Below are 57,671 nucleotides of genomic sequence, written 5' to 3' on the forward strand. Positions count from 1 at the left end.
CGGATTCCTAATCCGTTGTATATATAAAATTTTCCAGTTATTATCCGGAATGATGGCAGCATGTGGTTTAAAAAGGCTGCTATTTCCGTTGCAACTGGATTTCCCTCAAGAGGAATACGTATTAACCGAACCGGGAAAAACACTTCGTTTTTCTTAGGAAGAGGCCGGATAAAAGAAATTTCTCCAGATTACGCCGCAACGCCCGGAGATATAAATTCACCTGGAGAACCACACAGGTCCGCACCAAATAAGCCCCTCTTATTCTTCCGGATCTTCCGGAAGGGGAGGGGTGGGGCTGAGCAGGTGCTCCGTCTCCTTGGGAGTGGAGAGCACTTTGTAATACGCCCATACGGCAGCGGTTAATACGCCGCCGATGGAAACGATCATGGTGAGCCAGCCGGTAAGGGACATGATTATTTGATGTTCTTCTGAACGAGCCTGGTGACGGCTTCATCAGGCTGGACAGGATGGGCATCCTGCGGCAGGGGACGGTTCTGGAACAATTTGAAATCCGTCATTTTTGTTTCACCGCCCGTTTGGAGCAGAACGGAACCGTTGGGCTGGATCTCCGCCATGACGTTGGTGGACGGAGTGGGGTCTCCCGTGAACGTAACGCTGGTGTTGGGGAACCATTTGCCTTCCTTGTACGCGAAGCTGGGGCCGAAGAAGGCGCCGCGGGCTTTTTTGGCGGATTCAAAATTGCGCATGAAGTCTTCCACGAATCCGACGGAGAAGGAGAGTTCCTTTTCCGAGGAATGCGTTTTCCATTTGGAAATGAGATCCCAGGATTTGTCTTTGTTGTTGAAGTAAAAGCCGCTGATTTCCTTGAATTTCCCCATCTTTTTGACGCAGACGAGGAAGCGCATCTTTTCCCCGACGGTCCAGGGATAGTCCACGAAGCTTTGGCCGCCCGTTCCTTCTCCGCCAAAGCGGCCGGAGCGTGCGTTTTTGCCCAGCTCCACCAGCTTGGTACGTTCCTCTTCCGGCACGCTGTTAGGGTTGTCGCCGTGGGCCACCGGGTCCCAGATGGAAAAAATAATGACCTTTTTGCCGTTGGATTGTTCCTGGAAGCCGATGTAGCCGTCGTCAAAGTTCATGGCGCAAAAGTAGGTGCCGGGGACAGACGTCTTGGCTTTCACTTCATTGTACAGGGCGCTTGCCTGGGCGGGATGGCCCTGCTGCATGACGTGGACGGAACGGCACTGGCGCTTGGCCAGAAGTTCCGGATCCTGGGCGTGCAGGAACGTTGTGGCGGAAAACAGAGTTGCGCAGATGAGGGCTGTTGCGGAAAAAAAACGCATGGTTTTGGGGGATCGTTTAAGAGTGAGCCGCGACTCATCTCATGGAAGGGAGCCCGGCATATGATTAGTACGGACTAATTACGGTTGGTTCGGGTGCAATCTAGCATAAGAGAATCATTTTTTCAGATTTTTTTCAGCAGGACAATCCGAAAAAACGGAATAGGGATGAAGGAGAGTTGCAAGCTTTTGTGGCTACTGGAATTCCGCCTCCGAAAGGACGGCATGATACGATATTCCATTTATTCGCTTTCGCTCTATTTGTTTCTCCTGTCGCAAGGGTTTGCAATACTCCGGCAGGAAGAAGGCCGTTCCGCACGAATGCGGGAACGGCCTTCCGGATAATGAGTGGAAAGAATGTTCTTTTACCGGATGGGGGACAGGAAAAGGGGCATCAGGCCTCCCAGTACGATGAAGATGGAGAAGGCGGCCAGCATGATTCCCGAAATGACGGGCACCTGCACGGGTTCTGCGTCTTCTCCGGGCTTGTCCCAGTACATGGAACGGATGACCTTGAAGTAGTAGTAGAAGCCGGAGGCCGCACAGATAATCATGATGGGCAACATCCAGCCCAGGTACCGGCCCGTGTTAATGACGTGCACGAAGGAGATCATTTTGGCGAAGAAACCGGCCGTCAGCGGCACGCCCGCCAGGGAGGCGAACATGATGGTGACGGCAAGAGCGAGCCGGGGATTGGTTTTGCCCAGGCCTCGGAAGGCAGAGATTTCCTCACTGCCGCGCTGGATGCGGATCATGGCGAGGGCGAAGAAGGCGCCAAAAGTCATGACCAGGTACACGGCCAGGTAAAACGGGGCGTTCGGGGCCAGCCGGCCGTCCACGGTGCCGATGAAAAGGGGAAGGATGAACCCGGCCTGCGCGATGGAGGAGTACCCCATCATGCGTTTCAGGTTGGTCTGCGGAATGGCGCCCAGGTTGCCCACCAGCAGCGTAGCGGCCGCCATCAGGGCTATGACGAATTCAACGGGGGGCAGCGTGGCGAAGGGAGCCAGGATGATGCTGAGCAGGGCAAAGCCGGCCACCTTGGAGGCCACGGAAAGGAAGGCCGTCACCGGAGTGGGCGCTCCCTGGTACACGTCCGGAATCCACAGCTGCATGGGAACCGCGCCGATCTTGAACGCCGTGCCGAGCAGCAGCATGGCGAGGGCCAGGTACATGGCAGGGGCCGTCTGTCCGGCCAGGGCGTGGCTGACGATGGCTTCGTCATAGATGAAGGTGCCCGTGACGCCGAAGTACCACGCCAGGCCGAAGACGAGGAAGCCCGTGCTGACGGCTCCCAGAATCAGGTACTTGATGCCCGCTTCCGTGGAACCGAGGTTCCGGCGGAAATAGCCCACCATGATGAAGGAACTCAGCGTGAGCACTTCCAGGGAGACGAACAGTTCCACCAGGTTGGAGGCCTTGCACAGGGAGGTGATGCCCACGCAGGCCAGCAGGGGCAGGATGTAGAATTCCCCCGTGCCGTCCTGGGACTTGGAGTCGTTGGAAGAGAAGTTAATGACGGCCCGGAAGTCCACGGACAGCAACAGGGTCACTGCCGTGGCGATAAGCGCCAGAATGATGTAGACGTTGTCATAGAGTCCCTCCATGTAGAAGGGGAGCATCGCCAGGGCCCCCGCCGCGCCAATCAGCCCGAAGACGAATTTGGGCGTCTTTTTGCAGAAGGTCTCGGCCAGAAGCAGGAGCATTGCCAGGCCGGCCAGGATGAATTCCGGAATATACGCTTGCATGGGTAAAAGAAGATCAGGTTAAACTTGGATTGTATTCGGAAGGGATCAGGAGAAGAACTGGAGCACCAGCGTGGGGAAGAAGCCGAAGACCGCGAGGGTGATCGTCAGGAAGTAGTTGGCGGCCCGTTCGGCAGGCAGCAGTTCCGTAGCGTAGGCGGCGGCCCTGGACAGGTCCCCCTGGAAGATGTTGCGGTAGGCCCTCAGCATGTATACCGCGCCGATAACCAGGCCCCAGAGGCACAGAATCGTGGCGATCTGGACGGGACCGAAGCCGTTGTCAAAGCCCGCGAATCCGGAGAAGAAGACCATGAATTCCCCGGGGAAGTTGGCGAGGCCGGGAAGGCCGATGGAGGCCATGCCCGCCAGGCCGAAGACGAAGGCCATGCGCGGCAGCCTGGTGCTCAAGCCGCCCAGGGAGTTGATTTCCAGCGTGCCGGTCTGCTTTTCAATCTGTCCGCAGAGCAGGAAGAGCAGGGCAATCGTCAGGCCGTGGGCCAGCATCAGCAGGGCCGCGCCTTTCAGCGCCCAGGGATTGGCTTCCGCAGAACCGGAGACTACCAGCGCGGCGAAGGCCAGGAAGATATATCCCATGTGCATCACGGAGGAGTTGCCCAGAAGCAGGTCCAGCCTTTTCTGGTTCACGGTCACATAGCCCACCCAGAGGACGTTGCAGACGAGCAGAACGAGGAGGATGTTTGTCCAGGGCAGGAAGCCCGTTTCCATCAGTGGCTGGAACATGAAGAGGCCGTACAGGCCGAATTTCTTGAGGACGCCTGCATGCATCATCGCCACCGGAGCCGGAGCGGACGCGTAAGCGGGGGCAGCCCAGGAATGGAACGGGAACAGGGAGATCAGCGTGCCGAAGCCGGCGATCAGCAGGGCTCCGATCAGTTCCGCATGGGCGAGCTGCTGGCCGCCTGCCATGAAGTCTTTCAGCCCGGAGAAGGTGAATCCCGCCTGCGCGCCGATCATCAGCAGGGCGGCCAGCAGCACCATGGAGGCGAGCCCCAGGTAAAGCGTAGCACGCCAGGCCGTGGTGCGGCGGTCTCCGCGTCCGTACAGGCCGATCATCACGAAGGTGGGGATCAGCGCCAGTTCATGGAAGGCGAAGAAGGAAATGATGTTGTCGGACAGGAAGGCGCCGGTGGCTCCCGCGGAAATCAGCAGAGCGGAGTTGTACCAGGACGCTTCCCCTCCCTTGGGCGGGTTGGTGCCCAGCACCGTGGCGAAGGTCACCAGGATGGTCAGCAGGAGCATCACTTTAGCCAGGGCGGGGGCCAGCGTCAGCTGGAGGTCCATCCCCTGGAAGCGGGACCAGCAGGAGGAACAGTCGTCAAAGCTAACCAGGGCCCAGATGCCGAGGGCCAGCGTCAGCGTGGCACTGAGCAGGGCTGTCGGGCGTGCGGGCGCCTTGCACAGACCGATGAGGGCCGTGGCAATCAGAGGAATGAGAACAAGCCAGATAAGCATGGTGTGTGATTGGTTGGTGGTTAGCAGGAATAGAAGACGGTGAAGTAGATGACCAGAAGCAGGCCGATGCCGAACAGGGCCGTATAGGCGGCCATGCTGCCGGACTGCAGGCGGCGCAGCAGGGAGCCAACGGCGGCGGTGAGCCGCGCCAGGCCGCCTACGATCAGGCCGGAAATAATGAACTGGTCCATGAAGTCAATGATAGCGGCCACGGAGCCCTGGACGCCCCTGACCAGCACCTTGTCATAGAACCAGTCGATGTAGAGACGGTTAGCCAGCGCACGGGAAACGGCATTGCCGGAAAGCTTGTCGGAAGCCGGGGACCCCGCATAAAAGACGGCGGCCAGCAGGATGCCGAGGATGAGCGCTCCCAGGGAGACGTAGAAAGGCATGCCCATGTGGAAGCTTTCGGAGACGAATCCGTTGAAAGGCACCAGCTTGTCAGCGATGAAGCCGTAGCCGGAGATGAGGGCCAGCACGGCCAGGATCAGCAGGGGAACCAGCATGAAGCCGCCCACTTCCCTGGCGTGTTCCGCGCTGTGGCTGCGTTCCTTCCCGAAGAAGACCACGAAGATCACGCGCATCATGTAGAAGGTGGTCAGCAGGGCCACGCCTGCGCCAATCCAGAAGAAGACCGGATTGTGGTGCAGGGCCGCCTCCAGGATGGCTTCCTTGGAGAAGAAGCCGGACGTGAACGGAATGGCGATGAGCGCCATGGTGCCGATGATGAAGGTGAGGGAGGTCAGCTTCATGCGCTTCATGATGCCGCCCATTTTCCAGATGTCCTGTTCATGGTGGCAGGCGAAGATGATGGCGCCGGCGCCCAGGAAGAGCAGGGCCTTGAACCAGGCGTGGGTGAAGAGGTGGAACATGGCCGCTTCCCCGGCCAGCAGCCCCAGGGCCATAACCATGTAGCCCAGCTGGGAGAGGGTGGAATAGGCCAGAACGCGTTTGATGTCATTCTGCTGGGTGGCCATGAAGGCGGCGATGATGGCCGTGATGGCGCCGATGACGGCAATGACGTTGCAGGCCAGGGCGGGGAAGGCTTCCACGCCGATGGAGTACTGGACGCGCACCATCATGTACACCCCGGCGGCCACCATGGTAGCCGCATGGATCAGGGCGGATACCGGGGTTGGGCCTTCCATGGCGTCAGGCAGCCAGACGTGCAGCGGGAATTGGGCGGATTTGCCCACCGCCCCGCAGAAGAGGCAGAGCACCATGATGTTCAGCATGGTTTCACTGAGGCCCGCGGGAATGGCCATCAGGCTGAAGTCCAGGGTATTGGTCAGCGCCCAGAGGGTCAGGATGCCGATCAGGAAGCCGAAGTCCCCCACGCGGTTGCAGATGAATGCCTTTTTGGCAGCGTTTGCGGCGGCGTCCCTGGTGTACCAGTGGCCGATGAGCAGGTAGGAGGAAAGGCCCACCAGTTCCCAGAAGATGAAGGTCATGGCGATGTTGTTCGCCAGCACGATGCCCGTCATGGAGAACATGAAGAGGCTCAGGCACGCAAAGTAGCGCGTTTTCGCCTTGTCATCCGCCATGTAGCTCAGGGAGAAGATGTGGACCAGCAGGCCGATGCCCGTGACCACCAGCATCATGCGCGTGGACAGCGGGTCCAGCACAAAGCCCAGGTCAACGGAAAAGACGTCGGAAATGGGCAGCCAGGAGAAGGAGTCCGAGCCTGTCTGGTCCAGCAGCCCCAGGGAAAGGAGGAAGGTCGCCAGGCAGGAGAACGTGGAAGTGAGGGCCGCGATGTTCGGCCGCCGGGTCAGAAGGAACCAGTCGAAAGCGGCTACGACCAGCGGCAGGAAGAGCAGAAGCCAGGTGTATTGAATATCAATGTTAAACATGTTCGTGGAGTGTGTATTGCTCTTAGTCTTTCAGCGTATTGAGATCCTGCGTGCTGACTGTGCGCCTGGCCCGGTACAGGGAGACGATGAGGGCCAGCCCGATGGCTACTTCCGCCGCGGCGATGGTCAGGATGAAGATGGACAGGGCCTGCCCGTCATAGTTCGGCAGTCCCATGGAGCCCTGGGCACGAGAAAACGCCACCAGCGAGAGGTTGGCTGCGCTGAGCATCATTTCCAGGCACATGAAGATGACGATGATGTCACGCCGGACAATCACTCCCATCAGACCGATGGCAAACAGGACGCCGGAGAGGATCAGGTAATGCGTAAGAGGTATCATGATGATGGCTGTGGTAAGGGTTCTGGTTATTTGCCGGAGGGGCGGCGGCTCAGCACCACGACGCCGATGGAGGCCACCAGCAGGACCAGCCCGGCGATTACCAGGCTCCGGTTGTACTTGTCAAACAGGGTGCGTCCCAGCAGGGCGGTGTCCGGGAATTCCCCGTTGTCGATTTCCGCGCGGATGGTGGTGCCTTCCGGATAGAGGTGTGCGGAACATTGGGGGGAAATGGGAGGAAGTTTGACGGCAGGACTCAAAGAAGACGCAAGCAATTCATCTAGCATCTCCTTTGTTATATTATAACTTGATGTTCTGCGACTTGATGTCATAAGTCCTCTATTGTCGCAGTTTGACACGGCGCATGAATGCACGGTGTCTTTACAAGGTTCATTCTGTCCGATTTTCAAGTCATTCCACGCCTGTTCCGCGCTGGCCATCGGGCAGCGGTGCGTTTCCTTCGCGCCGGGCAGGGAGTAGATGATGCCGATGAGCTGGCCGAGGAAGAGTCCGGCGATGATGACGCCGATGGCGACGGAAACGGGCCGCCGGAAGGGGGAGTTTTCCCGTTTCACGTTCAGCAGCATGATGATGAACGCGAAGAGAACCATGATGGCTCCGGCGTACACCAGAATTTGAAGGATACCGAGGAAGTGGGCCCCCAGGCCGATCATGACGGCGGCCGTGGCTCCGAAGGAGAGGGCCATCATCATGGCGGAGGAGACGGGATTGCGCATGAAGACGACCATCAGGGACAGGATCACGGCCAGGGCCCCGAAAACGTAAAAGAGTATGTCACTGGCAAAAATGTTCATAACGTACAGGAAATTGAGTGAGGTGTTCGGGCTTGGTTATTTGTACTGGTTCCATTTGTTGATCAGCCCCTTGCGGGTGCCGCCCAGTTCGTAGAGCCTGGCCTTGTTGTGGATGGCCTGGGATTTGTCCGTGGGGGTGAGCAGGTAGTCCTGGCTCATGAAGATGGCCTGTTCCGGACAGGCTTCCGCGCACATGCCGCAGTAGATGCAGCGGAGCATGTCTATCTGGAATTCCTTGGGCGCTTTTTCCACCTTTTCCCAGGGGCCTTCCTTGATGGCACCTGGGGTGATGGTGATGGCGCGGGCCGGGCAGATGAATTCACAGAGCTGGCAGGAGACGCAGCGTTCGCGTCCGTCTTCCCCCTTCACCAGCACGGGATAGCCGCGGTAGTATTCCGGCAGGTGCTTGTCCCAGCGGAATTCCGGGTACTGCATCGTGACGCCGATGCCGGAGCCGGCCATTTCCTTCTTGTTGCGGGATTTGCCCAGCAGGGCCAGGACGAGGTGCTTGATAGTGATCCAGAGACCGCCCAGGATGGATTGCAAGTAGAACCGCTCTCCGAGGGAAATCTTCGGGCGCTTGATCGTTTTGAAGGCCATAATAGTGATGTTGTCGGGATGAAGAAGGTTGATTACTTGACGAAGTACAGGATGGCGGCCGTGATGAAGATGTTGATGACGGCCAGTTCAAAGAAGACCATCCAGCCGAGCTTCATCACCTGGTCGTAACGGAAGCGGGGCAGCGTCCAGCGTACCCAGACGAAGAAGAAGGCGAAGAAGAGGAGCTTGAGCACGTACGCAATGAGCTGGCAGATGACCGCCACCCAGTTGGCCACATGTTCGTTCAGCCAGCCGTCCAGGCCGAAGCCGATGGACCAGCCGCCCAGGAACAGGGTAATCACGAGGGAGGAGCCCACCACCATGGCGGCGTATTCACCCATGAAGAACTGGGCGAATTTCATGGAGGAGTATTCCGTGTGGTAACCGCCCACCAGATCCGTTTCACATTCGGACATGTCAAAGGGCGTGCGGTTGGCTTCCGCGAAGATGGACGTCAGGAAGATAATGAAGCTGATGGCGATGGGAATCAGCAGAATCCAGCGCTGCCAGCTCAGGCCTTCCCCCCACACGGGGAGCAGAAGCCAGCCGTTGGCCGCCTGGTATTCCACGATGTTGGACAGGTCCAGCGTGCTGTAAATCATCAGCACGGGGATGATGGACAGGCCCATGCTGATTTCATAGGAGATCATCTGGGCGGAGGAACGCACGCCGCCCAGGAAGGGGAACTTGGAGTTGGAGGACCAGCCCGCCAGCACCAGGCCGTATACGGAGAGGGAAGAGATGGCGAACATCCACAGGGGGCCTACGCTGAGGTTGGCCACAGCCATGTTCACGTTTCCGTAGGAAGTGTGAAGGTCTCCGGCGAAGGGGACGACGGCCGCCGTCATCAGCGGCGGGGCCAGCACCAGGATGGGAGCGATCCAGAAGTACGCGCGGCGGACGAAGGGAGGGGTGAAGTCCTGTTTCAGGAACAGCTTGCCGCCGTCCACCATGGGCTGCACCAGGCCGAAGATCGGAATGTCCCGGTCCAGGCGGAAGAAGCGGCACAGGCCGGCGATTTTGCCGTCGTGGGGAAGGCCGAAGTAGTCCAGCGTCTTTTTAAAAGGCAGGTCGGACTTCATGCCGAAGCGGCGGAAGATGCTCAGGGGGATGCCGGCGCGGTTGGGACCCACGCGGTCCTGGATCCAGGCGGCCACCCGCCGTTCAATGTACACGCAGATCGGAATGAACAGAATGGTGATGGCGAAGCAGATGACGATCTTGATCAGCAGGGTGATGATGTAGAACCAGATAGGGTTGCTGAGCACCTCGTCGCAAAAGGTTAGAATCGAATCAATCATGGCGGATTAACAGGTTGTGTGCGTGTGAAGTGTGATTAGCGGCCCTGGTTTTTTTCACGTTCCACCACGGGAATGGTGACGCCGGTTTCCAGAATGGGCTGGCCCCCGTCTCCGATGGAGCCCCAGGTAACGCCGTGGAGAGCGTCGTATTCCGTGCTCATGACGGTGAGGACGTCCAGGGCGGAGTTAAAGTCCTTCAGTGCCGGATTGCCCCCCAGGGAAAGGGTGAGGTCCCGGAGAATCTGCCAGTCGTCCCTAGCGTAGCCCACGGGCTGGATGGCCCGGTTCAGGCGCTGGATGCGGCCCGTGACGTTGATCATGGTGCCGAATTTTTCAGCGTAGGTAACGCCCGGAAGGACGAGGTCCGCGTGGCGCGCCGTTTCATTCGCGCTGTGGGCGGTCATGAAGAGGTAGTCCAGCTTGTCCAGGTCTTCCGCCGTGAAGCCTGCTTCCGGGGCGGTGAGGTCTTCTCCCAGCGTGAGAATGCCCTTGATGGAGCCGTTGCGCACGCCGTCGCGGATGGCGGCCAGCTTAGAGCCGGGTTCAATGCCCAGCACCAGTCTGGCCCCGTTCGTGTTCGGGTTGCGGTCCGCGGCGATCAGCATGCCGTCGCTTTCACCCGTGCGGGGGACGATGTCCACCTGGTCCGTGCCGATTTGGGCGGCCAGATGGCGGACCATGTAAAGTTCTTCATTGGTCATGCGCCCGGAGGCGATGATGGCGATCTGGCCCGGGGAGATGCGTTTGACGGCTTCCGTGAGGGAGGCCAGGGCGGGTTCCCAGGTGGATGGGCGGTGGGGAGCGCCTGCGTCCGTACGGATGACGGGCTGGGGGATGCGCGTTTCCGCGTTGATGTATTTGTAATTCAGTCGGTGGGAGTCCGGCATCCAGCAGGAGTTCACGGCGTCGTTCTGGCGCGGAGTGATGCGGTACACCTTGTCTTCACGCGTCCAGAGGGTAATGTTGGTGCCCGTGCCGCAATCCACGTCAATGGTTTTGGTTTCCTTCAGGAACCACACGCGCATCTTGAAGCGGAAGTCCTTGGAGGTGAGCGCGCCCACCGGGCACAGGTCCACGGTGTTCAGGGAATAATTGCTGTCCAGCTCCCGGCCCGGGTAGACCGTGATGGCGTTGAAGGTGCCGCGCTGGGACATCGTCAGCACTTCGTCGTGCATGATGTCGCGCATGAAGCGCACGCAGCGGCCGCAGAGCACGCAGCGTTCCTGGTCCAGGTTCACGCGCGGGCCGATGCTCAGGTTCTTGCCCTTCTTGGTCTTGCCTTCCTCATAGCGGCCTTCCACCTGTCCGTAGTCATTGGAGTATTCCTGGAGCTTGCATTCCCCGGCCTGGTCACAGATGGGGCAGTCCAGCGGGTGGCTGGTCAGCAGGAATTCCAGCACGCCGCGACGCGCTTCACTGGACAGCGGGCTGTCCGTGCGGATACCCATGTTTTCCGCCACCGTATTCGCGCAGGAGATAATGGGGCGGGGCATCCACTGGATGTTCTGGTAACCGCGTTCATCATAGGAGGGCGTCTGGCCCGGCGCCAGCCTGGGCGGCATCCCCTGTTCCACCAGGCACATGCGGCAGGAGCCGACGACGGCCAGCTTGGGGTGGTAGCAGAAGCACGGAATGGGCACGCCCACGGAACGGCAGGCGTCTGCAATCCGCGTTCCGCGGGGGAACTGGTGCCACGTTCCGTTGATTTGGACGTTCACCTTGCCTTCCGCGGCGGCAATGTCTTTGGGGAGTTTGGAAGCTTCTTCACTCATGATGACGGATGGGAGGGAAATGGAATTGAAAACTGGTGTTGCGTTCTGCTGTTAGCGGGTGAGGTAGCGGGTCTGTTCCCTGCCTTCCCTGGTGTGGGGCAGGCAGGCGTTAAAGGGATCCGTCAGGGCCAGGAATTCCTCCTTGAACTTGGAGACCATGGCCTGGGTGGGCCAGGAGGCGGCTTCACCGAAGGCGCAGACCGTCTTCCCTTCAATCTGGTTGGCCACTTCAATCAGCAGATCCACGTCGGACGGGGCGGCCTTGCCCTCCAGGATGCGGGTGCTGAGCTTCATCATCCACGGGCAGCCTTCCCGGCAGGGAGTGCACTGGCCGCAGGATTCATGGGCGTAAAAGCGGTTGATGTTGTTGATAGCCCAGGGCATGGAGCGGGAATCGTCCATGACGATGACCGCACCGGAGCCGGACATGGAGCCGTGCTGAGCAATGCTGTCCAGGTCCAGTGGAATGTCGAAGAAGGAGATTTTGCCCGTGGATCCGTCCGGATTCTTTACCTTGTACTCCACGTCCGTGCGCATCACCTTAGAGGAGGAGCCGCCGGGAATGACGGCCTTGAACTCACGGCCGTCGCGGGGGCCTCCGCAGACGTCGTACAGCAGTTCGCCAAAAGTCATGGACCCGGAAATGATTTCATAGAACCCCGGGCGCTTCACGTCGCCGGAAACTCCGATGATGCGGGTGCCGGGGGAGCGTTTGGCTCCTTCCTGGCTGTAGGCTTCCCCTCCCATGGCGATGACGTGCTTCACCTGGCAGAGGGATTCCACGTTGTTCACGATGGTGGGACAGCCGTACAGGCCGATGGCGGCCGGGAAATAGGGGGGCTTGATGCGCGGGTAGGGGCGCACGCCTTCCAGAGAGTTGATCAGGGAGGTTTCTTCACCGCAGATGTAGGCGCCGGCGCCGCGGTGCAGGTGGATTTCCAGATCATAGCCGGACCCCAGGATGTTTTTGCCCAGGAAGTTGCGTTCGCGGGCTTCCTGAAGGGCCTTGAGCATGGTTTCCGCGGCAAGGGGGAATTCCTCGCGCATGTAGATGTACGCCAGGTGCGCGCCCACTGCGTAGCAGGAGATGATCATCCCTTCCAGAAGCTGGTGGGGATCCTGATGGACGACGAAACGGTCCTTGAAGGTGCCGGGTTCGGATTCGTCACAATTGCAGATCAGGTAAACGGGCTTGGTGTTGTTCGGCGGAATGAAGGTCCACTTCACGCCGGTGGGGAAACCTGCCCCGCCGCGGCCCCGCAGGCCGGATTTTTTCACCTCGTCAATAATGGCCTTCGGCTCCATGCCGAGCGCCTTTTTCAGTTCTTCATAGCCGTCGTCGGACAGATAGCAGTCAATGGAAGTGTTCCAGCCTTCGCGATTGACGTTTTTCAGGATGCGGCGCGTTTCCCTGGGGTGGGGTTCTTTACCGGGAAGATAGGTGATGCTCATGGCGAAAATCTGGTGCGGATGGGGTGGAAAAGGTTAGGCGTTCTGGTGCTTGGCGATCACTTCCTCCAACAACTCCGGAGTGACTTTTTCATACAGGAGGTCATTGACCATCATGTTGGGGCCGAAGCCGCAGTTGGCCAGGCATTCCACTCCCTCCACGCTCCACAGGCCGTCAGGGCTGACGCCGATGGGATGGTGGTGGTCAATGCCGCCCTTGTCAATGCCCAGGCGCGAGCAGATGGTGTCAAACAGGCTGTCCGCTCCCGCCATGGCGCAGGAAAGGGTGCGGCACACGCGGATGTGGGTCTTGCCAGGGCACATCTGGCGCAGGCCGGGATAGAACGTGACCACGCCCAGCACGTGGGCGGCGGATACGTTCAGCTTTTCCCCCACCCAGGCAATGGCGTCTCCGCAGATAAAGCCGAATTTTTTCTGGATTTCATGCAGGATGGGAAGCACGGCGGACTGCTGCCTGCCTTCCGGATAGTGCGTGATGTATTCGTTTGCGGCGGCGTCAAGTTCCGGCGTTACTTCAAAAGCCGGGTAAAACCGTTCGCCCGGGCTAGGCTGGTGGGCGATAGTCGCGTCGATGGCGTTTTCAGCGTAATCGGACATGGGGAGAAAATTTGGTGTTTGTGTTGGAAAGAAAGAGGAAGGCGGTTGTTTAGCGGTCGCATTCGCCCATCACGAAGTCGAAGGAGCCGAGAATGGCCGGAACGTCAGAAACCAAGTGTCCCTTCAGCAATTCCGGCAGGATGGACAGGTTGCAGAAGGAGGGGGAGCGCATGCGCAGTCGGTTGGGCAAGCCGCCGCCCTTGGAATCAAGGAAGAAGCCCAGCTCTCCCTTCGGGTTTTCCGCGGCGAAGTAAACCTGACCGGCGGGAGCGTTCACGCCCATGGTTGTGGTCATGAACTGGCGGATGAGGGATTCCATGTCTGTCATCACCTTCTTCTTTTCCGGAAGCGTACCCTTGGTATCCACCATGTTGATGGGGCCGTCCGGCATCGTTTCAATGACTTGGCGGATGATGCGCAGGGACTGGCGCATTTCTTCAATGCGCACGGTGAAGCGGTCGTAGCAGTCGCCGTATTCGCCGATGGGGACGTCGAATTCGTAATTTTCGTAACCCAGGTAGGGGTTGGTCTTGCGCAGGTCGCGCTTGATGCCGCTGGCGCGCAGGTTGGCGCCGGTAAGACCCCAGGAGAGCGCCTTTTCACGGCTGATGACGCCCACGCCCTGGAGGCGGTCGATGAAAATCTTGTTCTTGAGCAGCAGGGCTTCCGTTTCATCCAGGGTCTTGCCCGCCTCATCACAGAAGACAAGCACTTCCTTCAGCATTTCGTTCGGCACGTCGCGCGTCTGGCCGCCGATGCGGGTGTAGGAGGAAGTGAAGCGTGCTCCAGTGAGCTGTTCGTAGAAATTATGGATTTTTTCACGTTCCTCATAGCAGTACAGGAAGACGGTCATGGCGCCTACGTCCATGCCGTACACGCCCACGCCCAGGATGTGGGAGGAAAAGCGGGAAAGCTCCAGGGCCAGCACGCGCAGGGCCTGTCCGCGGGGCGGCAGTTCCCAGCCCAGCAGTTTTTCCACCGCGCAGGCATAGGCGATGTTGTTGGACAGGGGGGCCAGGTAGTCAAAGCGGTCGGTATAGGGGACGAACTGATTGTACTGGATGGTCTCGCCGATTTTTTCCATGCCGCGGTGCAGGTGGCCCACCACAGGATCGCAGCTGATAATTTCTTCACCATCAAGTTCCAGTACCAGGCGCAGCACGCCGTGAGTGGCAGGGTGGGAGGGGCCCACGTTCAGGGTCATCGTTTCTCCGAGCGGTTCGGATGTATTGGTGAGATAGTCTGCGTTAGCGGCTGTATCTGCAATGGCGAAAGTTTTAGTGCTCGTCTTCATGTGGATGTCCGTGCCTGGCTGAACCTGATAATGGTGCCGAATGATTATGCCACTTCAGACCATGCGGGCAAGCCAAATGTCAGTTTTTTTGGCATTCCGGGGGAGCTTTCCACGTTGATGCGGAAGTCTCCTCAACTTATGAATGTTAGATTCTTCTAACATTAAATACCTGCATGGGAGAGGAGGAATAGGAGGCGGAACGCATTTGGAATCCCATGCTATCTGCAATGGCAGGAAAAATGGGGGGCGGGAATATATTTTCCCTGTCCATGGGGCTCCGTGTCCGGGAAAAGAGGGCGGCGGATTTCCCGTCATGAAACTTTTCTGTAGCAAAATGGAGGAGATATTGATGATTTTCTTTATTGCTTCATGTTTTTGCAAGGAGAGGGAGGCCCTTGCTCCCGGGAAGAGGGTATATGGGGGCAAAATATGGGGAAGGATTTATACTGTGGCGTCTCAAGACTGCCCCGTTGGAAAGAGAGGCGGTTATGGAATGCTACAAGTCTCTGCGGCTTCTGAGGAGGCTGAAAGGTCAGAATCTACCTTTTTACAAGGGCCGGGAGGCCCTTGTTCCCAGGATTAGGGTATGTGGAGAAAATATGGGGAAGGAGCTATCTTCGGCGTCCAAGATTGCTCCATGGAAAAGGGAGTTCTCCCTCCGGGGTGCTGGAAAGCGGCCGCGTTCGTCAAGGTTTCCGGTTTGCCGCCTATCCTGTTAGCCGGCGGAAGAGTCGTCGTGAAGAGATTCCGGAATTATTTGACGACGTTCTGGGGAATGAAGTGCATTTCCTGCTCCGCGATGCCGAATTGCCAGGTGGCCGTCTGCCAAAGATTGGCGGAAAGGTTTTTCCACCGGACCTGGACGGTTACGGGACTGAGGCGGAGAGGGCGGGAAGGAGTCCATTTCAGGATTTTCTCCTTGGGATCGTACTGGGCGTTCACCAGGCCGAAGCCGGAGACGCGCATTTCCACCTGCTTGGGGTCGAAGGAAGGTTCCCTGGCCAGGGAGATGGAAATGTCCGGCGTCTGGTTCTTCACGACGGTATTGGCCGCCGGATAGACGGGCTGCGCCGGGGCGGGATAGGAATTCAGGCTGTTTCCATGGTTGCCGGGGGTGGCCGACGGCGTTTCCGGAGCGCTGGGAAGGTTGAAATTCATGGCTCTGGTGAATGTCTTGGGATCCTTGCCGAAGACCATGTAGCGGTGGATGCGCCAGCGGTCCGTATCCTTGGTGACTTTTTTGGGAATGACCGTGAAGGCCGCCTGGAACCCGGCTTCCTCCGCCTTCGTGATCATGTCCGGCAGGACGAATCCGCCCGGATAGCAATAGGCCTCCACGGTGGAACCGGGGAATTTTTCCTGAAGGATGGTGCGGGAATTGCTTATTTCCGCTTCCGCCAGGTCCAGAACCGCCTGCGTTCCCTTCCGCTGGGCGGCGCGCCAGGATTTGGGGTACAGGTGGCTGACGGAATGGCTGCCCAGCGTGGCTCCGTTATTCAGCATTTCCTGAATCTGGTCATGGCTCATGGCGGAACCGCGTCCCGTAATGAATTTGGTGTAAGGGAACACGGTAAAGGGAAATCCCGTTTCCTTGAGGATGGGATAGGCGTCCGTGTAGACGCTCTTCCAGCCGTCGTCAATGGTGATCATCACGCATTTGGCTGGAAGCTGCCTGGTTCCCAGTTTCCATTCCAGGAACTCCTTCATGGAGATGACGGGCACACCGCTGGCTTTCAGCGCCTGCATCTGGGCGCGGAAGACGTCCGTGTTCATGCGCATTTCCGTGGCGGGAAGGGTGCGGCTGAAATCATGGTAGCCCAGAATGGCTACGCGGGTTTCATGCTGGGGTACCGGAACGGGTGAAAAGGCCGTGGGGGGAATGACGGGGACCGCTCCCGCAGGAGCCGCCGGGGCATGCAGGTTCGTTTCACCGGGAATCGGCTCCGCATTCGGGATAGGCTCTGCAGACGGGACGGAGGCGCCCGTTTCACCGGGAATGGGTTCCGCCATGGGAATGTTTTCCTCCCCCCGGTTGGCTTCGATCAATTCTTTGACGGGAACGATTCCGGCAGCGGGATCCCCCTTGATGGTGCCTCCGGTGACAGGTCCCGGAGCCAGGGGAAGAGGAGCGGCGGGGGGCAGGTCCGGCGGAAGTTCCGCGCATGCGGCACCCGCTGCAATCATGAAAATGGAAAGGAAGCTTAGGGCGGAGCGCATACCTGCAACTACTATTTTTAAGTTTCCTGTTCAACCTTAAACTAAGGCAGGCATGACAGCCTTTCCCCTGCCGCGTGCGCTCCTTTTCAGGTCCGTACGGGTTTTTCCGGATGGAATGCGTTCCCTTTAAAAAGTATGCAGACTCATTTTCAGCTCGCGGAAAAAAGGGGAGGCGTTTAGTCTGTCCGCAGACATGAGCTGTATTTGTCATTTCTTCAAAGTTCTGGCGCGTCGGACGGGTCTGCTCACTGCTGTGGCTGCTACCTCCTTTCTTTTGGGCGCGCCGGCTGGTGAAGCTGCGGTACGCGTGACGGAACCTGCCTATCCCGCCACGGAAGTGGGAGGGGAATCTCAATACAGTCATTTTCCCATTCCCCTGAACCAGTACAAGCCCACTCCTCCGGACGCCAGCCTGTCCCAGGTGCTCAGTGAACGCAATGAGCAATCCGGAGGCTTCAACCTGGCCGTCACGCTCGTGTTCCTGGGAGCCATCATTCATACGTTCCTGGCAGGGCGGTTTGAGCGCTATTCCCACAAGCTGGCCCTGCGCTACAAGGAAAAACTCAAGGAAACCAACTTCCGCGTGATGCATCCGGAAGAGCGTCTTCCGGTCTCCTTCGCCTCCGCCATCTTCCATTTCCTGGGGGAAGTGGAAGCCGTTTTTGGCATCTGGATCATTCCCTTCATGTTCGTGTGCTGGAAGTATTATTCCTTTGAAGACTTCTCAGCCTATTTGAATTACGACTGTTCCTTCACGGAGCCCATGTTCGTGATGATCATCATGATCATTGCCTCTTCCCGGCCTATCTTCAAGCTGGCGGAATCCGTCGTGAACTGCGGCGCCAAGCTCGGGAAAGCCACTCCCGGCGCGTGGTGGATCTCCGTGATGTGCCTGGCCCCCCTGCTGGGTTCCCTGATCACGGAGCCTGCCGCCATGACGATCGGGGCCCTGATCCTGAGCAAGAAGTTTTACGACCTCAAGCCGAAAAAGACCCTGATGTATGCAACGCTGGGGCTGCTCTTTGTGAACATTTCCATTGGGGGCACCCTGACGCATTTTGCCGCTCCTCCCGTAGTGATGGTAGCGGAAAAGTGGGATTGGGGTTTTGCGCACATGATTGAGCACTTCGGCTGGAAGGCCGTTTCCGCCATCGTCATCTCCAATCTGGCCTACTTCTTCCTCTTTCGCAAGGAATTCGCCCGTCTGGCTACCCAGCAGCGCGAATTCAACGAGTTTGACGACGCCGTCCCCCAGTCATGGGAAGACCGCAATGATAAGATACCGGTGTGGGTCACTCTGGCGCACGTCTGCTTCCTGACCTGGACGGTCCTGTTTGCCCATGAACCGGTCATGTTCATCGGCAGCTTCCTCTTCTTCATCGGCTTTACGGTGGCTACCCCCCAGTACCAGAACCAGATGTCCCTGCGCGTTCCCATGATGGTGGGCTTCTTCCTGGCGGGCCTGGTCATTCTGGGCGGCGTTCAGGCCTGGTGGCTGGAACCGGTGCTGATGCGGCTGGGGGATTATGCCATGATCGGCGCCACGCTGCTGACGGCATTCAACGATAATGCCGCCGTCACCTTCCTGGCGTCCACGGTTCCCAACCTGCCGGAAGCCGTCAAATATTCCGTGGTGGCCGGCGCCGTGACGGGCGGCGGCCTGACGGTGATCGCCAACGCCCCCAACCCGGCGGGGCAGGCCATTCTGGGCAAATACTTCAAGGGCATCAATCCCCTCTGGCTGTTTGTCTGGGCGGCCTTTCCCACCGCTGTCGTGTTCATCTTCTTTACCTGCTTCGGCCATTAAGGGCCGGAGACGGACGTTACTCTTATGTTTACCGGACTCGTTGAAACAACAGGAACCGTGGAGGGGTTTGCGCCCATCAATGGCGGAGCCAGACTAACGCTGATCATCCCGTTCGGCCATGAACTTTCCCTGGGTGATTCCGTCGCCGTTAACGGGTGCTGCCTGACGGTGGACGCCCTGGACGGCGAGCGCGTCTCCTTTGACCTGCTTTCCCAAACGCTCCGAGTCACCAGCCTGGGCAATCTCCAGCCGGGAGGTCTGGTGAACCTGGAACGCGCCATGTCCGCCATGGACCGCTTTGGCGGACATTTCGTGATGGGGCATGTGGACAACACAGGGACCATTGCGGCCCTGGAGCCCGTGGGGCAGGACCACCGCCTGGAGGTACGCATCCCGGATGAACTGGCCCGCTACTGCATTGACAAGGGCTCCATTACCATTGACGGCATTTCATTGACGATTGCCAATTTGAACTGCTCCCTGCTGGAATTCTGGATCACGCCTCATACATTCGGCCGCACCAACCTGCAACAGGCCGTTCCCGGCCAGCCCGTAAACCTGGAAGTGGACATGCTGGCGAAGTACGTGGAGAAGCTCTTCGCCGCCCGTGAAAAGGCGGAGGGTTAAGCGTTTCCGCGGGGATGGAAGTAAACGGAGAAGTCCCTGGACGAGTTTATTTTTTGCCGGGAAGCCTGCGTTTCCCAAGTTCCCTAAAGAGGCATTATACTGGGAATTAGGGCCTCCCAGCCCTAATAAAGCATTGTTGAAGGAGTGCTCGCAAGGATAATGGGAAAGAGCAAGTGATGGCAATGACCAGGGCCGGGAGGCCCTGGCTCCCAGGTGAGGGAAGTGGCTTGACGGAAGGAAAGAGCTATTCCCATGTCTTGGGAGAAAACAACATGCCGGAAGTTGGAGGGGCTCTTGGTAGAGAAAGAACGGCGCGCTTAAAGCCGGATCAGGAAATAAGAAATGCGGAACAGCGTCTCTTATTTGGCTATCCCGCCCTTGGCCGTCACCCATTTGCCACGTTTGACGACCCGTTCAAAGAACAGTCCATGACGTTCCGCGGCCGCCTTCGTTTCCTCCCATTGGGAAGCCAGAATGCCGGAAATGACCAGCACGGCATCCTGCTTCATGGCCGCGATGATGCGCGGAAAAGCTTGTTGCAGGATGGTGGAAAACAGGTTGGCGACCACGAGGTCTCCTTTCTGGCGTTCCGCGGGCGTCCATTCAAAAACGTCTCCGACAAATAAATCCAGTTGTTCTACGGTAACATCATTACGTTCCATATTGTGGCGGGCCACTTCAATCGCCATGGGGTCAAAGTCGAAAGCGGCGGCGTGCCGTGCCCCCAGTTTCAGCGCCGCAATCGCCAGCACGGCGGTTCCGCAGCCGATGTCTGTGATGGTCCAGTCTGTTCCCTTGCGGGACTTGGCAAAGTCACAGATGAAACGCAGGCAGGTGGAGGTGGTGGCGTGGTCTCCGGTGCCGAAGGCCATTTCCGCCGGAACGCTCAGGATCCGGCGTCCGGGGAATTGTTTCCGCAAGGCGTCCAGCTTTTCTGCGGAACTCTGTTCCGTAATGACGAGGGAATTTCTGATTTTGAGCGGAGCGCGTTCTTCCCGGTTCTGGGCAGCCACCCAGTCATGCGTTTTAATTTCCCGGACGGACCCACCGAAGTATTCCTTCAGGATGGCGGCGTCTTCCTCCCGGTCGCAGTAGACGGTGATTCTGATAGTCTTGCCCCCCTTGATCTGCGTAATGACGGCGTTCGGATTCCCGGCAATGCGTTCGCTCCAGGCGTCCTCCCATTTGGCGGCGGACAATTTGTTCCAGCTCCAGCTCATGAAGGGAGTATGAAGGCTTTTCCTCCCGGAGGCAAGAATGGATGCGGAACGGAGAGAGGCTGGAATTATTTTAACAAAAGCTTTCCATAACTGGAGAGTAAATAGGGTCAGGGCTTATTCGACATCCTGCGGTTTGTGCAAAAAGGCTGTAGTTTAAAGAGGATTCCTGGCAAGAGCTAATGGAGGGCGGATTTGGAATCCGAAGTCAACAGAAAAATCTGGGAAAAAGTTGGTTAAGGGTAATAGGGAATATAAGGATGATGGGAATAATAGGGGTCGGCAAAATTGCCCTATGGTCCCTATTATCCTCATGTTCCCTATCAATAGGCATTTTTGATGGCGGCGCGGACTGATCACGGATTCCAAAACCGCTTTTCTGCTGTTTGGGAAAAGTTGATGTAGTCGAACGTTTTTCCGTTTTTTAATCAAGCCATGAAAAATATTCTTTTTTCCACTTCGCTGTTTTGTTTATGCGCGTCTACCGCCTACCCGCAGCTTGAAGAGCAAAACGCCTCGCCATCCACCGGGAACGATGCGAGGACGGGCAGTGTCCGGACTACGTACATGACCGTCGAAGAGGCGGTCGCGGCGATGAAAGCCGTCGACATGGCTACCGTTCTTTCCGGCAATGTGAACGCGGAAGAGACGCTCGACTCCGGCAATTTGACGGTATCGGGCGTTCTGTACGGCGGCGGCGATGTGCGCGCGCAAAACCAGGCCTATACGAGCAGCGACGGTACGCCGCATGCTTACGATGTGCGCGGCGACAAATTGACCGTCACCGGCGGCGATGCCGCGACAGGCGTGCTCGTCAGAGGATTTGACAACGACAAGGCACAAGGTGATCCGCGCGTGGAATACGGCGTATTCGAACTTGAATCCTTGGGCGGCTCCGCTTTCGGCGTGTTGCACCAGTCTCTGGGGACAAGCATGGAGTACAAGGGCTTTTACGGTATTTCCGACTCGAAATTTTATGTTACGGCAGATGGCGGCGCCGGTCACATGGCCGCCGGTGTCTATCACGAAATGGGGAAGAAGAATGGCAACAATGTCATGGGCGCTTTCGACGGTACCCATGGCGTCTTCAAAAACAATACGTTCGAAATCAACGGCATGGGAGATACCAGTGCCTACGGTATTTACGGCGGCGATCTCCATGTTGTGCTCGAAGGGAACGTTTTCAACGTAGCGAGTGCGAGCGGCAACGCCTGCGGCATCTATCTCGTCAACGGCGTTGGTGAGAAAGCGTACTCCGACTACTTGAACGGCATCGGTTCGGGCAACACGATTGCCGCCACGGTGACAGAAGGTAAAAACAATGGCGAAGGAACGACCGCCGTCGGCATCTACCTCGATTCAACCATTCAAACAAACATTGCAGGAGAAAACACGATCAGCGCCCGAAACGAGGGCACGACACCCGGCAACAAGGCCGTGGGGATGTACATCACCCGGAATGCGCATGTCGACGGAGGCATTCAGAACGCCGTGATCAGCGCCTGGTCGGCGGGCGACGCCGCGATCGGGATAGCCATGGATTACTGCCCCGATACGGGGAATCTTTCCACGAGGATCGGCAATTTGGAAAACGTCACGATTTCGGCGACTTCCGAAAAGGGCCGGGCCATCGGCATCGGCGTGTCCTTCACCGATCCGACCCTCACACAGTCGGGTTACAAGGGAAAAATAACTGGCGAAATATCGGTCGCCGCCAACGGCGATGTGTTCGGGTTCGTTTACGGCAGGAACGTGAGCGGCGATCTCTCGGTGGGCGGTATCGCCCTGTACAGCGAAAACACGGGAGATTCCTCCTCCTTCGATATTTCCGGGGGTGAGAATTTGACGTTGAAAGCGACGTCTCTCGGCCATTCAGCCGGTGCGGATTCCAGTCTCAATCCTCCCTCGGGCAACAGGGCGTACGGGTTTTACGTGGGCGATCCGGATGGAGAACTTCTCGTGTCCTACTCCGGAGAGATCAAGCTCCAGCTTCAAGCCGAAGCTCAGGGAGCTGCTTACGGCGTCTTCGCTTATCAAAACGCCTGGATTGGGGGCGTCAATCAAGTTTCACATGTTACGGTCAACAGCATTTCCGATTCGGCCTACGGGATTTACGCGTCGTCGAATTCAACGATCGGCTCCTTGTATCATCTGCAGGGAGCCGTGACGGTGACGACGGCCGGTACGGGCAAGGCCTATGGAGTTTATCTCGAAAACGGGGCGACTGCCGGAGATGTTTACGGGAGCATTGATCTGGAATCGGCGCTGGGAACGAGCGTCGGCGTCTACAAGAGCGCCGGGGCCAAGGCCGGCAGGATGTCCGGCGATATGACGATCCGCTCGCATGGGGACGGGGCTTCCTACGGCGTTTTTTACGGTGACGGATTCAATTTGGAAAGTTCGTCGATCGGTTATTACAATGCCGAAACCGGCGATTCCTCCGGCTTTACCTTCGCCTCGGGGCAACAAATTACGGTGGCGAACAAGGGCGAGGCCTATGGCGCCTACATCGGCGCCGGAAGCAATCTCGCCGACTCGATCATGAATCACTTTTCCGTCGAAAGTGAGACCTCCAACGCTTACGGACTCTATGTGGAAGGGACGGCCGAACATCCCGCATCGGCAGCTTCGCTCGATCGGGTGCGATTGGAAGCCAAGACCCAAACAGGTTCGGCTTACGGCATCTACGCGACGGGCAATTCAGAGCTTAAAAACGTGTCCGCGTGCGAAATTGCCGCGTCCGGAACAGGCGCGGCCTCGGCCTACGGCATTTATGCCGACGGAAACTCAACAATCAAAGTGACTCAGGGCAACGTCAACGCGACTTCGGAGGCAGCGGCCTACGGCGTGTACGTCAAGGACAACGCCAACATAAGCCTGACGGGCGACATCAGCGCGACGAGTTCGACGACGAGCGTCGGCGTCTACAGCGATTCGACTGAGGATTTGACATTCGCCGGAGCCGCTACCGTGACCGCGAGGAAGGCCTCGGGGCAGTACGGCGACTCGCTGCGCTCGGCGGGCGATTTGACCGTGCACGGCACAAGCGAAACCGTCGCTCTCACCGGCAACATAGCGACCCCCAATGCGGTGTTGACGCTGGCGGACGGAACCTACAGTCTCTCCGCCGACAGCATCGACGCGACCGCGTTCAACCTCGGTTCGGCGTCCGGCAACGCCAGCCTGAACATCAAGGACAACGTGTCGTTTACGGGGAACGAACTCAATTTTTACGCGGCGAGCGCGAGCGACTATTCCCGAATCACGGTCGATTCCGGAAAAAGTTTCGATTTGTCGCAACTCGGCAGCCTGAACCTGTTTCTGGGCGCCAAGTTTTCGGCGGCCGGCGACTATCTGGGGCTGATTCAGGGGAAAATCAACGGGCTGAGCGATATGCCCGCTGTGAACGTCCGTTACATCAACGAATCTCCCGGCTCCCCCACGCTGAGCTGGAACACCGTTTACAATGATAACGGCTTCGGCGTCAAGTTCGACCTTCCGACGGGCCTTGTGATCAAAGACGACCCGGCCTACGGGAATATCGATCATGACGTGTTCGTCGTTTCCGCGTCGAAAGAAGTTGCCGCGAAAGGCGTCGAGATCACTCGGTCGACGGTCGGCGACGTCACGGCGAACATAGGTGCACAATCGACAGTGACCAATGCCTATGGCATCTGGGTCGACAACCTCGGCGGGGCGGGAGGCAGCGTTCTCGGTACCGTTTCGGGAACGATCGAAGTTTCGGGCGCCGGCGTCAATTCGGACACAGTCAACTCCTACGGCGTGCTCCTAGGGGATCAGGCCAAATCGAAAGACAGCGTGGGCCTCTACAATGCGGCGACGCTCAATTCGGAGGGTTTCGATATCGACTGGGCGCACGTGAACATTTCGGCGGCCATGACGACTCATGGCGGCAGCAAGTTTAATGCCGCCTATGGTCTGTCTAGCTACCAGTACCTGAGCATGCAAGGATTGGAAGGATTTGACATTGGAGGCAAAATCAGCGCTTTCAGCATGGGAGGCACCGCAATCGGCATCAGCCTCATCGCTGACGAATGGGGAAACCTGCTTTCGACCGCCAGAATCGAAGCGAGCGGGGAGAATGCAAGCGTGTGGGGTATTGATCTGAGCGGCTACTCCATGATGTATACGTTCGAACACGGCTCGGAAATCAGCGCGTCCACGACCGGAGAGAAGGTCGCGACCGGGTTGCACCTTTATATGGGATCTACCTTGAGCATCTCGTCGAAGATCAGCGCGTCGGCGGAATCGGGAACGGCGTGCGGAATCGACATGTCTGTCGATTCCGCCATCTACGATTCAGATCGTAACGGGATAGCCATGGATAGAGCGGCGATCGAGGCCAACTCGGCAAAGGGTACCGCCTACGGCATCAGGATCAATCAATCCATCATCGAAGGAGCCATCGAAAACACGAGCATTGTCGCCGCGTCTGCCGAGGGCGATTCGTATGCTCTTTATCTGGAGAATGTGCAGGGCCAGACCTTCGTCCTGTCGGGAGACACGAGCCTGAAAGGCAAGTACGCCGTTTACAATACCGGCAATGGAAGCGACAATCCGACGGTTCAACTCAAAAAGGGAGCCGCCGGAACGTCGAACCTCCGTTTTGACGGCGCCGTCAGCGGCGTGAATCTCAAGGTCGATGCTGGCGTGAAGGCGTCGTTTGATAATTTCTCGTCGGCGTCGGGCAGCGTCAAAATCGACAACGAAGGCGCTCTCGTCATGAAGGCGGGCTCCTCCCTCGCGGACGTCACGCTCACCGGCGGCGGCTGCTTCCAGCTCCTGCACGGAACGTACGACAAGGCCTCCCAAAAGCTCGCCTATGCCTCCAACTCGCTGACGGCGAGCTATCTTCCAGATGCGAAGACGATCAATTTCGGTGATGAAGCGGGAACCGGCATCGACACCCTCTACTTCCTGAACGGAAATCGCGACCTCGCCTGCGAAATATCCTTTGATCACAGCTTGTCCAATATGGCGTTGAACACGTTCACCTTTGACGATTTTGTCGTCAACGGGAAAAACACGCTGGCCGGATATGCGACGACCATGACGTCTTTGCAGCCCGGATCCGATTTAACTGCGAACGTAGGAATCTGGCTCAATTCCTCGGAAATTGCCTCTCTTAACGACATTGAACTGTGGAAAGGCATGTGGAACGAAGATAGTCTTGTCTGGTCGCTCGTCGACGAGGAAATGCTGGACAACGTTACCTACGAGTCCAAAACCGGCTTTTTGTCGATAGCCAATACGGGCGATTGGGCGGCCTATGCCATTACTGCCGCCGTGCCGGAACCCGCAACATGCACCATGCTTCTCGGAGCATTCGCATTCGGCCTTGCCTATCGGCGCAGGAAATAGGGGCCGTCCTGAATGCGCCGGGCTTTTCCGTTCCGGACACGGATATGCCGCGCCTGTTTGAGCTGTTCAAACAGGCGTGGAGGCCAGCACAAGTTTGTTGATGATAACAACTCGTCCGCCATGGCAGCCTCTATCCATGCGTGAACGTTCGCCGTCCCGGAAGTCGGCGGAGAATTCCCGGACGGTTCCGGAGAGAAAGGGAGGCTTTCGACGGGATAGAAGCAATTATTCCACGATACGCGGCAACAACGCTCTAGGCATTCCTAGCCAGGAGGGCCGTGATTGTACGACGCACTCGCTTCCCAGTACTGGGTATACATCTGGGAAAGAGTAACGGTTTCCTCTTCTTTCAGCGGGAAGGCAGCGCGCTAAAAACAATTAAGCGGTTGAAGGAATATCTTTATAACCGGAAGAGATGGAGGAAAATATAGCTGCTTTGAAAAATCCATTTATATTAAAAAATATAGAAGGAATCCAAGCGGCGCAAAACGCATATCTTTGTAAATATTATGAAGAAGAAATGTTTTATGGCATCATTAATATGTATACTATTCGCGAGAGTCGATATATTCATATTATTGGCATGCATGATGAGACTACTGGTCAAGTGAAGTTGGTCTTCTTTGATATGACTGATATTTATAAGAAAATTGAGAAAAGGAGTGGGAAAGAGGCGAAGCTGAAAATCAGAAAGTTGATGGCTCGGCACGAGCCTGTAAAGAAATAAGATATATATTGATTTTATTAAAATAATTTTTTATAAGCAAATCATCAAATTTATGAAATATATTAAGAAAGTATCGTGGGCAGTATTCTTTGTATCTGTGTCACTTACGGGATATGCGAAAGAGGTGGAATCAACAGATCCTGATAAGACTATAAAGGAGGAACAGGAAATTGCCAGAAACATGATGAAACTGGTTCTTCTAAAGAATGTCGAAACCCTTGAGGGAATCAAAGCGGCGCAGGATGCTTATCTCAATGAGCATTACAAGGGCTACGAATTTCGTGGAGGCCATGTATATGGAATGCTTCACGGGCTGTATATTCATGGCATTACTGTCTTTAACAGGGAAGAGCCAGCGAAGACGGTATTTTTTGATATGACCGATATCTATAAAAAGCTTGAGCAGTCAAGTGATGAAGCAACCAGGACGAAAGTCAGGGAATTGATGAGAAGACATGCTGATTTAAAGAAATAAGCTGTTCCGGGAAATAAAAACAAAACTAAGGGAATAGTCATGATTTCGTGGCACGTGTGATGCCGGATCCTGGCAAGAGGGAACAGGCCGTGGCATTGGAAACGTATGGCAGGAGTTTTGCCGGCGGCCATGAACGAATCTCAAGGACAGCGGTGTGGCCTTTCATAAATTTGCGGGAAGATTTTTAAGACGCCGGAGTTGTTGCGGGCGCTGGCGCTTTTCAGGAGAGATGGGGTTGGAGGTCGGAGAAAAAGGCTGTTTCTTGTGAGGGATTATATCTCCGCTTGGGTTATTCTGATCTTGAAATAAAGTAGTTAACGGGAATACTCCATGTCCTGTTTTGTTTTTTCCAGATGGTTGAGCAACCAAATTGTAAAAAAGCCCAGAAGTGTATTTGTTTCCGGTTTGCCGCCTTGATTCATTGTCTGACATGGTTCGTTCAAAGAATGTTTCCATCTGAACAAACAGGGTCGGTTTCGGTCAGCACAGATATGGGAATACCGCCATTCATCTGCGTGCATGGTTCCCGGCAGGCTATGTCCGTGCCGGGAGGCTACAGCGTGCATCCGGACCTTGGGTTTCCTCCTTTTTCTTATGCTTCCACGGGGAAAAGATGGCTTCCTCCGCTTTTCCAGCGGGGACGCGTGTGGTGTTCCACTTTTCCCTTAGAGAAAGTTTTTTTTGTCCTGCTGCCGATTTTCCTCCATCGGCTTTTTTCGGTTGTGCTCCTTCCTCCCGGCACAAGGTTTGTTATGTCCAGTAGAACAATTCTGACGTGGAGAAAGGCGCCCCGGCTTTTGTAGATGGTAGAGTAGCATTTATTTCTGCATCCGCGGATTCTTGAATCCGGCTGCCCGTTCCAGGGCCTTTGACGTGAACGCATGCTGTTCTTCGGAACACTTCGCATGTGCTCAAATACCTGTATGGGCATTTGCTCCTGGTAAAGGCCGTTTTCTCCCCTTCCTTTTAAAATCCCCTATCCCATTTTTAAACACATACCCCATTCCCTTTATGAAATTGAGATTGCCGCTTCTTCTCGCCTCCTTGCTGATGGCCGCCATGGCCACGGTTTCCCGTGCCGATGAATTCACCTGGTCCTCCACTTCCTCCAGCGCTTTCTGGAAGGAGGCTGCCAACTGGAATCCCGCCGCAGTGCCGGGGCTGAATTATTCCCAGTACGATTCCGTTATTTTCAACAACATGCTTCCGTCCGCCGCTACCAGCATCACGCTCAGCGGCAGCGTTTCCCTGAGCCAGCTGATCAGTACGGTAGATGATCAGAAGACGCTGACGCTGACAGGAAGCGGTGCAACAATTTACTTCGGACAGGAAAATCCCGGCATGTCCCTGAACGGCAATATGACGCTGAACCTGAACGTTCCCGTTTCCGCCAACCAGGATTTCACCATCATTTCCAAACGCTCCAACGTCATTTTCAACGGCACGTATTCCAATCTTTATCACAACCTGAATGTGGATGCGGACGCCGGCACCCGCGTGGAAATGCGCGGAGAGGCCTCGTATATCAATACGCTGACCAAGGACGGTGCAGGAACCCTGGTGCTGGCCGCGGACAACCGCTCTGTTCAGCAAGTTCATCTTCATGAAGGCGCTCTTCACCTGGGAAGCGACAAGTCCCTGGGGGGAGCCGCTCTGGTGTTGGGCGACAACGATCTCCGCAACCAGGTCGTGTCTCTCCAGGCGCTTACGAAAGACCTTGTCCTGACCAACGATTTTTCCTGGCTGAATACCAATTTGAATATCACCGGGCAGCATGCCATTACGCTTGCGCCCCGCAACCAGGTGACGATTGATTTGAACGGAGACAGAAACATCGATACCGAGTTGAATGCCAGCCTGGTGTTCGGCAGCACCGTAGCCACGTCCGGAACGGGGGGATTCATCAAGTCCGGATTGGGACGTTTTGAAATCCAGGGGACCAGCCATGCGTTCAGTTCCTTTTCCGTCCGGGACGGCGTTGCGGCCATCACCGCCAGAGGAGCGGATTATGTGCTGGGGGGACCGGCGGAGGACGGGGAAACCCTGCCGCTGGGCACTGGAACCCTTTCCGTCATCGGAGAGAACAGCAGGCTGGAACTTTCACCGGATGTCGGGCTTGCCGTTTATATCCGGGGAGGGGTCAGCCTGGACCGCGGCGGCGTTTTTGAGCTGATGAATCGCGCGTCCGTGCATCTGGAGGAAGGCGCGGAACTGGACGGCGGAACCGCCGGAATTACTCCCACCCTGTTCATTCTGCGGGGAGACGTGTACTTTGACGAGGGGACTGCGTCCCATCTTCCCAATGTCCAGTTCGGTTCCTCCTCTACTTTGTACGGCTCCGGCCTGCAAGGCTCTTTTGGCAAGCTGACATTCGGTTTCCAAGAGCTTTCCGGGGATACCGTCACGCTGGATTCCTCCCTAGGCGGCCTGTTTGCCGGGAAAGCCTCTATTTCCAACCATTCCAAATTGATCTTGGGCGCGGACGGACAGGTGGGGGGAGAGCCGTCCCTTTCCCTGGGGACAACCTCCACGCTGGATACGCGGGGATTTTCCGCCTCCTTTTCAGATTTGTCCTGGACTTCCAGCACCGTCTGGGCGGACAGGTCCACCATCGTGCTGAGCAATGGAACAGGTTCGGGCGGCGGCATTCTGCATTTTACCGGCAACAGCCTTTCCGGAGGCGCCGGGCACCTGGTGCTGGAAGGCTGGCAGGACGGGCACGACCAGATTCTTTTCAACCATGACGTCAGCGGGGAATCCTGGTTTTCCCGGGTGCATTTCCTGGGCTACAACGATGAAATGGCCCTTGAGGTTGTCGCGCGGGGAGACGCGTATGAGTTGCGCCCCTCCTCCCTGAATACGGAGGGTGTTTATACGTGGACCGGGCAGGCCTACCTGGGCGAAGGAATCAGCAAGTCCACCAATACGAATGCCGTTTTCGGCGGGAACTGGGATGCCAACCGGGCGCCTTCCGGAGCGGGAGCGGAGATGGTGTTTGCCAATCTTGACCCCTATTTGCGGGGCAAAAGCATTAAGCTGAACTCCCCGTCGGGACAATTTGTCGTCGGGAGGATGACCATTGCGGACGACGTGGCCGGGTCCTTTTCCCTCAGCGGGAACGACGTTCTGGTTTTTGACAACAACGGCAGCCAGGCGGAATTGTACATGGGCATTCAAAACAATGCTTACAGCATTTCCAATAATATTCTGATCGGAGAGAACGGCCTGAAGTTCATCGGTAAAAACAGCAAGATGCAGATATTCGGCGCCCTGCAGGGGAACGGAAATTTGGTGATCACAGGCGAATCCGGCATTCTGGAACTCCGGAAGAAGGATAACACGGATTACCACGGGGACGTCATTCTGGAGTCCGGAACACTGATGTTGACCGATAACGGCGTGCTGGGCACCGGCTCCCTGATTATCGAGGGCGGAGCGCTGGGCCGCAACGGCAATTCCGCGGAACTCCGCAACCGGCTTGTCATCAATAATGATTTCAGGCTTGCCCAGGGCACCGTAACGTTCATTTCTTCCGGTGATTCCGCCAGGGACGCGGTTCATCTCAGCCGCGTGTTGACCATTTCCGGCAGCGGCAGCCTGTATTTCAAGGAAGGCCGTGACCTTCAAGGCGAAGGGGGGCTGGTACTGGGGCCGCCCACGGGTGGAGTGGTGAGCATTTACAATTTTTCCAATAACAACGATTTCAGCGGCGGCCTGACCCTGCACGGCAATACGCTGTACGCGGCGGACGCCACCGGCACGGACGGATTGAATTACATGGTGTTCGGGGAACGCCAGGATAATGCCAATTACGCCGGAACGGGAAATATTACTTTTGCGAGCAGCGGCAATTTTTACATCCGGGGCGGTGAGCAGACGATTGTGGATTTCCGGAACGGAGTCACCGTTTCCGGAAGCGGCGGCACCGTGTGGCTGCAGGGAAAGTCGCAGGAGGTCCGGCTGAGCGACGTCAACTTCGGAGGTTCCATGACCATCAATTCCTACGGCAGGCAGGTCTTGAAGATAGGGCAGGTCGATTTTCTCAACAGCGGATCCTCCACCCTGATCCTGAGCATGGACCGCCATGATTCGGGTTCTGTGGCAGGAAATGTCTCCGTCCGCTCCCTGAACGGCGGCGAGGTTAGTTTGGATGGGCTTTTAAGGTTGATGATCAACGGAATAGGTTATACCTCCACCTTGGAGGACTCAATCAACCATGTCAGCGCCTCCAATGTAAGGCTTTCCAGCGGGCGGCTCGCCTTGACGCGGGACAACCAGATTCAGGGACTGCGTGCAGGGGAATACGCCACTCTGGATTTGTACGGAGGCTCCATTATCAGCTCGCAGGGGGGCAGCAATACGTTCAGCACGCTGACCATCAACGGTGCCGCTACCATGGAGCTGGGTTCCGGCGGGGAGTTGACCTTCAGCAAAGTCGGTTCCTGGGGCACCAGCAGCGGATTGCCCTACCTACTCAATATAGAAAATACCTCCGGTACCTGGAATACGCCGGGCAGTCCGGACGTTTCATCGGAACATGTCTGGTTTTTGACGGCAAACGCCCTGACGGCGGACCAGCTCAACCAGGTGGCTTTTACCGGATACACCCGCGGGGCGGAGCTTTATTACCATGAGGATTTGAAGAAATGGGAATTGCTTCCGAACGGAGACGCCGCTTTTGAATGGACTGGCGGCGGGGGAACTGACAGCCGGTCCTGGTCGCTTACCGCCAATTGGTTCGGCGGCAAGGTGCCGGTCGCCCGCGGCAATATTGCTATTTTCCGGGACCAGGATACGGAGCTGGACCAGAAGACGATTTTGCTGACGGAGGACGTCACTCTTTCCCAGATCAATTTTGAAGGAGCCAAATCCACGAATTTTTCCATTGATTCCTCCTCTGACAGTCAACGGGAGGTGTTGACGTGGGAAGGGCTGGGAAACGCTCCCGCCAAGATTTTCATGGCTGGAGCCATGTCTCCCGACATCCGGGCCGACATGGTCATCGGCTCCAACGGACTGCTGGTCAGCCACAGCGCCTACAACCAGACACTTGTGCTGAGCGGACGGATCGGCAACACGGCCGACGGTTCTTCCGGCGCCCTGATTCTGGAGGGGAGCGCTTCCAAGGGTTCTTTGAATACCATCAGCCTCCAGGGAGACAACACGTTCACCGGAGGCGTCATCCAGAGAGGCGGAAGGCTGGAGATCACGCATGACCACGCGCTGGGGACGGGTTCCTATACCGTGGACGGAGAAGGCCGCTTCGGAGGGAAGGACCTCGTCGGCAATACGACCCGGACGGTAGGAAACGATCTTCATTTGAAAGCCACGAACGGCGATGACGGCAAATCCTGGATTCTCATCGGCAATATTACGTTCAACGATGCCGACGCTTCCGATGTGGACGGCTTCCTGTACGGCCCGCGCCAGACGGTTTCCGCGGATTTCGGGGCCACGCTGACCTTCGGAGAGAATTACACGGTTGCGGACGCGGACGGAAACGTCCCCTCCATGCTGGAGTTCAAAACCACGTCCACTACTTCCCTCACGGGCGTTTTTCTGGGACAGAACACTTTTTCCGGAGGCGTCACCGGGACGGGAGGCGGGACAGTCACACTCAAGGTAGGTTCCAGCAGCATCCTGAACGATCCGGCCCATCCGGAGGCGGGCATCAAGTCCGGCCCCCTGGGCACGGGAACCATCTTTTTCGGCAACGGACGTTACCACAGTCTGGGCGTTTACTCGCCTGACGCCACTACCGCTGTTCATTACGTCCTTCACAATGATATTGAACTGGGAACCTCGGAAGATTTGAGATTCATGGGGGGCAAAGGCTCCCTGACTCTGGATTCCGTCCATTCCCTGGATTTCGGCTCCACGGACAGAACCCTGTACACCGGGCAGTATTATGCCGGGGGGCAGACTCCCACCATGCTGATTATCAATTCCCGCGTGGACGCCTCCCAGGCTGCCGTCGCGGTGCGGGGGACCGAGTTCGTCCGTTTCTCCAATCCGGACAACGTTTTCAAGGATTTTAGCATCGGAGTAAAAGAATACGATTATAATAGTCTGGAAGGACGCGTGTCCCTCGGCGCCGACAATGTGCTGGGAGACCAGGCCATAGGCGTTTACGCCTGGACCAGCGCCACGGCGGCTTCCCAATCCTGCTTGGAGGCTTATTCGGGGGAAGCGGGGCGGTCCGTGCGCACGCTCGGCAACCTGTTCCGTTTCCATGCAGGGCTTATCTTTTCCTCCCTGGTTGAGGAAGGAGGCCTTCCCGGCGGGACACAACCGGGAGGAACCGTTACCCTGAACCTGAACGGTACGGGAGCTTCCGATCTGAACGACGGGCTTTCCTACAACCAGCGGAAATTCACGGTCAACAGTACGGAAACCGGGTGGAACAGCAGGATTTACAACAGCGTGATCGTTTCCTTCGCGGAAACGCACGACCTGACCAACGGCGGTATTCTGGCGGACGGCAATGCCACCAATTACAAGGCCTGGCAGGACGGCCGGGGGGGAGAATTGGAGTTGCTGGGCACCAAAACGTTTTCAGGTTATACGGATGACGGCCACGGCAGCCGCTTCCTCGGTACGGGCTATGATCCGGACAGCAGCCATTACGCGCTGGTCATCGGCAATTACGGCCTGGTTACCACCACGCTGGTGGACAAGGACATGGTCATCGGCGCGATGGCGGACGACAACCGCATCACCCCCTTCGGCCAGGGGGAAATCCTGCTGAACGGACTCAACGGGCTTCTGCTGGTGCGCACGGGCGACCAGAAGAAGAACGTTTATCTGGAAGACGGCCTTTTTGAAATGGCGCGCGGAACGTTTGAGGTCACCGGCGGAGGCAGTCTTCTGCTAGGCCGCAAGGGGGACGGAACGGCCTTTGACCAGACCCTGGCAGGCAGGAACGGACAGGCCGGGCAGGGCATGATTTCTGCGAGCGGCGGCAGCCGGATCGTCGTTGACGCCGGGGACAGGAACGTTACGCTCAGGGCGTACATGGGCGGGGACGTCACCCTGCTTTCAGGCACGCTGAACCTGGCCCTGGAAAAGGCGCTGGGCTCCGTGACGGACATGACGTTCAACGGAGGAACGCTGGCCCTGAACAGGATGAGCCAGTCCCTGGGAACGGGAAGCACCCTGTCTTTGGGCAGTTCCTCCATGTCCACGCTGGACTTCGGCGGCACGGCCGCCTCCGGAAACGTGGTGATGGAAGCGGGACACCTGGGAGACTGGGATGAAAACGGTACGCTCATCATCAAGGGCTGGAAGGGCAACATCGCCGGCGGGGGAAGAAGCCAGCTTCTGCTGACCGGCTACGGCGCGGACAGCCCCAAGTACATCGGCAATATTTCCTTTGAAGGATACAGCACCGGAGCCCGGATTGTCTGGGTGGACGGCCATTACGAGATTCTGCCGTACGCCGCCACCTACGTTTGGACGGGCGCCCGGGGCAGTTCCTGGGACGACCAGGGAGACTGGAAGGACGGCCAGGTGCCGAATATTATCAACGCTTCCGTCACGTTCGGCAATGAAACGCTTGATTCCAGTACCGTCGCCGTACTGACGGCGGACCGGACCGTGGGCGACCTGAAATTCAGCGGTACGCGGAACCAGCAGTTTGAAATCAGGGGCTCCGTCGGCGGCATCACTCTGGTTCTGGCCCAGACGCCCGAATCCGGATTCGACGCCGGGATTGAAATGACGGGCAATTCAGACGCCCTTATTTCCACCAATATCCGCCTGGACAGCCATTTGAAGATTTCCAACGAGGAAGGGGCGGACCTGGAAATCAGCGGGACCGTTTTCCATGCCAGTGCTTCCACATACAGGATCAGCAAAAACGGCGGCGGCGTCCTGACGTTGAGCGGCAACAGCACGTTCAGCGGGGGATTCGTCCTGAATGAAGGCACGCTGCGGATCAACCAGGACGAACGCCTGACCAACCAGAGCGTTTCTTCCGGAGCCGCAGGCACGGGCGTTCTGACGCTGCGGGGTGGTGCGCTGGAAGCCTGGCGGCAGGACCGGACGCTCAGTAATGAAGTTGTCATGAGCGGAAACGTCGCCATAGACGGCTCCCATTCTCTTTTGCTGGACCACCGCGGCGGCAATTCCAGCCGCATTGCCGGGGACGTGGTGATCACGGTAGCTTCTTCAGCCTCGCTGATTATCGGCGACGGCCATCATTTCTCCTGTGACGGCAACATAACTAAGGGAGGGTTGGGACTCTTGGAATGGCGTAGTACACTGGACAATACGCTGTCCCGCGGAGTCCGCCTGAACAGCGGGACCTTGGTGCTGTCGGCAGACAACAATTACTCCGGGGGAACGGAAATGGCAGGAGGAATACTGGCCATTTCCCGGAATTCCTCCCTGGGTAATGCCGGCAGCGCCATTGAGGTCCTGGGGGATTCCACCCTGCGGATTGACCGCAGCCTGACCGGAGTGATGAATAATTTCTCCCTGTCCGCCGGAACGGCATTGACTGTCCAGACGGCGGACAGCGGTTCTTCCGCCACGGATGCCGTGCTGGCCGGCGCCATGTCCGGAGAGGGCATGCTGGTCAAGACCGGAGGTGGCTCCCTGATTCTGACCGGCCGGAACAGCTTTACCGGAGGGGCGGAGGTGAGGGAAGGCGTTCTGCAGCTGGGCAACGGCGGGGCAGGAGCCGGTTTCTCTGCCGATGCCAGCCTGGCGGCAGGAACGCAGTTCGTGTTCAACCACAGCGACCGCATGGATTATGCCGGAAGCGTCAGCGGGCGGGGAATTCTCGTCAAGCGGGGAACGGGCCAGCTTGTCCTGTCCGGGAGCAGCGCCTTTACGGGCGGGAGCATCCTGGAGGGCGGCACGCTCACCGTGGCCCACGACCAAGCCCTGGGAGACGGAGTCCTGACGATGAACGATGGCACTGTTCTGGATTACGGCCAGGGCATTGTGCTGGGGAATGCCGTCTCCATCAACGGCAGCGGCCTGCTGAACGTGGACGAAGGAAAGACGGCCGTCCAGCAGGGAATCATCATCGGCGGCGATGTTGAAAAAACGGGAGCAGGCACGCTGGTGCTTACCGGAGAGAATACCTACCGCGGCGCAACTTCCGTTCAGGGAGGGACCCTGCAGCTGGGGGATGGAGGCCGGACCGGTTCCATCCTCTCCATGGCCGATCCCTCCCTTTCCCTCACCGTGGCTTCAGGAGCGGCCCTTGCCTTCCACCGCAGTGACGATATCCATTACCAGGGAACGGTGGAAGGGGAAGGCAGGCTCATCCAGAGGGGAGACGGAACGTTACTGGTGACTGGCGCACAGGGATATACCGGCGGCAGTGTCGTGGAAAACGGCACTCTTAAAATTACCGGAGAGGGGGCGCTGAACGGTTCCGTTCTCATCAACGGGGGCGCGGTCTTCCACATCGGCAGCCAGGACGCTCCCTATACTCTTGTGAACGATATCCTGGGAGAAGGCACCCTGGTCATTGATCTTTCGGAAAACCGCCGGAAGGAAAACGGTGGCCCGCTGCAATTCTCCTTCGGCAGCCGTGCCGCAGACCTTGGAAAAGATTTCACCGGAACCGTGGAAATGCGGAATACGGCCTACGTGATTGACGAACAAACGGAACTGTTCATGAACGGGGACAGCGTCTCCCATCTGAAGACGGCCGCCGGTAGCGTGGGCTCCCTGCAAGCCGTAGCTCAGGAGGAGCCGGTCCTGCGCGCCAGAACGGTGCAGGGAACGGTGAATTTTTCCGGCGGGGAAATGAACTGGGCCCTGGATACGGACAACGAGGCTGCCGCCTGGTTGAAGGCCGGTTCCATCACCCTGACGGAGAATACGGATTTTAACCTGAATCTCAGTGAACATGCCGTTTACGACGGAGGGAGGCTGTCCTTCTTTGACGGAACGGGAACGGTGCTGCTTGCGGAAAGCGGAACCGCTGTCACCGGAGGCGATCTGTGGACCCTGTCCGGCGTGCGTCTGGGCGGGAAATCCCAGGCAGAACTTCAGGCAGTGCGGCAGGGGATTGTGCAGGGCGGCGCGGAAGTTGCCCGCGGCGTTACTTCATGGTCGGCAGGCACGGAGGACGGAACGCGCCTGGTGGCCTACCGGGAGCTTTCCCGGGTGGAAATTTACAACGGGAGCACCCTTTCGGTTGTGCTGGATACGGATGACATTTCCCGTGAACTGGACGTCGCGCTGGGAGACTATACCCTGGAATCCCTGCTGGCGGACGGGAATGACCCCGCTCTGGAGAACAGGACAGGTTCCGGCCATGTCAGCTTCAGGGACGCTGCCGGAGACCGCGGCATCCTGTTGAGCGGAACCAACAGCTATACGGGAACGACGACGATTGAGGACGGCACCAGGCTGGTCCTGGGCAGCGATTCCGCCCTGGGAGGAGCTGGACGCCATACTTCCCTGCTCATCGCGGATTCCGAAAATGCCGTGCTTGACCTGAACGGCCATGCGGCTTACACGGGAGGCGTCAGCGTCGGCCACGGGGGCGGCATTTTTCTGGGAACCGGAAACGGCGGGGAAGGCGTTCTGACCATCGGCGCGAATACGGAGGACGGAGCGCCGTCCGTCGCCGGGGGCGGCACCATCTCCGGAGACGGTGCGCTTGCCGGCGCCGGATCGCTTCATTTGAACCTGGGCATGCTGACCATTTCCGGGGCCAATGATTCCGTACAGGCTGAGACGGAGGTGGGCCGGGACGCCACCCTCCTGCTGACCCATGCAAATGCTCTGGGCAAGGGGGATTCCGCCGGCTCCATTGCCGTGGAAGGACTGCTGCAAATCAATGCGGACGGAACCCTGGACAACATGGTGGCCGGGTCCGCTGCCGGAACGTGGGAAAAGCTGGGAACGGGAAGGCTCGTCTCGGGACGTGACCACACGTTCGCGGGAACCGTTTCCGTTGCGGACGGAACGCTGGCGCTGCTGGGCAGCAATCATTTCTTCCGGCAGGTCAACCTGCAGGACGGGGCCGTTCTGGAGCTGGGGCAGAGCGCCTCCGCCGGGAACGCCCTGATCAGCATGGAAGGCCGTTCCGGCACCATCCGCGCGCTGAACGACCTCCAGTGGTCCAATGCCATTTCTCTGGGACAGGAGCGGGGCATTCTGGATACGAACGGTTGCGCCGTTACGGCGGGCGGAACCATCAGCGGCCAGGGAATTCTGGCCGTTACCGGAGGAGGCACGCTGAATATCCACAGCCAGAATACGTATGCGGGCGGTACCGCCATCACAGGCGGCGGGGCCTTGCGCCGCGCTTCCGGCACCCGCGTGGTGCTTGGGGAGGGAGGGGACCGCGGCCTGGGCACCGGACTGGTGACCCTGGCGGACGGAAGCCTGCTGGAATTGGCCTTCTCTGACAAAACCTTTTTCAACCGCCTGGCGGGGACCGCAGCGGAAACGGTTCTGGTCAGCGGACGCGGGGTGACGCTGGACGCGGACAACAGCGCGTTTGCGGGCACCTGGGAAATTACGGGCGGAGCCCTTGCTTCCGGAACGCTGCGGAACGCCGCTTCTCCGGACCACGTTCTCAACAATCTCGGCACGGGCAGTTCCATTTTCCTGAACGGCGGGGAATTAACCCTCTCCGGAACGAATGCGGAAGACGAGGATCTGTTGTTTGCCAACAAGCTGTACGGCAACGGCATTCTCCATGCCGTGCTGGGTACGCAGGACAGCCGGTTCTCCTTTGACACGGACCGGGGACCGGAGGGGAATTCTTTTACAGGAACCCTGGACATGAAGAACGGAACGTATGCCTTTTCCACAGCGGATGCTTCCGGCCAGGGCGTTCTTCAGCACGGAACGCTGGAGCTTTCTACTTCCGGTTCGGGCCGGGGCTCCACCGTCATTGATGGCAATTACAGGATAGGCGGATTGACCATGGACGGAGGCGTTCTCAAGGTGGGCACCGACGCCAAAGGAGTCCCGGCAGGCATGCTGACCGTGGACGACCTGAATGTGGACGGCGGCGGAACGGTCGCCATGCGCATTCCCCAGTCCATCCATGTGACGGATGCCAAAGGCACCCTCTTTGACGACAACCATGACGCGGCGGCCTACCAGCAGCAGGTGGTGCGGGCGGAAGGCACGGCTTTGCCCGTCCATGGCGCCCAGCTTTCCTTCACCAATGAGGATGGCAGCGTCACCGGGAATCCGGGCATCAGGCAGTACGTGCAGCTGACTGACTCCGGCAGACGGGAAGTGGCCGAGGCCGTCTATGACTACATCATGACGGTGAAGACGGACGCCACCCCGGATTCCGGAGAAAACGGCATCTATCTGGGCTACGGCCTGAGCCGCATCAATTCCTACACGGCCGGCACGCTCTACCAGCTGGCCAACACCGCGGAAAGCAGCAACGTGATGGGCGCCCAGCTCACCAGCACGGCCAGGGGAGAGGAAGCCGGAGCGCCTTCCGTGGGAGGAGGCTTTGAATTCCACGCCTTTGACGACGGGGAACACGGCATCATCATCGCCAACGCCGCCAATAACTACACGGGCAAAACCCTGGTGAGCAGGGGAAAAGTCACCTACGGCGCCAACAACGCCTTTGGCAATACCAGTGAGCTGGAACTGGCCGCCGGAACGAAGGTGGACATGAACGGCAAGACCCAGACCGGGGACCGCCATTTCATCGGCGGCCTGACCATGACCGGAGCCGGAGCGGAACTCCTGATAAACGGGGGACAACTGGAAGTGCGCGGCTCAGCCGCCCTCTCCGGCAGTACGGTGGACCTGGGAAATGCTTCCGGCAGGCTCGTTCTCACGGGAGCCGCTGTGCTGGACAATGACGCTCTGATGAACCTTCAAGGCGGCCAGGCCACGCTGGGCGGAACGGCAACCGTGGACCACGGCAGCAGTATTCTGCTGGAAGGAGGCACCCTGGCTATCGCCGGGGAAATGACCGTCGCCAACGGAAGTTTCCTGCACCTGGGTGGGACGACCGGAGGGGATCTCTCCCTGCTGGGCGGGGGTTCCCTGGAAGGGGAGAGCGTTTTGGCAGGCCAGGGGCGCATCACCCTGGGCGGCGACGGAACGACGACGGTTGTCCGGGGAGCCAACGGCCAGTTGAATGCCGCCGTGGACATTCAGGCGGGGAATGCGGCCCGGCTGACGGACTTCAAGGGATTGGGAACAGGCGCCATCCGTCTGGATGGGGAACTGTCCATCACGGCTGCCGCCTCCGGCGATCTATCCAATACGGTCACCTTCGGGTCCGAACCCGGCGGCGTCCTGAACCTGGTCAACAGCCGCGGCACCCAGAGCGGAACGCTTCAGGGAGAACGTGCGGCCATCCGCCTGACGAATTCGGAATGGACGCTGTCCGGAGACAATTCGCGGCTGGGGACCGGTTCGTCATTCACGATTGACGTGTCCTCCCGCCTCACGGCTGCCGGCTCCGGCACGCTGGGACAGGCCGCCGTCAGCATTGGCGGCGTTTTGGAACTGGACGCCACAAAAGGCGCGGAATGGAACCTTTCCAACCGGTTGACTGACAACGGTACGGACGCGGGGGAACTCGTCAAGAAGGGAGAGGGCACAGTGGTCCTGAATATGGAAAACAATCGCACGGGCTCTACTTCCATAGAAGCCGGAGAAATCAGGCTGGAACACGTCCTGGGAGCGGGAACCGGGCAGATCTCCGTGGAAACGGCCTCCGGCGTCCTGACGCTGGGGGAAAAGGCTGCGGGAGAATTCGTCAACCGGATTGCCAATGGCGGAACGGTAAACGTGGCGGGCTCTTCCCTCATCCTTTCCGGAGATATCAGCGGAACCGGCAGGGTAAACGTGTTCTCCGGAGCGGACGTGCTCCTTTCCGGGGACAATTCGGAGTTTGACGGGGAAAACGGAGCCTTGTGGAACGTGGAGGCGGGAGCTGCCGTTTCCATCACCCGGGCAGCCAATCTGGGCGCCAGTGCGGGTGTAGTGCTGAACGGCACCCTGACCCTTCACAGCGCCGTTCCGGCGGAAGGGAACGTTTACCTCTGGCATAATGCCTTGGCGGGTTCCGGGAATCTGGCGGTCAATCTTTCCTCTGAAACGGAGGAATTCGTCTTCGGGGAATCCCATGCCGCCGATACGGGCCGGAACTTTACAGGAACCGTCACGATGGGGACGGCCACGTTCAAGCTGGACGGGCAGGACAGCAGCAATGTGCGGGCTCTTGCCGGAGCCACACTGGAACTGGCGGATGGCAGCCACGCCGTCGTGGGGCAGGGGAGGGGCCAAAATGCCCTGGGAGGGCTGGCGCTCCGCGGGGGCGAGCTGGACTTCTCCTGCGTTCAGCACACGGGGGGACATCCGGGGCTTTCCGCGGACCATGTTTCCCTGGTGGCCTCCAACGGCACGCTGACGGTGGCGGGCGGAACGGTGAAGGTGGACGCGTGCCTGCTGACCGGCATTGACACGACCGTCTCCACGACGGCCAACCTGCTGACCCATGAAGACCCCTCCATGGCCTTTGACCCGGACGGAAGGGAGCTGGCTCCCGTCAAGCTGGTGGAAACCGCCGCAGGGCACGCGCAGGGGGGCTCCGCTTCCTTGGAAGTTGTGGACAGCGATTCCGGCGCCGTCATGCCGATGGACGCCACCGAACAGATGGTTTCCGTGCGACATGGCGGCGAAGCTGTCGCGACGGGGCATTACAACTACGGCATCAGCCTGGGTGCGGAACGGGACGGCCTGTATGTGGGGTACATTCTGACGCAGGTGGACATCCAGGACGGCAAAACGCTGGTGCTGGACAATGAAGATGCCACAGGCGCGGCGGCTGACCTCTCCGCGCACATTGCCGGAACAGGGCATTTGACCGTTCACGCATCCGGAAACAATAACAAGGTGGTCTCCCTTTCCCACAGCGGCAATACCTTCACCGGAATCACCACCGTCACGGACGGAACCACGCTGCGGGCGGAAACCGCCACGGACCACATCATCGGGGAAAGCAGGCAGCTTGTCCTGGGGCACGGATCGACGTTCGATATGAACGGCACCAACCAGAACGTCAACAGCCTGACGGGCGGCGGACAGGTGCTCTTCAACGGTGAAGGCACCCTTCGGCTCCGCAATGCGGCGGATGCGGACAGCACCTACCGCGGAGACCTGCTGGGGGCCGGAACCATGGTGAAAACGGGCGCCGGGGAATTAACCCTCCAGGGCGGCCGCATTCTGCATGAGCAGGGCACCACGGTGGAAGAAGGCGTGCTGACCATGAACGGCGCTTCCGCCCACGCCAACAAGCCGCTCGTCACGATCAAGGGGGATTCCCGCGTCAACATTGACGGCGGAAACATCGGCAGCAGCGGTGAAACCCTTTTCTCTGCGGAGGAAGCCACGGGAGAACTCCATGTCAGGAACATGACCGGTTACACGGTGGGCCGTGACGGCCAGCTCCTGCTGGACGCCAGGGGCAGCGGCTCCTTGAATGCCGTTTTCAGCAACGTGAAGGACGTGCGGGGCGACGTGCATGCCGCCCCGGAATCCGCGGTGAGCATGCGCTTGGCGGACGGCACTGCCCTGACGGGCATGATTGACCCGGCCTCCCTGGCCGTGGACGGCACCAGCACCTGGAACATGACGGCGGATTCCACCCTGACGAATCTGCGGAACAGCGGCGTCATCGACTTCATGGACGGCGACGGCTTCAAGACGCTGACCATTACCGGAAACATGGACAACGACGGCGACATTTCCGGCTCCTTCCGGATGAACGTCAGCCTGGCGTCCATGAAAACGGACATGATCAAGGTGGGCGGTTCCGTTTCCGGTTCCTACCATATCATCATCAAGCGCGACGCTCTGACCGACCTGACGGATGCCCGGACCTTCTCCCTGAAGCTGGTGGACGTGGACGGAACAAACACCGGGACCGCGGACGGAGAAGCCTCCTTCCACGGGAGCACGGACGTGCGCATGAGAAAGGCGGTGGTCCAGGCCGGGGACGCGGAAGGCAATCACAAGGAAGACTGGTTCCTGGTCTATGACTATTCCAAGGATCCGTCCGGCGATGTCAACGACACCGGCAAAAGCATCCTGGGCATCTCGGACATCAGCCTGCTCTGGTTTACCCAGACGGATACGCTGACCCGGAGAATGGGGGACCTGCGCATGAACGGCCCCCTGAGCGGCAGTTGGGTGGACAACTTCTGGATACGCAGCTACGGCAGCCGGTACAACGTCGGTTCCGGAGCCACCGGTTCCAGTTACCGCGACTACGTCTACGGTTCCGACATCGGGGTGGACCGGGGCTGGCAGCTTGATCCGCACAACCGCCTGTACACCGGGCTCTTTGCCGGGTACGGGGGTGCGCGCAAGGACTTCCGGGCGCCGGGAGCGAAGGGAGATACGGACAGCTTCTATTTCGGCGGTTACGGCACCTGGATCAACCGGCACGGTTACTACGTGGACCTGGTAGTCAAGGCGCAGCACCTGTATCATGACTTCAGGGCTTACGATGAAAGCTTCAACCGTACCAGCGGGGACTACACCCAGTGGGCGGCAGGCTCCTCCATAGAAGTGGGTAAAATGTTCAGGTTCAAGAATGACTGGTTCATTGAACCGCAGCTCCAGCTCAATTACTTCCACGGAGAAGGGGCCGGCTACTGCACCACGGGGGCCAATCCCTTCCAGACCAGCCTGAGCAGCACGGATGTATTGAACTTCCGCTACGGAGTCAACCTGGGCCGCACCTTCAGCGTTGGGGAACACGGTGTCTTGCAGCCGTACGTGACGGCGGAGGGCATCCAGCAGACCAGCAGCGGGGGCCGCATCAACACCGGGGACGGCCAATGGCGGCCCAACATGGACGGCTCCGTCTTCCGGTGCGGGGCCGGCGTCATCTGGCAGATGGATGCGCGCAACCAGCTTCACTTCAGCTATGACGCCGCCTTCGGCAAAAAATACACCATGCCCTGGGGAATCAATCTGGGTTACCGTTACCAGTTCTGACGGCCCGGTGTCCCGTTTGTGCCGGCGAGGCCTTCTCCTTCTTTCAGGAGGGGCCTGCTCCCGGTGGTTTTCAGACAGTCTGGTCTGGAAAAGGAAAATCCATGCAAGTTAAAAGCTTGCATGGATTTGTTTTGGTAGGCCCGGTAGGGTTCGAACCTACGACCAAGGGATTATGAGGCCCTTGTTTATATTTGATTTACAGTGATTTAAAATTTGGTGGTGCTAAAATGGTGCAATTTTCTCTTGCTATTCGAAGGAGAAAAGAGCAACAATTCATATCAACAAACAGGAACGCTTGGGAACGCATGAGCAGAGAAAAGAGTATTTGGAATGACGGGGGATGCAAGCCGGAAAAACGGATCAGAGGCATTCGCATTGGCTCCTACTCCAAGGGACAGGGAGAGCCAATGCGTTGGCGTATCGTGAATACTCTTTCCGGGGGAAAGAAGATGGAAACCTTTTCTTCACGCATGGCGGCCGTACAGAGGTATGAGGAAATTGTCTCCCTGGTAGAGGAGGAAGGAAAAAGCTTTCAACTTACCCCTACGGAACGTGCCGCCATTGTTGCTTGGCGTGCACATAGGCAAGCACGCTTAATGGCGGGCAAGGATTCCCTGACCCTGGACAAGGCTATTCATCATGTGATTTCTTGGGAGGAAAAGCAGGATGAGGTCCGCCCCACTATTAGAGAAATGTTTCTGAAATTTGCCTCCCACAAAGAAAAAGAAGCCAGGGGGCGTAATAGTGAAAGAGCCATGGAGAATGTTGCCCGCGAGCTAAGGGAGATTGAGGCCATGATTGCTTTATTGGAACAGAATGCCCGAGTTTCTATTTTTGATGATGATATGGCATTGAGGAAAATAGAAGAACGCTTGCATGACTCCATTGTGGGGAGGAATGGCGGTTATCCTTCCAAGACTACGATTGCCCGGTATAGACGGCATTTGAATGTTTTTCTTAATTGGTTGGTGAAGCGGGGGGTTATTGCCCGAAATCCCTCAGACCTATTGCCGGATATTCAGGAGGATGAGCCGCTGCGGGAGGTTTACAGCCCAGTGGAACTGCGGAGTATCCTTGCAGCAACGCAACGGCTAAGGACTGATGCCGTGCCCTGGCTAGTCTTGGGAGCGTTTTGCGGAATCCGTCCACGGGAACTTTCCCGCCTGTCTTGGGAGGATATAGACATGAAGGGAAATCTGGTGAAGGTTCATCATGGTAAGTCCAAGACGGGACGTGCACGATTTGTGCCGTTGCCGGATGTCTGTAAGCAATGGCTGGAATGGGCCTTAAAGGCGGGAATACCTTCTGTCGGGCACATTGTGCCGGGAGATACGCCACAACGCCGGGAATGGACACAGAGGCGTACCATTGACGCTTTAAAAGAGGCCGGGGTGGAGTGGAAACATGATGCCTTACGGCATTCCTTCGCTTCCTATGCCTGCGCCTTGTATGAGGATTACCCGAGGGTGGCGGCATGGCTGGGCAATTCCGTTGCCGTCATGGAGAAGCACTACAGACAGGCCCGGCGTAAAGATGAGGCAGAGGCGTGGTTCAAGGTTTATCCGGAAAAGGAGGAGAATGACAAAGCCTAAGCCGTTTCCGTGGGGAAAGGAATTGCGTTATGTGCTGGAATGCCACCGCCAAGGGGGGAACCGGTGGATTGCCGCAGGAAGATTGTACTTAAAACAAGACGAAACTTATTCAGAATGGAACTCTTCCCCTTGGGCAAGGTTTATCTGGGTTCCTTCTGTTTATGTAATTGCCTGGGATGTGAAGAATCCGGGATCCGGGGAAGTGATGTTCAAACAAAAGGTGGATTCTATTTTGGTTCAACTAAGCATGGAAGGAAAAGCCGGTGAAGCGCGCCATCAAGTTTGTAACTATTTACGAGAGTATAAGAGATTACCTACACCATCAGAGTTAAGGCAATACATACTGCGGATTTCTATCCATGAGCAGTTGAGCCGGGAACTGAAAGAGATTGAAGGCTACTCCGCTTTAAGGGATTCAGTAGGAGATCGGCTTTTGTGGCGTCTGATGCCCAGGAAAGGCATTAAAGGTGTTCAGGTGAAACCGCCCTATGGTTGGAGAAACCGCATCATTGAGGCTATAATCTATCGTCTTGGGATGCCTGCAAAAGGCCGATTTGTTCTGAAGCTGGAAACAATGGAACCCTTCAATCCTCCTCCGAAGCTTCCCCGTGGGCGTCCCCGGAAGTCATGAAACGTCTTGCTCTTTGATTCCTTGCAGTCAGGAGTTGACCTTTTGGACAGGTATGTGCATGCGTCCATGTAGAACTTTTCCATTTTTACCCTGTTTACCCTGTATCGATTCTATAATAAACTAATTGTAAATAATAGAAGACAACAGGAAAAAAAGAAAGCAGCCTAATTTTGCCCTGTGTTACCCTGTCCAGTTTGTCCAAGAATGACGAATGTTTAGAGGTGTGTTGCTGAAAACTGCTAAGGGTTGAAAGGAGGGAGAAGGAGAAAAGCCATGGCAAGTTTTGTTAAGGTTCAGGATTACTGGGCTAAGTGTTATCATCACTATGCGCTTACGTATAATAGCTTGTTGAATTCTACTTCCGTGATATCTGTATACTGCCAAAATATATTTATAATGAATATAATAAATTGGTGGGATATTTGATGTTTATTCTAGGAAGTACTCTTGCATTACCCTTTCAAATTTCTTTACAAGCCGAGGAAAATAGTGAGTTCAAGCGAGTTTACCGTTATGGATGGGAGGGAACCCTTCTCATCAAAGTTAGCCAATAAGGCCTTTATGAAGGCGTATTGCATAGAGATTTGCATAAAAAACACCTCCCCATATTCGGGGAGCTTTCGATGAGCCAATTACCGGAGGGAGGATTAATAGGATCGCTTTAGCAAAAGGAGAATCTTTCAATACGATTATGCATTTTTAGTTCGATAGCCTTTCGTATACTTCTGTCCACATTCGCAGGTCTATTCCAAGCTTTCATTGATGACATCCACGCACCACTGACGGAGAAGTTTTCCCTCTGCCGTGGCCGCTTGGTTCCAGGTGTCAAAGGTGGCGTCATCTACTGTAAGCGTAATTGCATTATCTGCCCCGCTGGAAGGTGTTTCCTGAGTACTAGCTGTAACGGGATATTGAGACATAAGGCGTTCGATAATCCTTTCTGCGGGGCGAGGAATGGAGCGTGAAGAAGAAAGCCAAGCGTCAACACCGCGTTTGGTTACGCCGCATTGCTCTGCTATCCATTGTCTATTTTTACCGATCGCTTTAAGCCATACTTTCACGTCTGTTTTCTGCATATGTAAAATATACCATTAATGTCACAATATTGCAATTCAATACATAGATATTAGCATGCTGTTGTAATTTTATTGTTGTATAAATATCATGTTGTTGTAATATTTTTGAGCATGAGTACAACACAACATCAAATTACCTTAAAACTTCCCGTAGAGACCATTGCCAAAGTGGAAGAGGAAGCGGCGAAACGCAGACTTACTCCGGAAGAAGTTGCTCTTGCCATTCTGCGGGCTAATTGCAATTGCCCAAGAGAGGAAAAGGAGGAACAGAAATGAATGCTACTATCTTACTGCTAACAAAAGATAGACAAGTCATCAGGGCAACACTGGGTAGCCTGACGGAAATCGGACTTTTTTGGCTCGGTTCAACATCGAAACCTAAGGCCTTGTATAGTCAGGATATCTTTGGAGGAGGTGTGAAGTACTTTTTCAGGAAGGAGGTGGAAAGATGGATATGATTCCAAGGGAAGAAAGTGTAACCATACAAATAAATAGACCGGAGGACGTTTTGAAAGCTACGCCGGAAATGGTAGGAGAAACAATGTCTAAAAGGGTTGTTGAACTCATCCGCTGTGGGTACAAGTGGCGGAAGGCTCTTGGCTGGAAAAGGTCTGTTTCTACTGTCAGGTGCATGAGGAAAGCGGAACTGCTGGAATTGGTGGAAGGTCTCATTGCCCATAGGGAAATAAGTCTTTGCAAAATTGAAATGCCTGGTCCCATGGAACCTGATGAGCAGGTGCGGAGGTTAGCGTTTTTGCTGGAAGCGTATAAACGGAAGGTGGATGAATTATTGCCGCCGGGGGAAGTGTTCGTTCCCGGCAAGGACGAACTATGAAGAGTAGTTTCAGATTTTTTGTCTGTTGTGTCACAGGCGAGACATGAAGGTGTGTTTTTATTAATATTTCACATAGAGATTGTTATGAAAATTTATTGGAGAGAAAGAGTATTTTGGTTGTCACTCAAGAAAAAGGTGTGTTTGGGATATTTTTAAGGTGAGTTTAATGCTGCTAATGTAGGTTAACCTACATAAACCTAAACCCACTAGCGGAAACGGAAAAGTGTGTATAATTGGAAGAAGTGCCCACTTGCCGGTGAGCGTTTTTCTCAATGTAGGAAATTATATATGGATTTCCCGCGGCAGGAACGCGCATCATAGGCGTTGCTCTCACGAGGGTACTCAACAATTAACATAACTGAATAAAGATGAATAAACAAACATATACAGGAAAACCTGTATTGAACCGCCGGGAAATGGCTGATTATCTGGGCATCAGCCTGGGAATACTAGATGCTCTTACCAGAAAAGGGCTGCCGCATATTCGCCTGGGAGACGGGAAGCGCGGAGGGATGAAGCGGTTTCGTGTGGAAGAGGTGATGATGTGGCTCAACACACAGAGGGAGATGAAGAAATGAGAAGGAAGAAAGGAATGGCCGCCCCTCATGCGCCAACATGGGGACGGCTCGGGAATGCTGACCTTAGCGGGTATCGAACAATCCTTGCGGCCATTGTTTACGACATGCAGGGGAATACAAGCTCAATCTCCCATGAAATTTGAACTCTCCGACCTCAAAACGCCGGACGCCCTGAACGAGTATTGCCGCCGCGTGCTGGGCCCGCCCCAGCGGCACAGGGGAGTTATGATTTATCCGTGTCCGTTCGGGACGCATACGAGATTCAAATTGCAAGTCACGGAATACCAAGGGGAAGGCCGGTTCAAATGCTGGGCCTGTGACCGGGGCGGGGATCTGTTCGACCTTCACGCCGGAATGAACGCCCAGGACACGCAACGGGACTTTCCCGGAATTCTGCGGGGCGTTTGCGAGATTTTAGGAGTGAGGCTACCTGATGATGACGGAACACCCATTCCTGCCCGTAGAAGGTCCGGCAGGCCCCGCCCGACTCCATTCATGGCTGTCGCTCCTCCGGGGGAAACTTCCTGTTTCGTCTCCGCGCCGGACGAAGCCGAACTTGATGCGTGTCGGGAACGCCTTGTCTTAGACGAACGCCTTGCCGGGGAACTGGCCGCTGAACTGGGCCTTTCTCCCCTGATGATGCTTGTTCACACGGACCGGACCCTGGGTCGGGGGCTTTTAGGGGCAACGGAAGACCGCCGCCTTGTATATCTATACCAAGCCAACGACGAAGCCGGAAACACCCGTTACACGGGCATGAAACTACGAAGAAGAGACAACCACCCCAACCTCTGTTTGAAGCTTGAGACCGGGCAATGGAAATCCCATGGGACGATGAACTCCACTGAAGGTAACCCGCACGGCATCCGCTTCATGTGGTCCATTGGAAAGGCTGGCGCGCCATGGGGCATTCATTCCGCGTATGGCAAGCGGTTTGTCATCGTCACGGAGGGGGAGAGCGACTGTCTGGCCATAGGGCAGGCCCTTGAAGGTTTTAGGGAATCCTACCAGCAAGATGTGGACCCAGATACACGACGCCCCTATGAAGACCGGCGCGGGAGTCTGGAAGCCATGATTCCCGCCGTGGTGGCCATCCCTGGGGCAGGCGGGATGAAAGCCGGCTGGGACACCTTGCTTGCAGGGAAGAACGTGATACTCGCCCTAGACGCAGACAGGGCCGGACGCGAGGCCGCCTTCAAGCTACGGGAACGGCTAACCGCCGCTGGGTGTGTCATCCGGGACTGGATGCCCCCTTATAAGGATGCCCGGAATATGCTTTTACATGATGGGGAACACACCTTGTATAAAAGTATCTTTGAATCGATGCACTCATTTGAATGAAAGGGTGTCACAGCATGAGCGAGAGTTACAGCCCAGAGCCAGGAAAGCCGAGTCAACCGGGAAATGAAGCTATTGACGCTCTTTACCGAGGAGCGGAGGTCATGGAAAAGGAACGTGCAATCATAGATGAAGCCTCCACAGAAAAACCGAAGACGTGGAACACCGCCAGTCCGGAGGCTATCGCGGAAGGGTTTTATTACCAAACCAGCAGCTTTCCTTACCTGATGGATACAGGGAGCGGATTCATACCGTTGAGAAGGGATAGCGTCTTATCCCATGCGGTACACCGAGGGTTGGATCCACGGAAAAAGGATGCCTTCCTTTGCGCTGTGGAAAGGAATCATTACGTAGAGCAATCTTTCCGCTTCCTGGCAGGGTACCTCTATGGGTTTTATGAGAAGGACGGCGTCCGGTTTGTAGTACAGGCTTCCGCTCCATGGGTAGAAGGGAAGAAGGGGGATTGCTCGACGGCCCTGGCCTTTTTGCGCGGTTTGTTGGATGACCCGGCGGATCCTGATCAATTTCCTTCCTTTATAGCCTGGATGCAGGGGGCAAGGCAGCGTATTCAGGCATGCTTGAAAAGGCGCATGGCTCGCACCAGGGTTCAGCATCTGGTCATGGCTGGAGAAAAGGATCTAGGTAAAACATGGTTGGTGAAGAAACTGGTTGCCCCCCTTCTGGCCACACCGGAAGAAGGCATGTTTCCTGGAGAAAAGTATTTTACAAAACCGGGAAGTGAAGGATTTAATGGCGGTATGGAACATTACCCGGTGATTCTGCTGGATGATACCATGAAGAATGTGAAGGAGGCGGAGCGTTGGAACGTCATGAGCCGGAGCAAGAATGTCCTGTATGCCGGGGCGGTTTCCATTGAGGGCAAAGGGAAGGATGCCTTCCCGATGATGTTGCCCTGGGCGGTGGTGCAGTTGCTGAACACGGACCCGGAGAGCCTGACGGCTTTCCCGATGGTGGGAGGTGATACGGACAAGATATGCGGTTTTCTGGCGGGGCGTTACCATGAGACGCCACCAAATGGGACGGAGGATGAAAAAGATACCGTAGATGAGATACTGGCAAGGGAGTTGCCCGCTTTGGCGTGGTTCATTGACCATTACCAGGTGCCGGAGCGTTTGCAGGAACCTACGGGACGCCACCGGTGCAAGGCGTACATGAACAGGACGCTAGCCTCCGCCGTGCTGGGCATCAGCCCGGAAATGCAGTTGCTGGAACTGATCGACCAAGCCGCACGCCGTGGAACTCCAGAAGATGCCGAAGAGATTTACAGGAAGGACGCCACCGCCACGAATATTTATGATCGCATAAGAGCTAATCTTCCTGCTGATAAAATGAGGGAATTTAATCTTCTGGCCAGGAACGCGGCTAAACTGGGAGGAAAGTTGTCCAAACTGGCGGAGATGTGTCCGGAGCGGGTGCAGGTACGAAAGGAAGGGGGGGGACGAAGGAACGTGTACACCATTGTCCGTTCCGTGACAGGGTAGAACAGAGGGCGAAAATATTCTTAATAATTTTGTTTTGTGATGATAACACAAACCACTGTGTGATGGGATACAGGGTAAGACAGGGTGCGCATTTTTTACCCTGTATTATTTAATATATTGAATTTATTTGAGTTGAGTAACAGTACACAGTGTAAACAGGATAATTTTGGAGAGTCTCTTATGCAGCGTGCACTGAAAGGGGCAAGAGACCGCGTGTCCCACATTATAAAACTGATTTTGTAATTGTTGATTTCTTTCTGATAGCCTATGATGTTGTCGCCTGATTGGAGATAGTATTAATGCATCAACAACTCGAATTCGCTGACCATATTCGCCGTAAGATATCTTCAAATATTGAACGGACTCAAAAATCTGAGCTTGGGCAATATATGACCCCTTCTAGAATTGCACGGTTCATGGCTGAGATGTTTCCTATCAGTAATCTTTCATCGTGCCGTTTGTTGGATGCCGGTGCCGGAATCGGTGCATTATCCTGCGCGTTCTTGGATCGATGGAAAGAAGGAGGATTCGGATTTCAGCATGTGGAAATAACTGCCTATGAAATTGACAAGGAGCTCCGAAATCATTTGGAACAAAATCTGTCTTCCTATCAACAAATTTATTCCCACATTGTTGAAGGAGATTTTATTACACAGTCCGTCAAGGGTTTAACGGAGAAAGGCAGATATACGCATGTCATTCTAAATCCCCCTTATAAAAAGATTAGCGTCCATTCAGAGCATCGTTTAGCTCTTCGTAAAGTCGGTATAGAAACAGTTAACCTCTATTCCGCATTTGTGGCTCTCTCCATTCTACAAGCAGTACCGCAAGGCCAGATCGTAGCTATTCTTCCGAGAAGTTTTTGTAATGGACCATACTATCGTTCTTTTCGTGAACTGATATTACAAAAGACAGCTATCCGGCATATACATCTATTTGAATCCCGGAATAAGGCCTTCCAGGATGATAAGGTTTTACAAGAAAATATCATTATTCGTCTTGAACGAAATGGAAAGCAAGGTCCAGTAACAATATCTACTTCGACTGATGGGAGTTTCCAGGATCTGACTTCGTGTGAACAATCTTTTGACCGGATTGTATCTCCCGAAGATTCAGAACAATTCATTCATATTCCTATAACTCGCAATGTTATAAGTGTTGAGCATTCCTCTGTCATTAATTGTTCATTAGAAGATTTGGGAATCAAAATTTCCACTGGGCCCGTTGTGGACTTTCGCATGAAAGAACACTTACGCAGTATGCCAGAAATAGGTACGGTTCCGTTGCTTTATCCGCTTCATTTCCGTAATGATTCTGTAACTTGGCCTATGCTGGGAGGTAAAAAGCCTAATGCCATTAAACGTAATGCTGTTACGGAAAAGTGGCTTTATCCAAACGGATTTTACTGTATTGTTAAACGTTTTTCGTCAAAAGAAGAAAAACGCCGCATTATAGCTCGTGTAGTTACTCCTGGCTCTTTCAAAAACGCTTCTTCCCTCGGGTTTGAGAATCATCTTAACCTGTTTCATCAGAACAAACAAGGACTCCCTCGTGAAATAGCTTATGGATTATATGTTTTCCTTAATTCTACGGATGTAGATAAATATTTCCGGTGTTTTAACGGTCATACGCAGGTGAATGCCACTGATCTGCGCAAACTGAAATATCCGAATCGTGAAATTCTTATGGCATTGGGAAATTGGGCCATAAGACAAGAAAATCTTTCTCAAATGGCCATAGACTTAAAAATTAAGGAATTCACTATATGACTAGAGCTCTGCACTATTTGGAAACTGCACAACAGATACTTGTTGAGTTGGGACTGCCACGGGCACAACAAAACGAGCGTTCAGCATTATGCTTGTTGGCACTGCTCAATTTGACTCCTGATAAGGATTGGCATAATGCTGAAAATCCGCTTATGGGTATTACTCCTATAATGGACTGGTCACGAAAGCATTATGGAAAGGAGTATGCCCCCAATACGCGTGAAACATTTCGGCGACAAACAATGCATCAATTCTGCGATGCAGGAATAGCTCTTTATAATCCAGATAATCCCTGCCGTCCCGTCAATAGCCCTAAAGCCGTCTATCAAATTGAGCCTTCTACTTTGCATCTTCTCCGTAAAGTAAACACGCCTGCTTGGCAGAAAGAGCTGAAAAATTATCTAAGTAATAGGGAGACCCTGTCTGCTCGTTATGCTAGGGAGAGGCTTCAAAACTGTATCCCAGTGATTATAGCTCCTGGTAAGCAAATAACACTTAGTCCAGGGGAACATAGTGAATTAATTCGCAAAATTATCGAAGACTTTGCCCCGCGATTTGCTCCGGGGAGTACTTTGATCTATGCCGGAGATACGGGAAGTAAATGGGGGTACTTTGACTCTGAACTGCTTGAAAAACTGGGTGTGCAAATAAATACTCATGGCAAAATGCCCGACGTTGTCCTTCATTTTACGCAAAATAATTGGCTCCTATTGGTTGAATCAGTAACAAGCCATGGTCCTGTTGATGGTAAAAGGCATGATGAACTGGCTCGCTTGTTCGCATCATCAACTGCTGGGTTGGTTTATGTAACAGCCTTTCCTAATCGGGCGGTCATGGGGCATTATTTAGGAGATATTGCCTGGGAAACAGAAGTTTGGGTAGCAGATGCTCCTTCCCATTTGATCCACTTCAATGGCATACGTTTTTTAGGACCTTATTCTTCTTAAAAAACTCTAATTAAACATGCTAAATTTACCTGCTTCTCGTGATCGACTAGTAGGTTTTGTTTTTCCAGGGTAGTGGTGTAATCAGATTATACCACTATTTCTTTTCTGTGAAACATTCTTTCAAAAGGAGATTCTTTTTCCCGGAAGATTCCTTTAGTGGATGAAAAATAGTGGTGCTAAAGTGGTGCAACTTTTTTTACGTTTCGGTGCGTTTTTACACGCTTTTAACGATTTTTGAGAGAAGTGAGAAGAGAAAGAAAAAGCCTCGCAAGTGGTTAACTTGCAAGGCTTTATTTTGGTAGGCCCGGTAGGGTTCGAACCTACGACCAAGGGATTATGAGTCCCCTGCTCTAACCGCTGAGCTACGAGCCCGTTGAAGAACAACGTGAAAAAACGATAGCAGAATTTGGGGGAAAGGGCAAAGTTTTTATGCAGGCATCACGTTTTGGATGGGGAGGAGGCCGGGAAAGCGGGCTGGGAGGTCAGACCTGCAGTTTCGTCCAGCTCCGGCCCTTGACGATCTTATAGAGGATGGTGGACTGGACGGCCATTTCAAAGGCGAAGAGCAGCCAGATGCCCCACAGGGTCATGGTTTCCGGTGCCGTCTTGAACCAGACCCAGGTGCAGACGACGCGGAAGAAGCCCATGATGCCATAGGAGATGAACATGACCCTCCGCGTGTCTCCCGCGCCCCGCAGGGACATTTTCATGACGATGCAGGCGGCGAAGAAGGGTTCCACCAGCAGCATGGTGCGCAGGACGGGGATGCCCGTGTCAATGAGGGTCATGTTTCCGTTGGAAAATATCTGCATGAAGAGGGAAGGGAAGGCGCAGAAGAGCACTCCCAGCCCCGTCATGAAGATGATGGCGTACCGCATGCATTTCCAGATGGTGATGCGGGCCATGAGCGCGTTCCGGGCGCCCAGGTACTGGCCTACCAGCGTGGAGGCCGCCATGCCGATGGCGAAGCCGGGCAGGAAGCTGAGCGATTCAATGCGGACGGCGATGTTGTGGACGCCCAGCACCCCCTTGATGGGTAGCTCACTGATGATGGAGAGGCAGAACATCTGGATGCCCCACATGCCGAAGACTTCCACGGCCTGCGGAAGCCCGATTTTCAGGATGCGCTTTTGCATGCCCATGTCCGGCCGCAGGTGGGAGAAGCTGAGGTACAGGGGCGGCGCATAGTGTTCCCCCCGTTCCCGGACGAGTTCTTCCAGTGATTCATGTTCCCTTCCCGCAAATATTTTTTTCCTGCGCCGCAGCATGATGAAGAGGAGCATGACCATGCTGATGCCATAGCCGCAGACCGTTCCCGCCGCAATGCCTCCGATGCGCCAGCCGCCCAGGGGAGCGTCCGCAAAGACGAAGGTAACGCTGAAGATGACGTTCAGGATGCCCACGCTCATCATGATCCAGAAGGGCAGCCGTGTGTCTCCTGAACCGCGGAGGGCGGCATTGATGGCAAAGACCACGCCGCTGAAGGGGGCCGCGAACGCGGCTACATACACGTATTGCAGGGCATAGGCCCGTGCGGCTTCATTCATGGTCAGCACGTGCGTGACCAGGAAGCCGCTGCATGCGAAGAGCAGCCCGCAGGAGATGATGCCGGCCAGCAGCCCCAGCATGGCGGCCTGGTGCAGCCCGTGCTGCGCCTGGGGATAGTCCCTGGCTCCCGTCATGCGGGAGACGATGGCCGTGGCCCCCATCATGATGGATCCCTGAATGACGAAGCCGAACCACATCAGGAAGACGACGGCTCCCATGCCGTCGGAGATGTCAATGGTGTCCTGGGCGTTCAGTCCGATTTTGGTGGCGATGAAAAGGTCCGACGAAGTGACGAAGAAGCTCAGCAGCTGTTCCAGGAAGGGCCAGAAGGCAATGACGGCAATCTGGCGAGGCAGCGACAGTCCGGCCAGTTTGCCGCCCAGCCGCGCACGGGAAGCCCGGCCGCGGATGATGCCTTCTCTTGCGTCTCCCGCACTCATTTCTGGGCCGTGTAAATGCTGGCGATGCCTCCGTTGAGAGGTTCCGCCGTGATATTGGTGTATCCGCAGTCCCGGAGCAGGTTTTTCATATCCTCTCCGCAGGGAAACGCTTCAATGCTGTCCGCCAGGTAGTCATACGCTTCCCGGTGGCCGGTCATCCAGCCTGCAATGACCGGAAGGACATGGTGCAGGTAAAACCGGTAGGGGCCTTTCAGCAGGTTTTCAGGCAGGGAGAAGTCCAGAATGAGCAGATGTCCCCCCGGACGTAGCATTCGCCTCATTTCCTTCAGGGCATCCGGATAGCTGGCCATGTTCCGCAGGCCGAAGGCAACGGTGACCGCATCATAGGAGGCGGAGGGGAAGGGCAGGTTCATGGCGTCCGCGCAAACCAGATTCGCCAGTCCCCGTTCAGCGGCTACATCCAGCATGGGCTGGCAGAAGTCGGATCCCGTCAGGCGTATTTCCGGCATGGCTCGCAGGATGGCCAGAGCCAGGTCGCCCGTTCCCGTCGCCAGGTCCAGAAGGCGTTCCGGCTTCCATTCGGAGACGAGCTGGACCACACGCTGCCGCCACAGCAGGTCCACGCCCATGCTCAGTACATGGTTGGTGGCCACATAGCGCGGTGCAATGGCGGAAAAAGCGGCTTTGACGAATTCTGGATTGCGCATGCGTGACGGAGGCTGGATAGTAAAAAAGAGCACCATAAGTGCTCTTTTTCATGAAGGAAAGGGATGGGGTGTCGGACGGGGCTCGAACCCGCAACAACCAGAATCACAATCTGGGGCTCTACCATTGAACTACCGACACCATTTGATGTTGTGGTGCGGCAGACATTACCCGCCCTCTTCCGTTTTGGCAAGAAGAAAATAAGTCTGGCGAGATTTTTAAACGTGGCGCTTGCCCAAAAGTAAAAGAGGAAGGGGGGTGAGGCATTATTTGTTTCCCCTTTGGAAAGGGATGACAGGTTTACGCGGTCTTCTATTGAATCCGCCTGGATTTGATGTAGACCTTTTTACAGTGGGAATTGATGTAATACACACCGCCTTTCGGGCCTACCCGATAGGTTCTGCTTTCCTGTGCCTGCAAGGCGCGGGGAGAGGTTTGTGCTCCGGGAACCATTCCGGAGCACAGGGGCGTGTATTCCGGAAGAAGGGGTTTGCGGATGCACTGGGCCAGGCAGAGGAGGGCAGGGAGGATGGCCGCCGGAATGAAAAGGGAGCGCTTCATGAAAGCATCATTATCTTTTTCAAGGATTTGTCTTGTCAAGTTCGGGAATCGTGCTGAATGGATTTTTATGAGAAGAATATGATTTTTTATTCCTTATTTGAAAACGAATGTTTGAATTTATTTTATTTCCAATTATTATCACAACCACAGTGTTTTTTAACGCGTTAACCGGACAGCCTTTCTGAACCAAGCCATGAATTTCTTTCCACA

37 protein-coding genes and 2 tRNA genes (1 of these 39 running past the window's edge) are annotated in these 57,671 nt (G+C 56.2%); 17 read left to right on the forward strand and 22 right to left on the reverse strand.

Going from position 1 to position 57,671, the window contains the following annotated elements; all coding sequences use genetic code 11:
* Nucleotides 1–258 precede the first annotated feature (258 nt).
* The 13 genes from LIO64_RS11685 to nuoD all read right to left on the reverse strand — a co-directional run bounded on the left by LIO64_RS11685 (nt 259) and on the right by nuoD (nt 14,555).
* Nucleotides 259–411, reverse strand: coding sequence for a hypothetical protein (locus LIO64_RS11685; protein ID WP_290549627.1), 153 nt, complete (start codon nt 409–411; stop codon nt 259–261).
* 2 nt (nt 412–413) lie between these two features.
* Nucleotides 414–1,301: a DUF3472 domain-containing protein gene (locus tag LIO64_RS11690; protein WP_290549628.1), complete on the reverse strand. Its 888-nt coding sequence runs from the start codon at nt 1,299–1,301 to the stop codon at nt 414–416.
* A 362-nt stretch (nt 1,302–1,663) separates the two neighbouring features.
* Nucleotides 1,664–3,046 (reverse strand): NADH-quinone oxidoreductase subunit N, encoded by a 1,383-nt coding sequence (locus LIO64_RS11695; RefSeq protein WP_290549629.1) that lies wholly within the window; start codon nt 3,044–3,046, stop codon nt 1,664–1,666.
* 45 nt (nt 3,047–3,091) lie between these two features.
* Nucleotides 3,092–4,516: a proton-conducting transporter membrane subunit gene (locus LIO64_RS11700; protein WP_290549630.1), complete on the reverse strand. Its 1,425-nt coding sequence runs from the start codon at nt 4,514–4,516 to the stop codon at nt 3,092–3,094.
* A 20-nt stretch (nt 4,517–4,536) separates the two neighbouring features.
* Complete coding sequence (gene nuoL, locus LIO64_RS11705) at nt 4,537–6,369, reverse strand: NADH-quinone oxidoreductase subunit L (RefSeq protein WP_290549631.1); 1,833 nt, start codon at nt 6,367–6,369, stop codon at nt 4,537–4,539.
* 22 nt (nt 6,370–6,391) lie between these two features.
* Nucleotides 6,392–6,709 (reverse strand): NADH-quinone oxidoreductase subunit NuoK, encoded by a 318-nt coding sequence (gene nuoK, locus LIO64_RS11710; protein WP_343230504.1) that lies wholly within the window; start codon nt 6,707–6,709, stop codon nt 6,392–6,394.
* 26 nt (nt 6,710–6,735) lie between these two features.
* Nucleotides 6,736–7,521, reverse strand: a complete 786-nt coding sequence (locus LIO64_RS11715) for an NADH-quinone oxidoreductase subunit J (protein WP_290549632.1) — start codon at nt 7,519–7,521, stop codon at nt 6,736–6,738.
* A 36-nt stretch (nt 7,522–7,557) separates the two neighbouring features.
* Complete coding sequence (locus LIO64_RS11720) at nt 7,558–8,121, reverse strand: NADH-quinone oxidoreductase subunit I (RefSeq protein WP_290549633.1); 564 nt, start codon at nt 8,119–8,121, stop codon at nt 7,558–7,560.
* Between the two features lie 32 nt (nt 8,122–8,153).
* Nucleotides 8,154–9,422, reverse strand: a complete 1,269-nt coding sequence (locus LIO64_RS11725; protein WP_290549634.1) for a complex I subunit 1 family protein — start codon at nt 9,420–9,422, stop codon at nt 8,154–8,156.
* Nucleotides 9,423–9,457: 35 nt separating this feature from the next.
* Nucleotides 9,458–11,194: a molybdopterin-dependent oxidoreductase gene (locus LIO64_RS11730; RefSeq protein WP_290549635.1), complete on the reverse strand. Its 1,737-nt coding sequence runs from the start codon at nt 11,192–11,194 to the stop codon at nt 9,458–9,460.
* A 51-nt stretch (nt 11,195–11,245) separates the two neighbouring features.
* On the reverse strand, nt 11,246–12,646 hold the full coding sequence (gene nuoF, locus LIO64_RS11735) for an NADH-quinone oxidoreductase subunit NuoF (RefSeq protein WP_290549636.1): 1,401 nt from the start codon (nt 12,644–12,646) through the stop codon (nt 11,246–11,248).
* 33 nt (nt 12,647–12,679) lie between these two features.
* Nucleotides 12,680–13,261, reverse strand: a complete 582-nt coding sequence (locus LIO64_RS11740) for an NAD(P)H-dependent oxidoreductase subunit E (RefSeq protein ID WP_290549637.1) — start codon at nt 13,259–13,261, stop codon at nt 12,680–12,682.
* A 49-nt stretch (nt 13,262–13,310) separates the two neighbouring features.
* On the reverse strand, nt 13,311–14,555 hold the full coding sequence (gene nuoD / locus LIO64_RS11745; RefSeq protein WP_290549638.1) for an NADH dehydrogenase (quinone) subunit D: 1,245 nt from the start codon (nt 14,553–14,555) through the stop codon (nt 13,311–13,313).
* Between the two features lie 313 nt (nt 14,556–14,868).
* Here nuoD and LIO64_RS11750 point away from each other — a divergent pair, with 313 nt between their 5' ends.
* Nucleotides 14,869–15,138 carry a hypothetical protein gene (locus LIO64_RS11750; protein WP_290549639.1) on the forward strand — a complete coding sequence of 90 codons (270 nt, stop codon included), beginning with the start codon at nt 14,869–14,871 and terminating at the stop codon, nt 15,136–15,138.
* 170 nt (nt 15,139–15,308) lie between these two features.
* Here the strand turns inward: LIO64_RS11750 and LIO64_RS11755 are convergent, their stop codons facing one another.
* The gene (locus LIO64_RS11755; protein WP_290549640.1) at nt 15,309–16,739 is read right to left on the reverse strand and encodes a polysaccharide deacetylase family protein; all 1,431 of its coding nucleotides are present in this window, start codon (nt 16,737–16,739) and stop codon (nt 15,309–15,311) included.
* 226 nt (nt 16,740–16,965) lie between these two features.
* Here LIO64_RS11755 and LIO64_RS11760 point away from each other — a divergent pair, with 226 nt between their 5' ends.
* Entirely contained in the window at nt 16,966–18,579 is a 1,614-nt protein-coding gene (locus LIO64_RS11760; RefSeq protein ID WP_290549641.1) for a putative Na+/H+ antiporter, read from the forward strand.
* A gap of 24 nt (nt 18,580–18,603) precedes the next feature.
* Nucleotides 18,604–19,206: a riboflavin synthase gene (locus tag LIO64_RS11765; RefSeq protein ID WP_290549642.1), complete on the forward strand. Its 603-nt coding sequence runs from the start codon at nt 18,604–18,606 to the stop codon at nt 19,204–19,206.
* Between the two features lie 359 nt (nt 19,207–19,565).
* Here LIO64_RS11765 and LIO64_RS11770 read toward each other — a convergent pair whose 3' ends face one another.
* Nucleotides 19,566–20,426, reverse strand: coding sequence for a 50S ribosomal protein L11 methyltransferase (locus LIO64_RS11770; protein WP_290549643.1), 861 nt, complete (start codon nt 20,424–20,426; stop codon nt 19,566–19,568).
* A 432-nt stretch (nt 20,427–20,858) separates the two neighbouring features.
* Here LIO64_RS11770 and LIO64_RS11775 point away from each other — a divergent pair, with 432 nt between their 5' ends.
* The 3 genes from LIO64_RS11775 (at nt 20,859) to LIO64_RS11785 (ending at nt 27,007) form a co-directional block, all read left to right on the forward strand.
* Nucleotides 20,859–25,805 carry a PEP-CTERM sorting domain-containing protein gene (locus LIO64_RS11775; protein ID WP_290549644.1) on the forward strand — a complete coding sequence of 1,649 codons (4,947 nt, stop codon included), beginning with the start codon at nt 20,859–20,861 and terminating at the stop codon, nt 25,803–25,805.
* A 415-nt stretch (nt 25,806–26,220) separates the two neighbouring features.
* Nucleotides 26,221–26,532, forward strand: a complete 312-nt coding sequence (locus tag LIO64_RS11780) for a hypothetical protein (protein ID WP_290549645.1) — start codon at nt 26,221–26,223, stop codon at nt 26,530–26,532.
* A gap of 52 nt (nt 26,533–26,584) precedes the next feature.
* Nucleotides 26,585–27,007, forward strand: a complete 423-nt coding sequence (locus LIO64_RS11785) for a hypothetical protein (RefSeq protein ID WP_290549646.1) — start codon at nt 26,585–26,587, stop codon at nt 27,005–27,007.
* Nucleotides 27,008–27,169: 162 nt separating this feature from the next.
* Here LIO64_RS11785 and LIO64_RS11790 read toward each other — a convergent pair whose 3' ends face one another.
* Nucleotides 27,170–27,439 (reverse strand): hypothetical protein, encoded by a 270-nt coding sequence (locus LIO64_RS11790; RefSeq protein WP_290549647.1) that lies wholly within the window; start codon nt 27,437–27,439, stop codon nt 27,170–27,172.
* Nucleotides 27,440–28,018: 579 nt separating this feature from the next.
* On the opposite strand from LIO64_RS11790, the gene LIO64_RS11795 reads away from it, so the two are divergent.
* The 3 genes from LIO64_RS11795 to LIO64_RS11805 all read left to right on the forward strand — a co-directional run bounded on the left by LIO64_RS11795 (nt 28,019) and on the right by LIO64_RS11805 (nt 46,201).
* Complete coding sequence (locus LIO64_RS11795; RefSeq protein WP_290549648.1) at nt 28,019–43,978, forward strand: autotransporter outer membrane beta-barrel domain-containing protein; 15,960 nt, start codon at nt 28,019–28,021, stop codon at nt 43,976–43,978.
* A gap of 191 nt (nt 43,979–44,169) precedes the next feature.
* Complete coding sequence (locus LIO64_RS11800) at nt 44,170–45,570, forward strand: site-specific integrase (RefSeq protein ID WP_290549649.1); 1,401 nt, start codon at nt 44,170–44,172, stop codon at nt 45,568–45,570.
* Nucleotides 45,557–46,201, forward strand: coding sequence for a hypothetical protein (locus LIO64_RS11805; protein WP_290549650.1), 645 nt, complete (start codon nt 45,557–45,559; stop codon nt 46,199–46,201). Before LIO64_RS11800 ends, LIO64_RS11805 begins: the two co-directional genes overlap by 14 nt.
* A gap of 743 nt (nt 46,202–46,944) precedes the next feature.
* Here the strand turns inward: LIO64_RS11805 and LIO64_RS11810 are convergent.
* Nucleotides 46,945–47,277: a hypothetical protein gene (locus LIO64_RS11810; RefSeq protein ID WP_290549651.1), complete on the reverse strand. Its 333-nt coding sequence runs from the start codon at nt 47,275–47,277 to the stop codon at nt 46,945–46,947.
* Between the two features lie 111 nt (nt 47,278–47,388).
* Between LIO64_RS11810 and LIO64_RS11815 the strand changes: the two genes are divergently transcribed.
* The 7 genes from LIO64_RS11815 (at nt 47,389) to LIO64_RS11845 (ending at nt 54,246) form a co-directional block, all read left to right on the forward strand.
* Nucleotides 47,389–47,553: a hypothetical protein gene (locus tag LIO64_RS11815; protein WP_290549652.1), complete on the forward strand. Its 165-nt coding sequence runs from the start codon at nt 47,389–47,391 to the stop codon at nt 47,551–47,553.
* A 172-nt stretch (nt 47,554–47,725) separates the two neighbouring features.
* Nucleotides 47,726–48,112, forward strand: coding sequence for a hypothetical protein (locus LIO64_RS11820; RefSeq protein WP_290549653.1), 387 nt, complete (start codon nt 47,726–47,728; stop codon nt 48,110–48,112).
* A gap of 368 nt (nt 48,113–48,480) precedes the next feature.
* Complete coding sequence (locus LIO64_RS11825; protein WP_290549654.1) at nt 48,481–48,690, forward strand: hypothetical protein; 210 nt, start codon at nt 48,481–48,483, stop codon at nt 48,688–48,690.
* Nucleotides 48,691–48,822: 132 nt separating this feature from the next.
* Entirely contained in the window at nt 48,823–50,031 is a 1,209-nt protein-coding gene (locus LIO64_RS11830) for a toprim domain-containing protein (RefSeq protein WP_290549655.1), read from the forward strand.
* Between the two features lie 587 nt (nt 50,032–50,618).
* Nucleotides 50,619–51,530, forward strand: a complete 912-nt coding sequence (locus LIO64_RS11835) for a primase-helicase family protein (protein ID WP_290549656.1) — start codon at nt 50,619–50,621, stop codon at nt 51,528–51,530.
* A 299-nt stretch (nt 51,531–51,829) separates the two neighbouring features.
* Nucleotides 51,830–53,299, forward strand: coding sequence for an Eco57I restriction-modification methylase domain-containing protein (locus LIO64_RS11840; RefSeq protein WP_290549657.1), 1,470 nt, complete (start codon nt 51,830–51,832; stop codon nt 53,297–53,299).
* Nucleotides 53,296–54,246 (forward strand): BsuBI/PstI family type II restriction endonuclease, encoded by a 951-nt coding sequence (locus tag LIO64_RS11845; protein WP_290549658.1) that lies wholly within the window; start codon nt 53,296–53,298, stop codon nt 54,244–54,246. Before LIO64_RS11840 ends, LIO64_RS11845 begins: the two co-directional genes overlap by 4 nt.
* A gap of 296 nt (nt 54,247–54,542) precedes the next feature.
* Here the strand turns inward: LIO64_RS11845 and LIO64_RS11850 are convergent.
* From LIO64_RS11850 to LIO64_RS11870, 5 genes are all read right to left on the reverse strand, one after another.
* Nucleotides 54,543–54,618, reverse strand: a tRNA-Ile gene (locus tag LIO64_RS11850).
* A gap of 110 nt (nt 54,619–54,728) precedes the next feature.
* Complete coding sequence (locus LIO64_RS11855; RefSeq protein ID WP_290549659.1) at nt 54,729–56,234, reverse strand: MATE family efflux transporter; 1,506 nt, start codon at nt 56,232–56,234, stop codon at nt 54,729–54,731.
* Nucleotides 56,231–56,902, reverse strand: a complete 672-nt coding sequence (locus LIO64_RS11860) for a ubiquinone/menaquinone biosynthesis methyltransferase (protein WP_290549660.1) — start codon at nt 56,900–56,902, stop codon at nt 56,231–56,233. The genes LIO64_RS11855 and LIO64_RS11860 overlap by 4 nt, the downstream gene beginning before the upstream one ends.
* Nucleotides 56,903–56,966: 64 nt before the next feature.
* Nucleotides 56,967–57,041, reverse strand: a tRNA-His gene (locus LIO64_RS11865).
* Nucleotides 57,042–57,212: 171 nt separating this feature from the next.
* A complete protein-coding gene (locus tag LIO64_RS11870; protein WP_290549661.1) occupies nt 57,213–57,461 on the reverse strand; it encodes a hypothetical protein in 249 nt (82 codons plus the stop codon).
* A 193-nt stretch (nt 57,462–57,654) separates the two neighbouring features.
* Here LIO64_RS11870 and LIO64_RS11875 point away from each other — a divergent pair, with 193 nt between their 5' ends.
* A protein-coding gene (locus LIO64_RS11875; RefSeq protein WP_290549662.1) for a hypothetical protein crosses the window boundary here: on the forward strand, nt 57,655–57,671 show its 5' portion. 772 nt of this gene lie beyond the right edge of the window; only the first 17 of its 789 coding nucleotides appear in the window; the start codon lies at nt 57,655–57,657; its stop codon lies beyond the right edge, outside the window.

This window comes from Akkermansia sp. (assembly GCF_020860705.1).
Lineage (GTDB): Bacteria > Verrucomicrobiota > Verrucomicrobiia > Verrucomicrobiales > Akkermansiaceae > Akkermansia.

Excerpts from the sequence above, each read along its gene's own strand:
- LIO64_RS11685 (WP_290549627.1), bottom strand. The coding sequence starts at position 411 with ATGTCCCTTACCGGCTGGCTCACCATGATCGTTTCCATCGGCGGCGTA.
- LIO64_RS11690 (WP_290549628.1), bottom strand. The coding sequence starts at position 1,301 with ATGCGTTTTTTTTCCGCAACAGCCCTCATCTGCGCAACTCTGTTTTCC.
- LIO64_RS11695 (WP_290549629.1), bottom strand. The coding sequence starts at position 3,046 with ATGCAAGCGTATATTCCGGAATTCATCCTGGCCGGCCTGGCAATGCTC.
- LIO64_RS11700 (WP_290549630.1), bottom strand. The coding sequence starts at position 4,516 with ATGCTTATCTGGCTTGTTCTCATTCCTCTGATTGCCACGGCCCTCATC.
- nuoL (WP_290549631.1), bottom strand. The coding sequence starts at position 6,369 with ATGTTTAACATTGATATTCAATACACCTGGCTTCTGCTCTTCCTGCCG.
- nuoK (WP_343230504.1), bottom strand. The coding sequence starts at position 6,709 with ATGATACCTCTTACGCATTACCTGATCCTCTCCGGCGTCCTGTTTGCC.
- LIO64_RS11715 (WP_290549632.1), bottom strand. The coding sequence starts at position 7,521 with ATGAACATTTTTGCCAGTGACATACTCTTTTACGTTTTCGGGGCCCTG.
- LIO64_RS11720 (WP_290549633.1), bottom strand. The coding sequence starts at position 8,121 with ATGGCCTTCAAAACGATCAAGCGCCCGAAGATTTCCCTCGGAGAGCGG.
- LIO64_RS11725 (WP_290549634.1), bottom strand. The coding sequence starts at position 9,422 with ATGATTGATTCGATTCTAACCTTTTGCGACGAGGTGCTCAGCAACCCT.
- LIO64_RS11730 (WP_290549635.1), bottom strand. The coding sequence starts at position 11,194 with ATGAGTGAAGAAGCTTCCAAACTCCCCAAAGACATTGCCGCCGCGGAA.
- nuoF (WP_290549636.1), bottom strand. The coding sequence starts at position 12,646 with ATGAGCATCACCTATCTTCCCGGTAAAGAACCCCACCCCAGGGAAACG.
- LIO64_RS11740 (WP_290549637.1), bottom strand. The coding sequence starts at position 13,261 with ATGTCCGATTACGCTGAAAACGCCATCGACGCGACTATCGCCCACCAG.
- nuoD (WP_290549638.1), bottom strand. The coding sequence starts at position 14,555 with ATGAAGACGAGCACTAAAACTTTCGCCATTGCAGATACAGCCGCTAAC.
- LIO64_RS11750 (WP_290549639.1), top strand. The coding sequence starts at position 14,869 with ATGAAACTTTTCTGTAGCAAAATGGAGGAGATATTGATGATTTTCTTT.
- LIO64_RS11755 (WP_290549640.1), bottom strand. The coding sequence starts at position 16,739 with ATGATTGCAGCGGGTGCCGCATGCGCGGAACTTCCGCCGGACCTGCCC.
- LIO64_RS11760 (WP_290549641.1), top strand. The coding sequence starts at position 16,966 with ATGAGCTGTATTTGTCATTTCTTCAAAGTTCTGGCGCGTCGGACGGGT.
- LIO64_RS11765 (WP_290549642.1), top strand. The coding sequence starts at position 18,604 with ATGTTTACCGGACTCGTTGAAACAACAGGAACCGTGGAGGGGTTTGCG.
- LIO64_RS11770 (WP_290549643.1), bottom strand. The coding sequence starts at position 20,426 with ATGAGCTGGAGCTGGAACAAATTGTCCGCCGCCAAATGGGAGGACGCC.
- LIO64_RS11775 (WP_290549644.1), top strand. The coding sequence starts at position 20,859 with ATGAAAAATATTCTTTTTTCCACTTCGCTGTTTTGTTTATGCGCGTCT.
- LIO64_RS11780 (WP_290549645.1), top strand. The coding sequence starts at position 26,221 with ATGGAGGAAAATATAGCTGCTTTGAAAAATCCATTTATATTAAAAAAT.
- LIO64_RS11785 (WP_290549646.1), top strand. The coding sequence starts at position 26,585 with ATGAAATATATTAAGAAAGTATCGTGGGCAGTATTCTTTGTATCTGTG.
- LIO64_RS11790 (WP_290549647.1), bottom strand. The coding sequence starts at position 27,439 with ATGTCAGACAATGAATCAAGGCGGCAAACCGGAAACAAATACACTTCT.
- LIO64_RS11795 (WP_290549648.1), top strand. The coding sequence starts at position 28,019 with ATGAAATTGAGATTGCCGCTTCTTCTCGCCTCCTTGCTGATGGCCGCC.
- LIO64_RS11805 (WP_290549650.1), top strand. The coding sequence starts at position 45,557 with ATGACAAAGCCTAAGCCGTTTCCGTGGGGAAAGGAATTGCGTTATGTG.
- LIO64_RS11810 (WP_290549651.1), bottom strand. The coding sequence starts at position 47,277 with ATGCAGAAAACAGACGTGAAAGTATGGCTTAAAGCGATCGGTAAAAAT.
- LIO64_RS11815 (WP_290549652.1), top strand. The coding sequence starts at position 47,389 with ATGAGTACAACACAACATCAAATTACCTTAAAACTTCCCGTAGAGACC.
- LIO64_RS11820 (WP_290549653.1), top strand. The coding sequence starts at position 47,726 with ATGGATATGATTCCAAGGGAAGAAAGTGTAACCATACAAATAAATAGA.
- LIO64_RS11825 (WP_290549654.1), top strand. The coding sequence starts at position 48,481 with ATGAATAAACAAACATATACAGGAAAACCTGTATTGAACCGCCGGGAA.
- LIO64_RS11830 (WP_290549655.1), top strand. The coding sequence starts at position 48,823 with ATGAAATTTGAACTCTCCGACCTCAAAACGCCGGACGCCCTGAACGAG.
- LIO64_RS11835 (WP_290549656.1), top strand. The coding sequence starts at position 50,619 with ATGGCTCGCACCAGGGTTCAGCATCTGGTCATGGCTGGAGAAAAGGAT.
- LIO64_RS11840 (WP_290549657.1), top strand. The coding sequence starts at position 51,830 with ATGCATCAACAACTCGAATTCGCTGACCATATTCGCCGTAAGATATCT.
- LIO64_RS11845 (WP_290549658.1), top strand. The coding sequence starts at position 53,296 with ATGACTAGAGCTCTGCACTATTTGGAAACTGCACAACAGATACTTGTT.
- LIO64_RS11855 (WP_290549659.1), bottom strand. The coding sequence starts at position 56,234 with ATGAGTGCGGGAGACGCAAGAGAAGGCATCATCCGCGGCCGGGCTTCC.
- LIO64_RS11860 (WP_290549660.1), bottom strand. The coding sequence starts at position 56,902 with ATGCGCAATCCAGAATTCGTCAAAGCCGCTTTTTCCGCCATTGCACCG.
- LIO64_RS11870 (WP_290549661.1), bottom strand. The coding sequence starts at position 57,461 with ATGAAGCGCTCCCTTTTCATTCCGGCGGCCATCCTCCCTGCCCTCCTC.